Annotated in this window: 59 protein-coding genes, 15 pseudogenes and 1 riboswitch (1 of these 75 cut by a window edge); of the genes and pseudogenes, 33 read left to right on the top strand and 41 right to left on the bottom strand. The window is 50.1% G+C overall.

Annotated elements, in window-relative coordinates; all coding sequences use genetic code 11:
- Window positions 1-308 precede the first annotated feature (308 nt).
- Window positions 309-405, top strand: a riboswitch (TPP riboswitch).
- 37 nt (window positions 406-442) lie between these two features.
- Complete coding sequence (thiM, locus tag ACQGXV_RS01990; RefSeq protein ID WP_440864743.1) at window positions 443-1,246, top strand: hydroxyethylthiazole kinase; 804 nt, start codon at window positions 443-445, stop codon at window positions 1,244-1,246.
- A complete protein-coding gene (gene thiD, locus ACQGXV_RS01985) occupies window positions 1,234-2,058 on the top strand; it encodes a bifunctional hydroxymethylpyrimidine kinase/phosphomethylpyrimidine kinase (protein ID WP_440864742.1) in 825 nt (274 codons plus the stop codon). The genes thiM and thiD overlap by 13 nt, the downstream gene beginning before the upstream one ends.
- Window positions 2,059-2,170: 112 nt before the next feature.
- Here the strand turns inward: thiD and ACQGXV_RS01980 are convergent, their stop codons facing one another.
- On the bottom strand, window positions 2,171-3,070 hold the full coding sequence (locus tag ACQGXV_RS01980; RefSeq protein WP_440863484.1) for a transposase family protein: 900 nt from the start codon (window positions 3,068-3,070) through the stop codon (window positions 2,171-2,173).
- A 92-nt stretch (window positions 3,071-3,162) separates the two neighbouring features.
- A complete protein-coding gene (locus ACQGXV_RS01975; protein WP_440864741.1) occupies window positions 3,163-3,660 on the bottom strand; it encodes a hypothetical protein in 498 nt (165 codons plus the stop codon).
- Between the two features lie 629 nt (window positions 3,661-4,289).
- Between ACQGXV_RS01975 and ACQGXV_RS01970 the strand changes: the two are divergent.
- A pseudogene (locus ACQGXV_RS01970) lies at window positions 4,290-4,541 on the top strand (IS5 family transposase); the annotation flags it as partial.
- On the opposite strand, the gene ACQGXV_RS01965 reads toward ACQGXV_RS01970, so the two are convergent.
- The gene (locus tag ACQGXV_RS01965; protein ID WP_440867827.1) at window positions 4,481-5,098 is read right to left on the bottom strand and encodes an IS630 family transposase; all 618 of its coding nucleotides are present in this window, start codon (window positions 5,096-5,098) and stop codon (window positions 4,481-4,483) included. The pseudogene ACQGXV_RS01970 and the gene ACQGXV_RS01965 overlap by 61 nt on opposite strands.
- On the bottom strand, window positions 5,022-5,387 hold the full coding sequence (locus ACQGXV_RS01960; protein WP_440862584.1) for an IS630 transposase-related protein: 366 nt from the start codon (window positions 5,385-5,387) through the stop codon (window positions 5,022-5,024). The genes ACQGXV_RS01965 and ACQGXV_RS01960 overlap by 77 nt, the downstream gene beginning before the upstream one ends.
- A gap of 36 nt (window positions 5,388-5,423) precedes the next feature.
- On the opposite strand from ACQGXV_RS01960, the gene ACQGXV_RS01955 reads away from it, so the two are divergent.
- The 3 genes from ACQGXV_RS01955 (at window position 5,424) to ACQGXV_RS01945 (ending at window position 7,455) form a co-directional block, all read left to right on the top strand.
- Window positions 5,424-5,603, top strand: coding sequence for a hypothetical protein (locus ACQGXV_RS01955; protein ID WP_440864740.1), 180 nt, complete (start codon window positions 5,424-5,426; stop codon window positions 5,601-5,603).
- A gap of 120 nt (window positions 5,604-5,723) precedes the next feature.
- Window positions 5,724-6,011, top strand: a complete 288-nt coding sequence (locus ACQGXV_RS01950) for a transposase family protein (protein ID WP_440864739.1) — start codon at window positions 5,724-5,726, stop codon at window positions 6,009-6,011.
- A 232-nt stretch (window positions 6,012-6,243) separates the two neighbouring features.
- Window positions 6,244-7,455, top strand: a complete 1,212-nt coding sequence (locus tag ACQGXV_RS01945; RefSeq protein WP_440864688.1) for an IS256 family transposase — start codon at window positions 6,244-6,246, stop codon at window positions 7,453-7,455.
- On the opposite strand, the gene ACQGXV_RS01940 is transcribed toward ACQGXV_RS01945, so the two are convergent.
- The gene (locus tag ACQGXV_RS01940) at window positions 7,452-7,757 is read right to left on the bottom strand and encodes a LysR family transcriptional regulator (protein ID WP_440864738.1); all 306 of its coding nucleotides are present in this window, start codon (window positions 7,755-7,757) and stop codon (window positions 7,452-7,454) included. The genes ACQGXV_RS01945 and ACQGXV_RS01940 overlap by 4 nt on opposite strands.
- A 160-nt stretch (window positions 7,758-7,917) precedes the next feature.
- Here ACQGXV_RS01940 and ACQGXV_RS01935 point away from each other — a divergent pair, with 160 nt between their 5' ends.
- Complete coding sequence (locus ACQGXV_RS01935) at window positions 7,918-8,157, top strand: NAD(P)-binding domain-containing protein (protein WP_440864737.1); 240 nt, start codon at window positions 7,918-7,920, stop codon at window positions 8,155-8,157.
- A gap of 1 nt (window position 8,158) precedes the next feature.
- Here the strand turns inward: ACQGXV_RS01935 and ACQGXV_RS01930 are convergent, their stop codons facing one another.
- From ACQGXV_RS01930 to ACQGXV_RS01910, 5 genes are all read right to left on the bottom strand, one after another.
- Window positions 8,159-9,160, bottom strand: coding sequence for an IS3 family transposase (locus tag ACQGXV_RS01930; RefSeq protein ID WP_440864736.1), 1,002 nt, complete (start codon window positions 9,158-9,160; stop codon window positions 8,159-8,161).
- Window positions 9,085-9,618 carry an IS630 family transposase gene (locus tag ACQGXV_RS01925; RefSeq protein ID WP_440867179.1) on the bottom strand — a complete coding sequence of 178 codons (534 nt, stop codon included), beginning with the start codon at window positions 9,616-9,618 and terminating at the stop codon, window positions 9,085-9,087. Before ACQGXV_RS01925 ends, ACQGXV_RS01930 begins: the two co-directional genes overlap by 76 nt.
- Window positions 9,542-9,907: an IS630 transposase-related protein gene (locus tag ACQGXV_RS01920; protein ID WP_440862584.1), complete on the bottom strand. Its 366-nt coding sequence runs from the start codon at window positions 9,905-9,907 to the stop codon at window positions 9,542-9,544. Before ACQGXV_RS01920 ends, ACQGXV_RS01925 begins: the two co-directional genes overlap by 77 nt.
- Window positions 9,908-9,939: 32 nt before the next feature.
- The gene (locus ACQGXV_RS01915; RefSeq protein ID WP_440864735.1) at window positions 9,940-10,179 is read right to left on the bottom strand and encodes a transposase; all 240 of its coding nucleotides are present in this window, start codon (window positions 10,177-10,179) and stop codon (window positions 9,940-9,942) included.
- Window positions 10,180-10,327: 148 nt separating this feature from the next.
- Entirely contained in the window at window positions 10,328-10,459 is a 132-nt protein-coding gene (locus tag ACQGXV_RS01910; protein WP_440864734.1) for a hypothetical protein, read from the bottom strand.
- 82 nt (window positions 10,460-10,541) lie between these two features.
- On the opposite strand from ACQGXV_RS01910, the gene ACQGXV_RS01905 reads away from it, so the two are divergent.
- Window positions 10,542-10,739, top strand: coding sequence for a hypothetical protein (locus ACQGXV_RS01905; RefSeq protein WP_440864733.1), 198 nt, complete (start codon window positions 10,542-10,544; stop codon window positions 10,737-10,739).
- Between the two features lie 87 nt (window positions 10,740-10,826).
- The gene (locus ACQGXV_RS01900) at window positions 10,827-11,603 is read left to right on the top strand and encodes an isochorismatase family protein (RefSeq protein WP_440864732.1); all 777 of its coding nucleotides are present in this window, start codon (window positions 10,827-10,829) and stop codon (window positions 11,601-11,603) included.
- A 230-nt stretch (window positions 11,604-11,833) separates the two neighbouring features.
- Here the strand turns inward: ACQGXV_RS01900 and baeR are convergent, their stop codons facing one another.
- The 11 genes and pseudogenes from baeR to ACQGXV_RS01845 form a co-directional block, all read right to left on the bottom strand.
- Window positions 11,834-12,562, bottom strand: coding sequence for a two-component system response regulator BaeR (gene baeR / locus ACQGXV_RS01895; RefSeq protein ID WP_440864731.1), 729 nt, complete (start codon window positions 12,560-12,562; stop codon window positions 11,834-11,836).
- A gap of 7 nt (window positions 12,563-12,569) precedes the next feature.
- A complete protein-coding gene (gene baeS, locus ACQGXV_RS01890) occupies window positions 12,570-13,940 on the bottom strand; it encodes a two-component system sensor histidine kinase BaeS (RefSeq protein WP_440864730.1) in 1,371 nt (456 codons plus the stop codon).
- Window positions 13,941-13,947: 7 nt separating this feature from the next.
- A pseudogene (locus ACQGXV_RS01885) lies at window positions 13,948-14,247 on the bottom strand (multidrug transporter subunit MdtD); the annotation flags it as partial.
- Between the two features lie 41 nt (window positions 14,248-14,288).
- The gene (locus ACQGXV_RS01880) at window positions 14,289-15,086 is read right to left on the bottom strand and encodes a transposase family protein (protein ID WP_440864729.1); all 798 of its coding nucleotides are present in this window, start codon (window positions 15,084-15,086) and stop codon (window positions 14,289-14,291) included.
- Window positions 15,064-16,275 (bottom strand): IS256 family transposase, encoded by a 1,212-nt coding sequence (locus ACQGXV_RS01875; RefSeq protein ID WP_440862551.1) that lies wholly within the window; start codon window positions 16,273-16,275, stop codon window positions 15,064-15,066. The genes ACQGXV_RS01880 and ACQGXV_RS01875 overlap by 23 nt, the downstream gene beginning before the upstream one ends.
- Before the next feature lie 50 nt (window positions 16,276-16,325).
- The gene (locus ACQGXV_RS01870; protein ID WP_440864728.1) at window positions 16,326-16,505 is read right to left on the bottom strand and encodes a hypothetical protein; all 180 of its coding nucleotides are present in this window, start codon (window positions 16,503-16,505) and stop codon (window positions 16,326-16,328) included.
- Window positions 16,506-16,592: 87 nt separating this feature from the next.
- A pseudogene (locus ACQGXV_RS01865) lies at window positions 16,593-18,053 on the bottom strand (efflux RND transporter permease subunit); the annotation flags it as partial.
- A complete protein-coding gene (locus ACQGXV_RS01860) occupies window positions 18,054-18,635 on the bottom strand; it encodes an IS30 family transposase (protein ID WP_440867826.1) in 582 nt (193 codons plus the stop codon).
- Between the two features lie 317 nt (window positions 18,636-18,952).
- A pseudogene (locus ACQGXV_RS01855) lies at window positions 18,953-19,027 on the bottom strand (hypothetical protein); the annotation flags it as partial.
- A gap of 89 nt (window positions 19,028-19,116) precedes the next feature.
- Window positions 19,117-19,452, bottom strand: a pseudogene (locus ACQGXV_RS01850) (efflux RND transporter permease subunit); the annotation flags it as partial.
- A pseudogene (locus ACQGXV_RS01845) lies at window positions 19,452-20,315 on the bottom strand (MdtA/MuxA family multidrug efflux RND transporter periplasmic adaptor subunit); the annotation flags it as partial. The pseudogenes ACQGXV_RS01850 and ACQGXV_RS01845, both read right to left, overlap by 1 nt.
- 34 nt (window positions 20,316-20,349) lie before the next feature.
- Between ACQGXV_RS01845 and ACQGXV_RS01840 the strand changes: the two are divergent.
- Both ACQGXV_RS01840 and ACQGXV_RS01835 read left to right on the top strand, forming a co-directional pair.
- Window positions 20,350-20,715: pseudogene (locus tag ACQGXV_RS01840) on the top strand (IS630 transposase-related protein).
- Window positions 20,716-20,995: 280 nt separating this feature from the next.
- Window positions 20,996-21,370 (top strand): transposase, encoded by a 375-nt coding sequence (locus ACQGXV_RS01835; RefSeq protein WP_440867825.1) that lies wholly within the window; start codon window positions 20,996-20,998, stop codon window positions 21,368-21,370.
- A 184-nt stretch (window positions 21,371-21,554) separates the two neighbouring features.
- Here the strand turns inward: ACQGXV_RS01835 and ACQGXV_RS01830 are convergent, their stop codons facing one another.
- From ACQGXV_RS01830 to ACQGXV_RS01815, 4 genes and pseudogenes are all read right to left on the bottom strand, one after another.
- Window positions 21,555-22,745: a NupC/NupG family nucleoside CNT transporter gene (locus ACQGXV_RS01830; protein WP_440864727.1), complete on the bottom strand. Its 1,191-nt coding sequence runs from the start codon at window positions 22,743-22,745 to the stop codon at window positions 21,555-21,557.
- A 313-nt stretch (window positions 22,746-23,058) separates the two neighbouring features.
- Window positions 23,059-23,592: an IS630 family transposase gene (locus ACQGXV_RS01825; RefSeq protein ID WP_440867824.1), complete on the bottom strand. Its 534-nt coding sequence runs from the start codon at window positions 23,590-23,592 to the stop codon at window positions 23,059-23,061.
- Window positions 23,516-23,881 carry an IS630 transposase-related protein gene (locus ACQGXV_RS01820; RefSeq protein WP_440862584.1) on the bottom strand — a complete coding sequence of 122 codons (366 nt, stop codon included), beginning with the start codon at window positions 23,879-23,881 and terminating at the stop codon, window positions 23,516-23,518. Before ACQGXV_RS01820 ends, ACQGXV_RS01825 begins: the two co-directional genes overlap by 77 nt.
- 164 nt (window positions 23,882-24,045) lie before the next feature.
- Window positions 24,046-25,150 (bottom strand): annotated as a pseudogene (locus ACQGXV_RS01815) (substrate-binding domain-containing protein).
- Between the two features lie 235 nt (window positions 25,151-25,385).
- Between ACQGXV_RS01815 and galT the strand changes: the two are divergent.
- Window positions 25,386-26,468: a galactose-1-phosphate uridylyltransferase gene (galT, locus tag ACQGXV_RS01810; RefSeq protein WP_440864726.1), complete on the top strand. Its 1,083-nt coding sequence runs from the start codon at window positions 25,386-25,388 to the stop codon at window positions 26,466-26,468.
- Window positions 26,469-26,566: 98 nt separating this feature from the next.
- Window positions 26,567-27,691 carry a galactokinase gene (gene galK, locus ACQGXV_RS01805; protein ID WP_440864725.1) on the top strand — a complete coding sequence of 375 codons (1,125 nt, stop codon included), beginning with the start codon at window positions 26,567-26,569 and terminating at the stop codon, window positions 27,689-27,691.
- Here galK and mgtE read toward each other — a convergent pair.
- Window positions 27,680-29,104, bottom strand: a complete 1,425-nt coding sequence (mgtE, locus tag ACQGXV_RS01800; protein WP_440864724.1) for a magnesium transporter — start codon at window positions 29,102-29,104, stop codon at window positions 27,680-27,682. The two genes, galK and mgtE, sit on opposite strands and share 12 nt — an antisense overlap.
- Before the next feature lie 112 nt (window positions 29,105-29,216).
- Entirely contained in the window at window positions 29,217-29,681 is a 465-nt protein-coding gene (locus ACQGXV_RS01795) for a DUF1456 family protein (protein WP_440864723.1), read from the bottom strand.
- 745 nt (window positions 29,682-30,426) lie between these two features.
- Between ACQGXV_RS01795 and ACQGXV_RS01790 the strand changes: the two genes are divergently transcribed.
- Window positions 30,427-30,921 (top strand): nitrate- and nitrite sensing domain-containing protein, encoded by a 495-nt coding sequence (locus ACQGXV_RS01790; protein WP_440864722.1) that lies wholly within the window; start codon window positions 30,427-30,429, stop codon window positions 30,919-30,921.
- 37 nt (window positions 30,922-30,958) lie between these two features.
- On the opposite strand, the gene ACQGXV_RS01785 is transcribed toward ACQGXV_RS01790, so the two are convergent.
- A complete protein-coding gene (locus ACQGXV_RS01785) occupies window positions 30,959-31,858 on the bottom strand; it encodes a transposase family protein (RefSeq protein ID WP_440864721.1) in 900 nt (299 codons plus the stop codon).
- Between the two features lie 94 nt (window positions 31,859-31,952).
- Between ACQGXV_RS01785 and ACQGXV_RS01780 the strand changes: the two genes are divergently transcribed.
- From ACQGXV_RS01780 to ACQGXV_RS01760, 5 genes are all read left to right on the top strand, one after another.
- Complete coding sequence (locus ACQGXV_RS01780) at window positions 31,953-32,120, top strand: nitrate- and nitrite sensing domain-containing protein (RefSeq protein ID WP_440864720.1); 168 nt, start codon at window positions 31,953-31,955, stop codon at window positions 32,118-32,120.
- A gap of 82 nt (window positions 32,121-32,202) precedes the next feature.
- Complete coding sequence (locus ACQGXV_RS01775; protein WP_440864719.1) at window positions 32,203-32,808, top strand: nitrate- and nitrite sensing domain-containing protein; 606 nt, start codon at window positions 32,203-32,205, stop codon at window positions 32,806-32,808.
- 146 nt (window positions 32,809-32,954) lie between these two features.
- On the top strand, window positions 32,955-33,320 hold the full coding sequence (locus tag ACQGXV_RS01770) for an IS630 transposase-related protein (protein WP_440862584.1): 366 nt from the start codon (window positions 32,955-32,957) through the stop codon (window positions 33,318-33,320).
- Complete coding sequence (locus tag ACQGXV_RS01765; protein WP_440862665.1) at window positions 33,244-33,777, top strand: IS630 family transposase; 534 nt, start codon at window positions 33,244-33,246, stop codon at window positions 33,775-33,777. The genes ACQGXV_RS01770 and ACQGXV_RS01765 overlap by 77 nt, the downstream gene beginning before the upstream one ends.
- On the top strand, window positions 33,738-34,520 hold the full coding sequence (locus tag ACQGXV_RS01760; protein ID WP_440864718.1) for an IS30 family transposase: 783 nt from the start codon (window positions 33,738-33,740) through the stop codon (window positions 34,518-34,520). Before ACQGXV_RS01765 ends, ACQGXV_RS01760 begins: the two co-directional genes overlap by 40 nt.
- Window positions 34,521-34,526: 6 nt before the next feature.
- Here the strand turns inward: ACQGXV_RS01760 and ACQGXV_RS01755 are convergent, their stop codons facing one another.
- The 3 genes from ACQGXV_RS01755 to ACQGXV_RS01745 are packed head-to-tail and all read right to left on the bottom strand — an operon-like array spanning window position 34,527 to window position 35,443.
- Window positions 34,527-35,060, bottom strand: a complete 534-nt coding sequence (locus tag ACQGXV_RS01755) for an IS630 family transposase (protein WP_440862665.1) — start codon at window positions 35,058-35,060, stop codon at window positions 34,527-34,529.
- On the bottom strand, window positions 34,984-35,232 hold the full coding sequence (locus ACQGXV_RS01750) for an IS630 transposase-related protein (RefSeq protein ID WP_440864717.1): 249 nt from the start codon (window positions 35,230-35,232) through the stop codon (window positions 34,984-34,986). Before ACQGXV_RS01750 ends, ACQGXV_RS01755 begins: the two co-directional genes overlap by 77 nt.
- Complete coding sequence (locus tag ACQGXV_RS01745; protein ID WP_440864716.1) at window positions 35,195-35,443, bottom strand: IS630 transposase-related protein; 249 nt, start codon at window positions 35,441-35,443, stop codon at window positions 35,195-35,197. The genes ACQGXV_RS01750 and ACQGXV_RS01745 overlap by 38 nt, the downstream gene beginning before the upstream one ends.
- Before the next feature lie 35 nt (window positions 35,444-35,478).
- On the opposite strand from ACQGXV_RS01745, the pseudogene ACQGXV_RS01740 reads away from it, so the two are divergent.
- Window positions 35,479-35,676, top strand: a pseudogene (locus ACQGXV_RS01740) (transposase); the annotation flags it as partial.
- Between the two features lie 73 nt (window positions 35,677-35,749).
- A pseudogene (locus ACQGXV_RS01735) lies at window positions 35,750-36,472 on the top strand (methyl-accepting chemotaxis protein).
- A gap of 42 nt (window positions 36,473-36,514) precedes the next feature.
- Here the strand turns inward: ACQGXV_RS01735 and ppx are convergent.
- The 3 genes from ppx to ACQGXV_RS01720 all read right to left on the bottom strand — a co-directional run bounded on the left by ppx (window position 36,515) and on the right by ACQGXV_RS01720 (window position 41,136).
- Window positions 36,515-38,047 carry an exopolyphosphatase gene (gene ppx, locus ACQGXV_RS01730; protein ID WP_440864715.1) on the bottom strand — a complete coding sequence of 511 codons (1,533 nt, stop codon included), beginning with the start codon at window positions 38,045-38,047 and terminating at the stop codon, window positions 36,515-36,517.
- Between the two features lie 9 nt (window positions 38,048-38,056).
- Window positions 38,057-40,120, bottom strand: a complete 2,064-nt coding sequence (gene ppk1, locus ACQGXV_RS01725; RefSeq protein WP_440864714.1) for a polyphosphate kinase 1 — start codon at window positions 40,118-40,120, stop codon at window positions 38,057-38,059.
- Window positions 40,121-40,212: 92 nt separating this feature from the next.
- On the bottom strand, window positions 40,213-41,136 hold the full coding sequence (locus tag ACQGXV_RS01720) for an IS5 family transposase (protein WP_440863224.1): 924 nt from the start codon (window positions 41,134-41,136) through the stop codon (window positions 40,213-40,215).
- A 437-nt stretch (window positions 41,137-41,573) separates the two neighbouring features.
- Between ACQGXV_RS01720 and ACQGXV_RS01715 the strand changes: the two genes are divergently transcribed.
- On the top strand, window positions 41,574-41,753 hold the full coding sequence (locus ACQGXV_RS01715; protein ID WP_440864713.1) for a hypothetical protein: 180 nt from the start codon (window positions 41,574-41,576) through the stop codon (window positions 41,751-41,753).
- Window positions 41,754-41,768: 15 nt separating this feature from the next.
- Window positions 41,769-42,635 (top strand): hypothetical protein, encoded by an 867-nt coding sequence (locus ACQGXV_RS01710; RefSeq protein WP_440864712.1) that lies wholly within the window; start codon window positions 41,769-41,771, stop codon window positions 42,633-42,635.
- Here ACQGXV_RS01710 and ACQGXV_RS01705 read toward each other — a convergent pair.
- Window positions 42,630-42,758 carry a hypothetical protein gene (locus tag ACQGXV_RS01705; RefSeq protein ID WP_440864711.1) on the bottom strand — a complete coding sequence of 43 codons (129 nt, stop codon included), beginning with the start codon at window positions 42,756-42,758 and terminating at the stop codon, window positions 42,630-42,632. The genes ACQGXV_RS01710 and ACQGXV_RS01705 overlap by 6 nt on opposite strands.
- On the opposite strand from ACQGXV_RS01705, the gene ACQGXV_RS01700 reads away from it, so the two are divergent.
- The 4 genes from ACQGXV_RS01700 (at window position 42,757) to ACQGXV_RS01685 (ending at window position 46,030) form a co-directional block, all read left to right on the top strand.
- Window positions 42,757-43,851 carry an ABC transporter permease subunit gene (locus ACQGXV_RS01700; protein WP_440864710.1) on the top strand — a complete coding sequence of 365 codons (1,095 nt, stop codon included), beginning with the start codon at window positions 42,757-42,759 and terminating at the stop codon, window positions 43,849-43,851. The genes ACQGXV_RS01705 and ACQGXV_RS01700 overlap by 2 nt on opposite strands.
- A complete protein-coding gene (locus ACQGXV_RS01695; RefSeq protein WP_440864709.1) occupies window positions 43,848-44,861 on the top strand; it encodes a hypothetical protein in 1,014 nt (337 codons plus the stop codon). The genes ACQGXV_RS01700 and ACQGXV_RS01695 overlap by 4 nt, the downstream gene beginning before the upstream one ends.
- A 325-nt stretch (window positions 44,862-45,186) precedes the next feature.
- On the top strand, window positions 45,187-45,552 hold the full coding sequence (locus ACQGXV_RS01690; protein ID WP_440862584.1) for an IS630 transposase-related protein: 366 nt from the start codon (window positions 45,187-45,189) through the stop codon (window positions 45,550-45,552).
- Window positions 45,476-46,030: an IS630 family transposase gene (locus ACQGXV_RS01685; RefSeq protein WP_440867823.1), complete on the top strand. Its 555-nt coding sequence runs from the start codon at window positions 45,476-45,478 to the stop codon at window positions 46,028-46,030. The genes ACQGXV_RS01690 and ACQGXV_RS01685 overlap by 77 nt, the downstream gene beginning before the upstream one ends.
- A gap of 4 nt (window positions 46,031-46,034) precedes the next feature.
- Here ACQGXV_RS01685 and ACQGXV_RS01680 read toward each other — a convergent pair whose 3' ends face one another.
- Entirely contained in the window at window positions 46,035-47,009 is a 975-nt protein-coding gene (locus ACQGXV_RS01680; protein ID WP_440862690.1) for an IS30 family transposase, read from the bottom strand.
- A gap of 98 nt (window positions 47,010-47,107) precedes the next feature.
- Between ACQGXV_RS01680 and pstB the strand changes: the two are divergent.
- Both pstB and ACQGXV_RS01670 read left to right on the top strand, forming a co-directional pair.
- Window positions 47,108-47,818 (top strand): annotated as a pseudogene (pstB, locus tag ACQGXV_RS01675) (phosphate ABC transporter ATP-binding protein PstB); the annotation flags it as partial.
- Window positions 47,819-48,217: 399 nt separating this feature from the next.
- Window positions 48,218-48,658: a helix-turn-helix domain-containing protein gene (locus tag ACQGXV_RS01670; RefSeq protein WP_440864708.1), complete on the top strand. Its 441-nt coding sequence runs from the start codon at window positions 48,218-48,220 to the stop codon at window positions 48,656-48,658.
- Window positions 48,659-49,259: 601 nt separating this feature from the next.
- Here the strand turns inward: ACQGXV_RS01670 and ACQGXV_RS01665 are convergent.
- The 5 genes and pseudogenes from ACQGXV_RS01665 to ACQGXV_RS01645 form a co-directional block, all read right to left on the bottom strand.
- Window positions 49,260-49,877 (bottom strand): annotated as a pseudogene (locus ACQGXV_RS01665) (L-serine ammonia-lyase, iron-sulfur-dependent, subunit alpha); the annotation flags it as partial.
- A gap of 21 nt (window positions 49,878-49,898) precedes the next feature.
- On the bottom strand, window positions 49,899-50,432 hold the full coding sequence (locus ACQGXV_RS01660) for an IS630 family transposase (RefSeq protein WP_440867822.1): 534 nt from the start codon (window positions 50,430-50,432) through the stop codon (window positions 49,899-49,901).
- Window positions 50,356-50,721: an IS630 transposase-related protein gene (locus ACQGXV_RS01655; protein WP_440862584.1), complete on the bottom strand. Its 366-nt coding sequence runs from the start codon at window positions 50,719-50,721 to the stop codon at window positions 50,356-50,358. The genes ACQGXV_RS01660 and ACQGXV_RS01655 overlap by 77 nt, the downstream gene beginning before the upstream one ends.
- A gap of 35 nt (window positions 50,722-50,756) precedes the next feature.
- Window positions 50,757-51,376: pseudogene (locus ACQGXV_RS01650) on the bottom strand (serine dehydratase beta chain); the annotation flags it as partial.
- 234 nt (window positions 51,377-51,610) lie between these two features.
- Window positions 51,611-52,906, bottom strand: a complete 1,296-nt coding sequence (locus ACQGXV_RS01645) for an HAAAP family serine/threonine permease (RefSeq protein ID WP_440867821.1) — start codon at window positions 52,904-52,906, stop codon at window positions 51,611-51,613.
- A 461-nt stretch (window positions 52,907-53,367) separates the two neighbouring features.
- On the opposite strand from ACQGXV_RS01645, the pseudogene ACQGXV_RS01640 reads away from it, so the two are divergent.
- From ACQGXV_RS01640 to ACQGXV_RS01625, 4 genes and pseudogenes are all read left to right on the top strand, one after another.
- Window positions 53,368-53,565, top strand: a pseudogene (locus tag ACQGXV_RS01640) (transposase); the annotation flags it as partial.
- 36 nt (window positions 53,566-53,601) lie between these two features.
- Window positions 53,602-53,967, top strand: coding sequence for an IS630 transposase-related protein (locus ACQGXV_RS01635; RefSeq protein WP_440862584.1), 366 nt, complete (start codon window positions 53,602-53,604; stop codon window positions 53,965-53,967).
- Window positions 53,891-54,424 (top strand): IS630 family transposase, encoded by a 534-nt coding sequence (locus tag ACQGXV_RS01630; RefSeq protein WP_440867820.1) that lies wholly within the window; start codon window positions 53,891-53,893, stop codon window positions 54,422-54,424. The genes ACQGXV_RS01635 and ACQGXV_RS01630 overlap by 77 nt, the downstream gene beginning before the upstream one ends.
- Window positions 54,421-54,786, top strand: a pseudogene (locus ACQGXV_RS01625) (IS5 family transposase) (its annotated part continues 387 nt past the right edge of the window); the annotation flags it as partial. The gene ACQGXV_RS01630 and the pseudogene ACQGXV_RS01625, both read left to right, overlap by 4 nt.

The following is a 54,786-nucleotide window of genomic DNA, read 5'->3' as shown; positions in this document are numbered from 1 at the left end:
CCTTGCCGGTGTCAACTTATCGGGGCGATCTCATTTTCCCTGGTGCGTAACACTAATTATTTAAGGGTATAAGCGCGACGGGAAGAATATAATGCCAGCGTGGCATACGCAGAGCGGAAGGAAAACTGGGTGGTTAAGTGTGAAAAACCGTAACAGGTTGCTTTCCTTTTACTCAGTGGGGAATGAATGCCTTGCCATGCCATGCCGTCGCCCTTTGACGGTAGGCAAATACAAATCAATTTACACACTCTGGTTTGATGATTATCCTGAATATGCTTTGCTGTGGCAGTCCCACAGTAAATTGATGTTGCGATGACTCGGGGTGCCCTTCTTTGTGAAGGCTGAGAAATACCCGTACCACCTGATCTGGATAATGCCAGCGTAGGGAAGTCTCGGTATTCCGATCGGCTACCGTCTTCTTGCACGCCGGTTGGGAGTGATAATGAACGACCTGCCCACCGATTTTTCTGCTGCCCATGCGGCGGCAGTTTTTCACGATTTCTCAACGGCTTCACCGTTAGTCCATTGCCTGACCAACGATGTGGTCCAGTCTTTTACCGCCAATGTTTTGCTGGCGCTCGGTGCCTCTCCCGCGATGGTCGTGGATCCGGGCGAGGCTGCACATTTTGCTGCGTTGGCCGATGCACTACTGATCAACGTAGGGACCTTAGAATCAACGCGCGCTGATGTGATGTTGGCCGCTGTGCATAGCGCGAATCAAGCGGGGAAACCTTGGGTTCTGGACCCTGTCGCCGTCGGTGGGTTGCGCTTTCGCACTGACTTTGTGCGTGAATTGCTGCCTTGCAAACCGGCAGCGATTCGTGGCAATGCCTCGGAAATTATCGCGCTGACAGGCCTTGCTTCTCAGGGGCGAGGTGTTGACAGCCTGGATGCCTCCATTACTGCCATTCCGGCCGCGCGCGAACTGGCGGCGCGCTGGTCAACCGTGGTAGCGGTGACGGGAGAGGTGGACTACGTAACGGACGGTGTGCGCCTCTGGGCAGTGAACGGCGGCCATTCGGTGATGACGCGTGTAGTGGGCACGGGGTGCGCACTCTCCGCTGTCGTTGCGGCATTTTGTGCACGCGGCGTGGACAGATTATCTCAGGTTGCGACCGAGTGTGCCGTAATGGCGCGAGCCGGGGAGCAAGCCGCCGCACAGGCTAGTGGGCCGGGCAGTTTTACACCTGCATTTTTGGATGCGCTTGCTCGATTGCGCCAGGAGGCACAGACATGTGCCTTATAAAAGAGAACGCTCCCCGAATAAATGCATTAACGATAGCAGGCACTGATCCTAGCGGTGGCGCAGGGATCCAGGCCGATCTTAAAACGTTTTCTGCCCTACGCGCCTACGGCACCAGTGTGATCACCTCGCTGGTGGCGCAAAATACGCAGGGAGTGCAGTCGGTTTATCGTATTGAACCTGATTTTGTGGCGGCTCAACTGGATTCAGTGTTGAGCGATGTGCGTATCGACAGCGCGAAGATCGGCATGCTGGCGCAAAGTGATATTGTAGAAGCCGTTGCTGAGCGCCTGCAACGCTATGCTGTCCCTTATATTGTGCTGGATACGGTGATGCTGGCGAAAAGTGGCGATCCTCTACTGGCACCTGAAGCGGTCGCCGCGATTCGTGAGACGCTGCTGCCGCGTGTGTCACTGATAACCCCCAATCTGCCTGAGGCGGCGGCGCTGTTGGCGTGCAATGCGGCGACGACAGAAAGTGAGATGAAAGCACAAGGGCAAGGGCTGCTGGAAATGGGGTGTCAGGCCGTGTTGATCAAGGGGGGCCATTTGAGTGACACGGAGAGCCCGGACTGGCTGTTTCAGCGTGGGCACGCACCGCAACGTTTCTGCGCACCACGGGTAAACACACGGCACACGCATGGCACAGGATGCACCTTGTCTGCGGCGCTGGCGGCGTTGCGTCGCCGCCACAACGATTGGGAAAATACGGTGCAAGCGGCGAAACATTATCTCCAGCATGCATTACTGGCGGCAGATTCATTGGCGGTGGGGCAGGGTATTGGGCCCGTGCATCATTTTCATCAATGGTGGTAGTCCACTATGTGTGAAACGGTCGGCGGCGATAAGCCGCCGACATTGTGGTTTGATGTCAGTAAGCGTGTTGCTTAATAGTGAAATAAGGGTGTTTCGGTGATTGAAGTAAATTTTACGCTGTTCTGAGATGGAAATTCCAAAGACCGGCGCTAAGGAGTAAGAAGGTATCATCAATAAAGGGTCTACGATTCCGTAAAATTTGGGTCATGCAACCGAGGCGCTTGATACCCGCGATGGCGTGTTCAACTGTAATACGGATGCCCGAGATTATTTTATTTTCTTGTTTTTGTTCAGGCGATAAAGGTCTTTTTCGAGTTCCTTTTTTTGGGATTTGTGTATTAGGATGCTGTTTATCTATACCTTGAAAACCGGTATCTGCCCAGATGGTTACCTCAGGAGGAATATGGCGAATTATATCGACTTTATCGAGTAAGCGTTTATCGTGACGGCGCCCATTTTTGCTCATGGGGATAAATCCAATTTGCCTTGTTTCGTCAGTCATAATAAGCGCTTTTCGAGTGGTCTGTCTTTTCTTTCCCGAATACATTTTTTTTCGCCGACGCAGATTCTTAGGCTTTTGGACAGGTCGCTCTGTCCCATCAATAAAGACGTCTTTAACTCCAGGAAAGGCGCGAAAAAATTCCTCAGCAGAGCGAATTTGACGAGCGGGCAAAACACATTCTCGCCCCAAGGTCATCTCTAAAACCGGCAATAATATTTTTACCCAGCGACATACCCGTGTTCTATCTAAACCAAAAAGAAGTCCTTGCAAATCATAGGTCGGATAACATTTTAAATACAATAAAATAAAAAGCAGTTTATCTAATGGGGTTGGGATAAATCCTTTCTGCCCTGCACCCATCTGCCGCTCGTGATCTTTTCGATTCTTTTTCCGATAAATCAAATAACAAGCTGAAAATTCAGCGGCTAAATTTTTCAATTCTTCGACTGATAATCCAATGATTGCTTTACATAAACGATTATCTCGTAACAACCGCTCTTTGTTGATCATTTCAAACCTTTATTCTCTAAGTTAAACCTCTTTTTATTCTCAATAGCCTGACAAAAAATGCAAGTCTCTATTCAGCAACTAGTTTAGTGATTTCAGAAGGTGATGATCCTGGCGGTAAACCTGTTTAGCAATAGCAAACGGCACAACAGCACTGATGCAATAAACACCGATACCAGCAGAACAAATTTCAGGTTGACGTAGTTAAAGTCATATAGCGTGCTAATGAAATAAAACACGCTGTAATGCACAATATAAACGCCGATCATTGCCGGGCCAATAAACTCGACGACGTAAGTTATAATTTTGTTTTTTATGGTGATATTTTCAAGCACAATGAATAATGCCAAACACATGGTCAGCAGATGCAGATGTTCAAGCAGCAGCCAGGGGGTGACAATATTCTGCGTGTGGGTGGATAGAAAGCGTTCGTAAAAGAACATCGAGATGCCTACGGGTATCACCATCATGCGAGCCAGCCAGATGATACCGGTTTGGTGGGTAAACCGCCTGCCTGCGGCGGGTCCCAACATTCTTCCGGCTTTGTTGAATAATTTAAGATACTGATTTATATAAGCATTATAAAATTTCAACGACTAATTTTTCCTCTCGGAATGCTTTTTATTGTGCTAACTATTTGATTTGTCGTTCTAACAAAATACATTCTCTGTAAATGCATTCTAACTAAAGAAGATGTAAATCAAACGGTTAAATTATTCAACAAAGCCCATTCTTCCCACAATATAGTACCCTCCCCATACCCAGATAAATGAATAGCTGTGTATAAAGAGTGGGTCATCGCGCATATCTAATGGGCTGAATATATCGAATAAAAGAATAATGGCGAGTAAGATCGAAAAAATGCCAATGTCATTTTTACATTATGTATTGCCTTAATGATAAGGGGGTAGATGATGTAAATTATGCCAATGGTTAACATTATTCCATTTTGCAGTATGTATCCCTGCTGAATATATTAGAATGTAATCAGTGACAGGATAATATTCCAAAAGACGATGATGAATACCACGTTTTTGATTTTTATCCTGACCTCTTTTTTGGTCAGGTTGTCGATATTGTCAAAATAACCAATAAGGATGAAAAAAACAATGGCTTAGAAATTGTTGAGAGAAAGTAAAGAACACTCATGGCGTTAGCATTAGGCTGTGTCCCTTAATTGCTTGAGCTATAGTATCCATCTGTTTCTAAGACACTTTGGATTATGGCTCGCTACGATCTTTCTGATGAAGCATGGGCAATCATTGAGCCCTTGTTACCAACCGTTTTGACATCTCCGCAGGCAGGCCGGCCATGGGCAGAACATCGCAAAATCGTCAACGGCATGTTCTGGATACTGTGTTCAGGTGCCCCATGGCGTGATTTACCTGAACGTTACGGCCCATGGAAAACCGTTTATAACCGTTTCAATAGATGGTCAAAGTCTGGAGTTATTAACATTATTTTTAATAGGTTATAGCCAAGCGACTTAATTTTGATTACACCATATGGACTGAGAACAAACTCTCTGTATCGCAACCCATCTCTCTTTTTTTTGCTTTTTGCTTGTGCCCATTTATGCTCAATTGGGTTAAGATCTGGCGAATATGTAGGCAAATACTCCACCATATACCCTGCATCGATGATGACTTGTTGAATATTATGTTTTTTGTGAAAAGTGGCATTGTCCATCATGATTACACTGTTTTTAGGGAGTACTGGGATAAGGACTTGTGTGACCCAGGCATAGAAAACATCGCTGTTAATATTGATATCAAATAATCCGATAGCAAACAGCGTTGTGCCTAATAAAGCGCCGATAACATTTGTTCTTCCCCTAGCTCCCCAGTTCTTCAGGCCAAAACACCGTTGACCTTTTGGGGAATAGCCGTGAGTCCGTGGGGCATCGTGTGAAAAACCACTTTCATCAATAAAAACAATAGGTTTACCTTCTTTTTCATACTGTTGTTTTTTTTGTTGAAATCCCTGCCGGGCGTTTTCGTCGGCTTTCGGATGACGTAGAGTTTTTTTTATAGGTCAATCCCAGCTTTTTAAGCGCTTGCCAAATGGCCTTCTGACAAACGCCAAAACGCTCTGCACGTTCTTTTTGGTAAGCATCTGGATATTGTTCAACATCTTTTATCAACTCGGATTTATCGATCTTTCGCTGACGCGTGGTCGATGCTTTTGACTCTATTTGATTAATCCAACGCGATACAGAGGCAGGGCCAATCCGAAATTGCTTCGCTGTTTCTCGGATACTCAACCCTTCGTTTTTCCGTGTAGATATCACTTTACGTCTAAAATCAATTGAATAGCTCATTTAAATAATGTAATCAAAATTAAGTCGTTTAGCTATATGACTGACGAAACAAGGCAAATTGGATTTATCCCCATGAGCAAAAATGGGCGCCGTCACGATAAACGCTTACTCGATAAAGTCGATATAATTCGCCATATTCCTCCTGAGGTAACCATCTGGGCAGATACCGGTTTTCAAGGTATAGATAAACAGCATCCTAATGGCTTTGTTGAATAATTTAACCGTTTGATTTACATCTTCTTTAGTTAGAATGCATTTACAGAGAATGTATTTTGTTAGAACGACAAATCAAATAGTTAGCACAATAAAAAGCATTCCGAGAGGAAAAATTAGTCGTTGAAATTTTATAATGCTTATATAAATCAGTATCTTAAATTATTCAACAAAGCCCATCCTAATACACAAATCCCAAAAAAAGGAACTCGAAAAAGACCTTTATCGCCTGAACAAAAACAAGAAAATAAAATAATCTCGGGCATCCGTATTACAGTTGAACACGCCATCGCGGGTATCAAGCGCCTCGGTTGCATGACCCAAATTTTACGGAATCGTAGACCCTTTATTGATGATACCTTCTTACTCCTTAGCGCCGGTCTTTGGAATTTCCATCTCAGAACAGCGTAAAATTTACTTCAATCACCGAAACACCCTTATTTCACTATTAAGCAACACGCTTAATGATATCGAGTTTCACCTGTGGGTTTTCTTCCACAAATTTACCCCATAGCGGCGCGAGGTATTTCACGCCGAAGGTTTGCGGTGCACCCACGCGTAATCGCCCATGTACCTCCGCCGAGGAGAGTGTAAAAAGATCTGTGTAAATGGCATTTTGAGGAAAACCTTCAGAGGACAAAAAATGCCTATCAGCAACGAACTTATTGACCAACTGCTTCAGGATTGCCACTCCCCTCAGGAGCTTCTGGGTGAATCAGGCCTACTCAAGGAGCTGACTAAAAGACTGGCGGAACGGGTTCTTCAAGCTGAGATGGAGATACACCTTGGGTATGCTAAGCATGACCCGGCTGGTAATCATTCAGGCAACTCCCGCAATGGCAAGACATCCAAGAGCGTACGTAGCCAAAATGGGGCGCTCGAGCTCGATATTCCGCGCTACCGCAACAGTACCTTCGAGCCGACACTGATCGGTAAGCACGAAAAGCAGCTTAACGGCTTCGATGACCGCATTATTTCTCTCTATTCCAGAGGGCTATCAACCCGTGATATTCAGGCTCACTTTAAAGAAGTCTACGGGGTCGATGTTTCCGCTGGCTTCATTTCTCAAGTGACCAATGCCGTGATGGATGACGTTAAGCGCTGGCAGCAACGGCCGCTGGATGCGTTTTATCCCATTGTTTACCTTGACTGTATTGTGGTCAAAAGCCAGGACGGCGGAGCCGTGACCAACAAGTCTGTTTACTTTGCTCTAGGCATCAACGGCCAGGGCGAAAAAGAGCTGCTGGGGCTATGGATAGCCAAAACCGAGGGGGCCAAGTTCTGGTTATCTGTAATGACAGAACTGAAAAATCGTGGGCTACAGGACATCTTCATCGCCTGCTGCGATGGCCTGAAGGGCTTTCCTGATGCCATTGAAGCTGTTTACCCGCATACGCGGGTACAGCTCTGCATCGTGCATCAGGTGCGGAACTCGCTGCGCTACGTCGGCTGGAAAGAGCGTAAAGCCGTTGCTGCTGACCTCCGCACTATCTATAGTTCCGCAACGCTAGAGGGCGCTGAAGAGGCCCTGGATGCCTTCGCGGCCAAATGGGATGAGCAGTTCCCGACGATCAGCCCATCGTGGAGAAATAATTGGGAACGTCTCATCGTCATTTTTGATTTTCCGCCGGAGATTCGCAAGGTTATCTACACCACCAACGCGATAGAGTCGTTAAATGCTTCATTGCGCAAGATAACGAAAACGCGACGAATATTTCCAACGGATGACTCGGTGCTAAAATTATTCTATCTAGCCTTGCATAATATCTCGGCTAAATGGACCCTACCAATCAGAGACTGGAAACCGGCTATGAGCCAATTCATGTTGATGTATGGAGATCGGATTTCCGGTTAAGCGATGGAGCCATTTACACGAAATTCTTTACAGACTCCCGCCGAGTAGGCGGTAATTTCTGATTCGGCTTCTTTTACCGATGCCAGCAACTCTTTACAGCGCAAATAGTAGTTCTGGCCTTCCTCCGTCAATGATAATCGGCGCGTTGTGCGTTGCAACAGACGCACACCGAGGTACTCCTCTAACTCGGCAACGTGGCGTGACACCACCGGCTTAGATAACGCCACCGTGTCCATAGCACCGACAAAACTGCCTGCCTCAACGACCGCAACAAAGGTGTTCATGGCCTGAAACTTGTCCATCCTGCACTCCGCATGATTGTTTCTATATTAGAGATAATTCATCTCTAATCACCATATATATCTCTGATTATAAGACTTGTAAACTCCCAAACCATGAAGCGAAACCTGTGTTTCATTCACTAACTATATACATATCAACTAATTAACCAGGACTTACATCATGATTATCACCGTTGTAGGTACCGGCAACATGGGGTCAAGTTTTGTTAAGCGCTTTACGCTGGCGGGGCATCAGGTTCGCGTGACGGGGCGTGACCTTAACAAAGCACAGGCATTAGCCGCGCAGTTTAGCGGTGCGCAGGCCGAGCCTGCCGCAGTTGCCGCGCAAGGTGCGCAGGTGATTGTGTTGGCGACCGCTTACGGTAACGCGGTTAGCGCACTCTCTGCACTGGTCAAGTAAATCAGGACACTTTTTTCTCAGCCATTTGTTCATAACGCACCGGAGACAGATCCCCGTTAGCGGCATGATGCCTGTCTAGGTTGTAGTAGCGGATATACGTCGCCACATCCTGCTCCATGTAAGCCCGTGTTGGCTGGGGTACCAGCAGCAACCATTCATGTTTCAGACTGCCCCAGAAGCGCTCCATCACCGCATTATCCCAGCAGGCACCCACGTCTCCCATACTGCTCCTCAGCCTGTAGCTGCTCAGCAGCGCCTGAAAGCGTTGTCCCGTGTACTGCGCCCCCCTGTCCGTATGCACCACCAGGCCCGGCGGGGGAGTTCGCAGGTTATATGCCTTCATCAGGGCCCCGCAGACCAGCGATGAGGTCATCCGTCTGTCCACCTGCCAGCCCACTATCTGCCGGGAGTACAAATCCATAATAGCCGCCAGATACAGCCAGCCTTCACCGGTCTTCAGATACGTGATGTCACTCGCCCACACCTGATTTGGCCCCGGCGGGTTAAAATTCTGGTTCAGCAGGTTTGGGGCCACCTCTGCATCCGGGCGGGGTTTTGTCGTGACCTTATAAGTCCGGCGCTGTCGGCAGACCAGCCCCTCTTCCTGCATGAGTTTCCTCACCCGCCAGCGGCTGATTATGATGCCTTCTCCACGAAGCCTTTTGACCAGCGTCCGGCTTCCTGCTCCCTGCCTGCTGGCGGCGAACAGCGCCTTTAACCTGACCCGGACCTCCACGTCTTTTTGCAGCGGTTCGGCGGGCTTTTTTCGCCATGCATACCAGGCAGAGGCCGTCACACGCATGACCCGACAGAGTGTACGAACGCTGAAGTCAGTGGCATTGTCGAGAATGAACCGGTATCTCACGACATATGTTTCGCGAAGAAGGCACTCGCCTTTTTTAGTATAGCCAAGCGACTTAATTTTGATTACACCATATGGACTGAGAACAAACTCTCTGTATCGCAACCCATCTCTCTTTTTTTGCTTTTTGCTTGTGCCCATTTATGCTCAATTGGGTTAAGATCTGGCGAATATGTAGGCAAATACTCCACCATATACCCTGCATCGATGATGACTTGTTGAATATTATGTTTTTTGTGAAAAGTGGCATTGTCCATCATGATTACACTGTTTTTAGGGAGTACTGGGATAAGGACTTGTGTGACCCAGGCATAGAAAACATCGCTGTTAATATTGATATCAAATAATCCGATAGCAAACAGCGTTGTGCCTAATAAAGCGCCGATAACATTTGTTCTTCCCCTAGCTCCCCAGTTCTTCAGGCCAAAACACCGTTGACCTTTTGGGGAATAGCCGTGAGTCCGTGGGGTATCGTGTGAAAAACCACTTTCATCAATAAAAACAATAGGTTTACCTTCTTTTTCATACTGTTGTTTTTTTTGTTGAAATCCCTGCCGGGCGTTTTCGTCGGCTTTCGGATGACGTAGAGTTTTTTTTATAGGTCAATCCCAGCTTTTTAAGCGCTTGCCAAATGGCCTTCTGACAAACGCCAAAACGCTCTGCACGTTCTTTTTGGTAAGCATCTGGATATTGTTCAACATCTTTTATCAACTCGGATTTATCGATCTTTCGCTGACGCGTGGTCGATGCTTTTGACTCTATTTGATTAATCCAACGCGATACAGAGGCAGGGCCAATCCGAAATTGCTTCGCTGTTTCTCGGATACTCAACCCTTCGTTTTTCCGTGTAGATATCACTTTACGTCTAAAATCAATTGAATAGCTCATTTAAATAATGTAATCAAAATTAAGTCGTTTAGCTATATCTCCTTCTCTGTACGTAACTCTTTGTTTTCCTTTTGTAACCGTTTTAACTCTGCACGTTCATCATCGCTGAGTACGCCGTTGCTCTGCTCGCGTGCCAGCGAGACCCATGTATGCAGGGTTTTGTTGCTTATGCCCAGCGATGCTGCTGCCCTGGCTATCGTATAGCCCTGCTCTGTTACCAGGGCAACGGCTTCCTTTTTAAACTCAGGGGTAAATTGTCGTTTATGGTTCACTAAACACCTCCGTTTTGGATGTAAGTTTAGTGTCCTGATTATTCAACCACTACACTCTTCGCTGGGGGATATCAGCGGCAAAGTGGTGATTGATATTACTAACCCGCTGTCTGCTGATTACATGAGCCTGACGCTTGGTCACAGCACGTCAGCCGAGGAAGAGATTGCTAACGCTTTTCCGGCTGTACGCATCGTCAAAGCGTTTAACACCACGTTTGCACAGGTGATATAGCCAAGCGACATTATTTTGATAACAGCCAGCTATGCTTCTTTGCCGCATATCAGGGCATAGGATGTAATCATTTTTAAGTCGGTTGGCTATAGCAGAAGGCCCAGCCTTTGCCGCAGGACAGGTTGCACCCGTGTTCTATGCCGGAGATGACGTCGAGGCCAAAGCGACTGTTCAGACCTTGATTGCCAGTACGGGTTTCAAACCGGTGGATGCAGGCACGCTGCGCAATGCCCGTTACCTCGAACCGTTAGCCGGTTTGAATATCTATTTTGGCTACGGCGCTGGATTAGGCACCGATATCGTTCCGGCCTGGCTGAGCCGCGCATAAGCAACAGATCACTACTTTGACGAAACAGGAGAAAGGAATGAAAAAAGTACTTAGCGTGGCGATTGCATCGCTGTTGATGGCAGGGTTTTGCGCTCCGTCGTTTTCTCAGGATCGTCCGGCGACATCATCAGCCCGATAGCCGATCAGATTCTGCCGAACAAAGTCAGCGCTGCCGATGCGCGTAAAGCCGGGCGCGTGGCCTACGACAAGCCAACGCCCGAAAACACCATTATGCTGTTTATCGATCAGCAGGTGGGTTTGATGGCCAGTACGCGTGATTTCAATCAGGCATCCGGCTATAAAGCCAACGTGGTCGCGTTGGCTGAAATGGCGAAAGCGTTAAAGATTCCGGTGTTGATCACCTCGTCCAATGCGCAATGGCAAAACGGTGACACCCTGCCGGAACTGAAAGAAATCTTTAAAGATGAACCCATTTATCGCCGCACTGGGATCATCAATGCCTATGAAGATCCTTCATTCCGTAAGGCGTTGGAAGATCTGGTGAAAAAGACCGGTCGTACGCATATCATTATTTCCGGGGTCACGTTGGGTACCTGCGTTGCCTTCCCGACGCTTGCCATGTTAAACGACGGCTATCAGGTTTATCCCGTGGTGGATGCCTCCGGTGCCTGGAGTAAGTATGAAGCGGATGCGGCGATGCAACGTATGACGGCAGCGGGTGCGCAGTTGGAAACGGTCTACGCGTTAGGGGAAGAACTTCAAGCCGACTGGAAGAAACCCTCCGCCGATGCCATGTTGAAACCCTTTATCGACGGGCTGCCGGAATACGGTTGGATCCTGCAGAACTACTGGAACAACGCCAACAAACACACTGAGCCAGATCCGTTTGGTGTGGTGAAGTAAGCGGTTATCAGGGGTTCCCACGTGTCGGGAACCTCAGGCTGATGACAAAGCCTGTTGTTAGGCGAAGTGCGGCGGTGGGGTCGTAGCGGCGTAAGCCGCCGACAAATTTGTCTGGAGCAAATCTGAACAGCGCTTGCGCTGGTCCGTAGGGTGGGGCACAGGGGGGGGCCCATCATGGCCCCTCGTCGTGATTCACCGGGAAACACGGGTGTACCGATATGGGGAAGGTGTTAGATCACTTCACAGGACCCGGCTTCCCAGCGGTATCCCATGCCATAAACGGTGCGGATAAACGATGTCTGTTCGTCCAGTTGCTCCAGCTTGCGCCGCAGATTTTTGATATGGCTGTCGATGGTGCGATCGGTCACGACGCGGTAGTCATCGTAGAGCTTATCCAGCAGCGCTTCGCGCGAAAACACCTTACCGGGCTCTGTCGAAAGGGTTTTCAACAGACGGAACTCTGCCGGCGTCAGATCGAGTGGTTGTCCGAGATAACTGGCCTGAAGCCGGCTGTTGTCGATCTGCAAGGCGGCTTCCAATCCTGCCTCGGGCGGCGGTGCAGACTGCCAACGGCAGCGGCGCAGCAGGGTTTTTACCCGCACCACGACTTCCCGTGGACTGTAGGGTTTGCAGATATAATCATCCGCACCAATTTCCAATCCCAGCAGCCGATCAATCTCCTCGCTGCGCGCGGTAACCATAATAATCGGTACATTGGAAAACTGACGGATGATGCGGCATAGCGTCAGACCATCGGTGCCTGGCAGCATCAAATCCAGCAGAATCAACGACGGTGAGTGCTCGCGTACCCAAGGCAACACCTCATCGCCGTGGGTAATCCAGTGTGTGTGGTACTCTGCGGCCTGAAGGTAATCCACCAAAAGTTGGCCGAGCTTGGGCTCATCTTCAACAATCAGCACCTGCTCTGGCAGCGTCTCGTTCGATAAGGTTTCAGTCATCGACGTTTCAGGATTCCGGTGGATGAAGCGGGAATTCGGCGGTCATCTGCAAACCACCGAGTAAGGAAGCGCTAGCATACAATCGTCCCCCGTGGGCCTCAACGATATTCTTGCAGATAGCCAATCCTAGCCCTGAACCGCCGCTGGCGCGATTGCGTGACCGTTCTGCGCGATAGAAGCGATCGAAAATCCGAGCCAGTTGCTCGGCGTCGACGTCCGGTGCGCTGTCTTCCCATATCAGGGTGCACACGCCATTTTCAGTATGGGCTCGGATCTGTAACTGCCCACCGTTGTCGGTGTAGCGCAGGCTGTTCTCCAACAGGTTGTTAAACAGCTGGCTGAGTCGGTCCGGATCGCCAAAGGCGCTGGCGCGCTCTGGCAACTGCGTGATGACCTTGATGTGTTTTTTCTGAAAACGCTCGTTGAAGGACGCGACGCTGATATCCAGCAGTTGGATTAAATCCACCGAAACCCGGCGATAGGCGAGCGCGCCGACATCGGAGAGTGACAACTGGTGCAGGTCATCCACCAGTTTGGTCAGCGTGGAGACTTCGTTTTGCAACGAAAGCAAGGAGCCTGAATCCGCTTTGCGCACGCCATCCTGTATGGCTTCCAGTTCGCCGCGCAGTACCGCCAACGGCGTGCGCAGCTCATGGGAAATATCGGCCATAAAGGCGCGGCGTGACTGCTCGTTTTTTTCCAATGCAGTGGCGAGCTGGTTAAAATCTTGCGCCAGCCGGCCCAACTCATCGCGGGTATTGACGGGCACGCGTGCGGTGAACTCCCCGGCAGCCAGACGGTGGATCCCCTGCATCAGTCGTTTTACCGGTGCTAACAGGCTGCGCGCCATCAGCCAGGTCACAACGATGGCGAGCAGCGTTGATAGCCCGACAATAAACCAACTGGTGCGCTGTTGCTGCCGGTCGAAATTGATATCCGCATCGCGCGTCAGGCGTTCACTGGGCGATGCCACTACCCAACCAACGACCCTGCCCTGATGGCGAATGGCTTGCCAGGTGCTGTCGGCGGCAATCGGGGCTGGCGAACCAAACAGTCGGTTACGCTGGGCATCCAGCACCCAGAGCCGGACTCGCCAGCCGCGCATGCTGTTGCCGTCATCTTCATTCTGGTCCATGGTGTGCAGCAGTTTGAACACCAACCGTTCATTGTTGCGCAGGAACGTCCAGTCGCCATACTGCGCGTACTGCTCCTGTAATGCATCACGCAGTTGCTCAACGCGCTGCGCATTGCCTTGCTTGATGTAATCAACAAAGCCGCGTTCGAAGCTCATTCGCACGCCCCAATGCATGGTGATCAACACCAGCATGCAGGTGGCAAAAATGGCGAGAAACAGTTTAGCGGTAATGCCGAATCTCATCGTATCCTCACCTTTTTCCCGGCAGCACGTTCTGCTTGATGTGGTTCGGCGGCACGCGCAGGAACAGCAGGGCGGGCAGCGCCAATATGACGGCCATGCTCAGATAGGTATAGCGGAATACCTCGGCCGTTGCCGGGCTGGCGATGTCCAGCGTCCCCTGTTGGGCAAAAATACCGAGCAAAATACCTGCCAGACTTACGCCGAGGCTCATGGAAAGCTGCATGGTCATCGACAGCAGGCTGTTGCCTCCGCTGGCGATGTTGTCCGGCAGGTCTTTCAGTGTCAGGGTATTCATGAAGCGTGTTGCTTAATAGTGAAATAAGGGTGTTTCGGTGATTGAAGTAAATTTTACGCTGTTCTGAGATGGAAATTCCAAAGACCGGCGCTAAGGAGTAAGAAGGTATCATCAATAAAGGGTCTACGATTCCGTAAAATTTGGGTCATGCAACCGAGGCGCTTGATACCCGCGATGGCGTGTTCAACTGTAATACGGATGCCCGAGATTATTTTATTTTCTTGTTTTTGTTCAGGCGATAAAGGTCTTTTTCGAGTTCCTTTTTTTGGGATTTGTGTATTAGGATGCTGTTTATCTATACCTTGAAAACCGGTATCTGCCCAGATGGTTACCTCAGGAGGAATATGGCGAATTATATCGACTTTATCGAGTAAGCGTTTATCGTGACGGCGCCCATTTTTGCTCATGGGGATAAATCCAATTTGCCTTGTTTCGTCAGTCATAATAAGCCCTTTTCGAGTGGTCTGTCTTTTCTTTCCCGAATACATTTTTTTTCGCCGACGCAGATTCTTAGGCTTTTGGACAGGTCGCTCTGTCCCATCAATAAAGACGTCTTTAACTCCAGAAAAGGCGCGAAAAAATTCCTCAGCAGAGCGAATTTGACGAGCGGGCAAAACACATTCTCGCCCCAAGGTCATCTCTAAAACCGGCAATAATATTTTTACCCAGCGACATACCCGTGTTCTATCTAAACCAAAAAGAAGTCCTTGCAAATCATAGGTCGGATAACATTTTAAATACAATAAAATAAAAAGCAGTTTATCTAATGGGGTTGGGATAAATCCTTTCTGGAGTCTGTAAAGAATTTTGTGTAAATGGCTCCATTGCTTAACCGGAGATTCGTTCTCCATACATCAACATGAATTGGCTCATAGCAGGTTTCCAGTCTCTGATTGGCAAGGTCCATTTAGCAGAGATATTATGCAAGGCTAGATAGAGTAATTTTATCACCGAGTCATCCGTTGGAAATATTCGTCGCGTTTTCGTTATCTTGCGCAATGAAGCATTTAACGACTCTATCGCGTTGGTGGTGTAGATAACCTTGCGGATCTCCGGCGGAAAGTCAAAAATGACGATGAGACGTTCCCAATTATTTCTCCACGACGGGCTGATCGTCGGGAACTGTTCATCCCATTTGGCCGCGAAGGCATCCAGGGCCTCTTCAGCGCCCTCTAGCGTTGCGGAACTATAGATGGTGCGCAGGTCAGCAGCAACGGCCTTACGCTCTTTCCAGCCGACGTAGCGCAGCGAGTTCCGCACCTGATGCACAATGCAGAGCTGTACCCGCGTATGCGGGTAAACAGCTTCAATGGCATCAGGAAAGCCTTTCAGGCCATCGCAGCAGGCGACGAAGATGTCCTTTAGCCCACGATTTTTCAGTTCTGTCATCACAGATAACCAGAACTTGGCCCCCTCAGTTTTGGCTATCCATAGCCCCAGCAGCTCTTTTTCGCCCTGGCCGTTGACGCCGAGGGCCAGATAAACAGACTTGTTGGCCACGGCTCCGCCGTCCTGGCTTTTGACAACAATACAGTCAAGGTAAACAATGGGATAAAGCGCATCCAGCGGCCGTTGCTGCCAGCGCTTAACTTCATCCATCACAGCATTGGTCACTTGAGAAATGAAGCCAGCGGAAACATCGACCCCGTAGACTTCTTTAAAGTGTGCCTGAATATCACGGGTTGATAACCCTCTGGAATAGAGAGAAATAATGCGGTCATCGAAGCCGTTAAGCTGTTTTTCGTGCTTACCGATCAGTGTCGGCTCGAAGGTACTGTTGCGGTCGCGCGGAATATCGAGCTCGATCTCCCCATTTTGGCTACGTACGCTCTTGGATGTCTTGCCATTGCGTGAGTTGCCTGAATGATTACCAGCCGGGTCATGCTTAGCATACCCAAGGTGCATCTCCATCTCAGCTTCAAGAACCCGTTCCGCCAGTCTTTTAGTCAGCACCTTGAGTAGGCCTGATTCACCCAGCAGATCCTGAGGGGAGTGACAATCTTGAAGCAGTTGGTCAATAAGTTCGTTGCTGATAGGCATTTTGTTATCCTTTGAAGGTTTTCCTCAAAATGCCATTTACACAGATTATTTTACAGTCTCCCTTTCTGCCCTGCACCCATCTGCCGCTCGTGATCTTTTCGATTCTTTTTCCGATAAATCAAATAACAAGCTGAAAATTCAGCGGCTAAATTTTTCAATTCTTCGACTGATAATCCAATGATTGCTTTACATAAACGATTATCTCGTAACAACCGCTCTTTGTTGATCATTTCAAACCTTTATTCTCTAAGTTAAACCTCTTTTTATTCTCAATAGCCTGACAAAAAATGCAAGTCTCTATTCAGCAACTAGTTTTATGCCATATCGGCATAGGAGACGCTTTGTGGTGCCTGTAACGTGCCCTGAATCAGGCTGTTATCCTGAACCGGGAAAAAGCCCTTGGGGATCCACAGGTAGAGCAGAACGGTAAGCACCAGCGTACCGATTGCCACGCTGAGCGTAATCCACGGGTGGTTCAGCACCCGGCGTAAGCCTTTGCCATACAGGGCAACCAGCCGTGAGAAAAAGCGTTCGCTGGCGCGCGTAAAGGCGTTTTGTCGATTCAGGCTCTGATGGGTGAGCAACCGGGCGCACATCATCGGGGTCAGCGTGAGCGAAACGATGCCGGAGATCAGAATCGCGATCGCCAGCGTAATGGCAAACTCGCGGAACAGACGGCCAATAATATCGCCCATAAACAGCAACGGGATCAGCACCGCAATCAGTGAGAACGTCAGTGAAATTATGGTAAAACCAATTTCTCCCGCGCCTTTTAATGCCGCGTGTAGCGGTTTCTCCCCTTTTTCGATGTAGCGCGAAATATTCTCGATCACCACGATGGCATCATCCACCACAAAACCGGTGGCAATGGTGAGGGCCATCAGCGTCAGGTTGTTGATCGAAAAGCCAAGGAAATACATGGCGGCGAAGGTGCCGACCAGTGAAAGAGGCACCACGATACTGGGGATCAGCCTGGCGATGGCATTGCGCAAAAACAGGTAGATAACCATAATCACCAGCGCGATCGCCAGCATCAGTTCAAACTGCACATCCTTGACGGATGCGTGGATACTGGCGGTGCGATCGGCCAGCGTGGTGACGGTCACCGATTTCGGCAGACTGGCGGTTAACGTCGGCAGCAGGTTACGCAGGCTGTCCGTGGTGGTGATCACGTTGGCACCCGGCTGGCGCTGGATATTGATGATGATCGCCTGTTCACGGTTGGCCCAGGCACCCAATGCGGTATTTTCCGGTGCTTGCTCCACGGTGGCGACATCGCGCAGCCGTACTGGTGCACCATTGCGCCAGGCAACGATCAACTGGCGATAATCCTCGGCGGATTTCATCTGGTCGTTGGCTGACAGCGTCACCGCGCGCGTTGGGCCGTCCAGGCTGCCTTTGGCGGAGTTGACGTTGGCGCTGGTGATGGCGCTGCGCAGGGTTTCGCTATCCAGCCCGTAAGAAGCCAGCGCGTTGGCGTTGAAATTGACCCGCACCGACGGCCGCTGTCCGCCGGCTAGCGAGACACGCCCGACGCCCGAGACCTGCGTCATTTTCTGCGCGATACGCGTTTCCACCATATCCTGCACTTGCGTCATCGGCATGGCGCTGGACGTTACCTCCAGCGTCATGACCGGCGGATCGGCCGGATTGACTTTGCTGTAAATCGGCGGGTAGGGCAGATCGCTGGGCAACAAATTGTTGGCGGCGTTGATAGCGGCTTGCACGTCCTGCTCTGCGCCCCATTCCCACTCGAAACGCAACAAAACGGTAGAGGCTTATGCCACCAGTAAGTGCGTTAAAAATACCTCATTGGGGGAACGATAGCCCAGCGATTTTCTGCCCCTTGTATTGAGTATGTGTTCGAGTTCGGCAATCTTACGATGACTGACCTGACTGAAGTCTGTTCCCTTTGGGTAAAAACGTCGTATCAGCCCGTTGGTGTGCTCATTCAAGCCCCTCTCCCAGGAATGATAAGGATGGGCAAAGTAGACCTGCGCCCCTGTGATTTGAGTAATTTGCTCGTGCAGAGCGAATTCAGGGCCGTTATCAGCTGTTAGGGTCTTAAACTTGCAAAAGGTATTAGCTTCAATGTCCCTGAAAGCAGCAACCACAGTCTCCGCACGCTTATTAGGCAGTTTGCGAATGATGACGGTTTTCAATGCTTTATCTACGATGGTTAACAAGAATGACTTCTGGTCTTTGCCAAAAATAGTGTCAATTTCGAAGTGGCCAGGCTCCTGTTTAAGCTCGGCTTGAGCTGGGCGATACTCAATACCAACACGGTTGGGAATAGGGCCTGATTTGAGGTTTTCGGCATTGTACCTGTAACGTTTTCCCGATGAGGAAGTTGCTGATATAGCTCCCCGCCAGCCTGTCTCTCCTGCAGGATATAGCGATATAGCGTATTCTTGCTGACAGATATACCGAATGCCAGGTGCAAACGGCCACTGATGATTTCAGGTGAAGAGTGAGTGGAAAGCGCCTGCCTGATGAAGTTCTGAATGTGTGGCTCCAACGGGTAAAAAGCATTGTTTGGCAGAGGCTTATGACGGCGTCCCCGGACCAGAGTGTCCGCCCTTCTACAGCAGTAGACACCATTGAAAGTAGGGTCGGTATTGCGTCTGAGTTCCCTGCTGATGGTCGAGCGAGGCAGAGCAAGCTCTCTGGCGATGGTAGCTTGGTTGACACCTTCACCACGCCGCTTTTCGATGTAGAACCGTTCTTTCTGAGTCAGATGTTTTCCCTGCATGCAACAGGCTTTCCAGTAGGGCCAGAACGGTGATTTTATCCGACTCTGGCAAGTGGGTCACTTTGTTGCGTTTCGAGTGGGAATGGGGCTGCGACATCTAACGGCAGTGTCAGCTGGAATTGCAGAGTGACCACTGATGCGCCGCCCGAACTTTGCGTCGACATCTGTTTCAGCCCGGACATTTGCCCGAATTGACGCTCAAGGGGGGCGGTGATCGCCGACGCAATCACATCGGGGCTGGCTCCGGGGTAGAGTGTCACTACCTGAATGGTTGGGTAATCCACTTCAGGCAGCGCAGAGACCGGTAATGCCCGATAGCCAATAATCCCCGCCAGCAGGATCGCCAGCATCAACAATGTTGTGGCGATAGGGCGCAGGATAAACATGCGGGATGGGCCACCGCCTGCCGGAATCTCCCCTTGCATCAGGGTTTCTCCCCGCGCGTGGCGTGTTTGGCCGGGGGCGTGGTGGTGGTGTTAGCGGCGCTAATCACTTCCACTTGTGCCCCTTCGGTTAAGCGGTCGATACCGTCGGTAACCACGCGATCGCCCTCATTCAGGCCCGCCGTCACCACCATTTCTTGACCGTATTGAATGCCGACGGTCACGCTGTGTTTACTGACCTGACTTTTCTCATTCAGCACCCAGACAAAACGTCCTTCGCTGCCCATCTGAATGGCTGACAGGGGCACCAGCAGCGCGTTTTGCAAGGTAGTGACTTGCATGCGCACATTGACAAACTGGTTCGGAAACAGGGCGTCGTCGCTGTTCTCAAAGCGGGCTTTCAGCTTGATGGTGCCGGTGGTGGCGTCAATCTGGTTATCCATGCTGAGCAGGCTGCCTTGTGACAACTGGTGCTGGTTGGCGCGATCCCAAGCCTCAAACAGTACTGGTTGGCCCGATTTCTGTGCGCTCAGCACCGTGGCGATATCACTTTCTGGCAGCGTGAAGATGACATCAATCGGGTGCGTCTGGGGCAATACCACAATACCGATGCTGTCGCCGCTGGTGATGTAGTTGCCCACATCCACCTGTTTAAGTCCCACACGGCCATTGATTGGCGAGGTGATACGGCTATAGGTAAGTTGCAACTCGGCGCTGGCGACTGAGCCTTCATCGGCCTTGACCGTGCCTTCAGCCTGATGCACCTGTGCTGCCTGCGCATCCAGTTCCTGACGGGAAATCAGGTTGGTTTTAATCAACTGTTGGTAACGCGCCAGATCCTGACGCGCATTGGCCAGCGCGGCCTGATCTTTGGACAACTGCCCTTGAGCCTGTATTAGCGTTATAGATAAACGACTTAATTTTGATTACATTATTTAAATGAGCTATTCAATTGATTTTAGACGTAAAGTGATATCTACACGGAAAAACGAAGGGTTGAGTATCCGAGAAACAGCGAAGCAATTTCGGATTGGCCCTGCCTCTGTATCGCGTTGGATTAATCAAATAGAGTCAAAAGCATCGACCACGCGCCAGCGAAAGATCGATAAATCCGAGTAGATAAAAGATGTTGAACAATATCCAGATGCTTACCAAAAAGAACGTGCAGAGCGTTTTGGCGTTTGTCAGAAGGCCATTTGGCAAGCGCTTAAAAAGCTGGGATTGACCTATAAAAAAAACTCTACGTCATCCGAAAGCCGACGAAAACGCCCGGCAGGGATTTCAACAAAAAAAACAACAGTATGAAAAAGAAGGTAAACCTATTGTTTTTATTGATGAAAGTGGTTTTTCACACGATGCCCCACGGACTCACGGCTATTCCCCAAAAGGTCAACGGTGTTTTGGCCTGAAGAACTGGGGAGCTAGGGCTTTGTTGAATAATTTAACCGTTTGATTTACATCTTCTTTAGTTAGAATGCATTTACAGAGAATGTATTTTGTTAGAACGACAAATCAAATAGTTAGCACAATAAAAAGCATTCCGAGAGGAAAAATTAGTCGTTGAAATTTTATAATGCTTATATAAATCAGTATCTTAAATTATTCAACAAAGCCGGGAGCTAGGGGAAGAACAAATGTTATCGGCGCTTTATTAGGCACAACGCTGTTTGCTATCGGATTATTTGATATCAATATTAACAGCGATGTTTTCTATGCCTGGGTCACACAAGTCCTTATCCCAGTACTCCCTAAAAACAGTGTAATCATGATGGACAATGCCACTTTTCACAAAAAACATAATATTCAACAAGTCATCATCGATGCAGGGTATATGGTGGAGTATTTGCCTACATATTCGCCAGATCTTAACCCAATTGAGCATAAATGGGCACAAGCAAAAAGCAAAAAAAGAGAGATGGGTTGCGATACAGAGAGTTTGTTCTCAGTCCATATGGTGTAATCAAAATTAAGTCGCTTGGCTATATTCATCATGGTTTACGAATCGAGTGGCAGCCAGTATTAACACAATGAACGTAGTCTACTGTGTTTTACTCAAATAATAATGAAGGAAATGTGGAAGAAATGTCAGGGTTTGTAGCGGATAGTGGGCGACCGGATGGTCGCCCGACGATCGTCATGGCAAATTACAGCACCAGCCCGGCGATTGAGGCAGAGAGAATGCTGACCAAAGTAGAGCCGTAGACCAACTTCAGGCCAAAGCGAGACACCACGTTACCCTTATTCTCGTTCAACCCTTTGATAGCACCAGCAATGATGCCGATAGACGAGAAGTTGGCGAACGATACCAGGAACACGGAGAGGATCCCGACGCTGCGCGGTGACAACTGGCTTGCCACTTTTTGCAGTTCCAGCATAGCCACGAATTCGTTAGACACCAGCTTGGTCGCCATGATGCTGCCGACTTGCAACGCTTCGCTGGCATGAATCCCCATGATCCAGGCGAAGGGGAAGAACACATAGCCCAACATTTCCTGGAAGCTGATACCGAAAATGGAGCTGAAAATGGCGTTTACCATGGCAATCAGCGCGATAAAGCCGATCAACATGGCGGCGACGATACAGGCTACTTTGAAACCGGCAAGAATATATTCCCCCAGCATTTCAAAGAAACTTTGGTTTTCGTGCAGATCGCGCAGTTGCAGCTCAGGTTCGGCATCCACTTTATACGGGTTGATCAATGACAACACGATAAAGGTGCTGAACATATTCAGAATCAGCGCCGCCACCACGTATTTGTAATCCAGCATGGTCATGTAGGCACCGACGATAGACATCGACACCGTCGACATCGCAGTGGCTGCCATGGTGTACATGCGTTTTTCCGACATCTTGCCTAGAATATCTTTATAGGCGATGAAGTTTTCCGATTGCCCCAGAATCAGCGAGCTGACCGCGTTAAACGACTCCAGTTTCCCCATGCCGTTCACCTTGGACAGCACCGTACCGATGGCGCGAATCACGATAGGCAGCACCTTGATGTGTTGCAGGATCCCGATCAATGCGGAGATAAACACAATAGGGCACAACACTTTGAAGAAGAAGGAAATCAGGTTCTTTTCGTGGTTGACCATATCGCCAAACACGAAATCGGTTCCTTGTCCGGCAAACCCCAGCAATTTATCAAAAACGGCAGCAAACCCTTTTACGGAGCCCAGGCCCACGTTGGAATACAAAAAGAACCAGGCGAGCAGAATTTCAATCACTAACAGCTGAATAATAAAACGGATACGAATGCTTTTACGGTCGCGGCAGACAAGCAGCGCTAAACCGGCAACGACAAGCAATGCCAACGCAAATTGCGCAATATGGGTCATGAGAGCTCCAATAGTAGGCGGGGTAACGTTTCCCACGCCATTCTAGGGGCTTTGTTGAATAATTTAACCGTTTGATTTACATCTTCTTTAGTTAGAATGCATTTACAGAGAATGTATTTTGTTAGAACGACAAATCAAATAGTTAGCACAATAAAAAGCATTCCGAGAGGAAAAATTAGTCGTTGAAATTTTATAATGCTTATATAAATCAGTATCTTAAATTATTCAACAAAGCCCATTCTAGGTAACGAAAAAGCTAAAAATGCGATAAAACACGCAAAAATATAATTATAGCCAAGCGACTTAATTTTGATTACACCATATGTACTGAGAACAAACTCTCTGTATCGCAACCCATCTCTCTTTTTTTGCTTTTTGCTTGTGCCCATTTATGCTCAATTGGGTTAAGATCTGGCGAATATGTAGGCAAATACTCCACCATATACCCTGCATCGATGATGACTTGTTGAATATTATGTTTTTTGTGAAAAGTGGCATTGTCCATCATGATTACACTGTTTTTAGGGAGTACTAGGATAAGGACTTGTGTGACCCAGGCATAGAAAACATCGCTGTTAATATTGATATCAAATAATCCGATAGCAAACAGCGTTGTGCCTAATAAAGCGCCGATAACATTTGTTCTTCCCCTAGCTCCCCAGTTCTTCAGGCCAAAACACCGTTGACCTTTTGGGGAATAGCCGTGAGTCCGTGGGGCATCGTGTGAAAAACCACTTTCATCAATAAAAACAATAGGTTTACCTTCTTTTTCATACTGTTGTTTTTTTTGTTGAAATCCCTGCCGGGCGTTTTCGTCGGCTTTCGGATGACGTAGAGTTTTTTTTATAGGTCAATCCCAGCTTTTTAAGCGCTTGCCAAATGGCCTTCTGACAAACGCCAAAACGCTCTGCACGTTCTTTTTGGTAAGCATCTGGATATTGTTCAACATCTTTTATCAACTCGGATTTATCGATCTTTCGCTGACGCGTGGTCGATGCTTTTGACTCTATTTGATTAATCCAACGCGATACAGAGGCAGGGCCAATCCGAAATTGCTTCGCTGTTTCTCGGATACTCAACCCTTCGTTTTTCCGTGTAGATATCACTTTACGTCTAAAATCAATTGAATAGCTCATTTAAATAATGTAATCAAAATTAAGTCGTTTAGCTATATATCGCGGGAATAGCGCTAAGTTGAATAGCTTATCGCAGGGTGTTGGGTGGGGATGGTAAGCAAACGTAACCAATAAGAGCGTGGGCAACCCGGTTTGGGGATGCCCGTATCGCCGGCTGACGGGAGTTAACGTATCTGGGTGAGAGACTGTACCGAATGGCGACGCACCAGCGTCGGCGTAAAGGTGTTGGTGACCGCCGTCAGCGCCTGACATTGTGCCAGCGCAATCGCCAACTCGGCGGCTTGCGTCGACATGGCTATCACCGGATAGCGGATGGTGGTCAAACGTGGGCGTAAGTAGCGCGCGATAAGCACGTCGTCAAAACCTATCAGGGATACGCTTTGTGGCACCTCAATGCCGTTGTCGCTTAATATAGCCAAGCGACATTATTTTGATAACAGCCAGCTATGCTTCTTTGCCGCATATCAGGGCATAGGATGTAATCATTTTTAAGTCGGTTGGCTATACTGCCAATGCGACCGCCGCCATCGAATCGTTGTAACACACCACAGCGCTGAAAGGCACGCCGCAACTCAGCAGTTCGCGCATCGCCGCCTCGCCGCCAGTTTCATCCGGCGTGGCGCGGGCGATCAGCCGGCTATCCAGCGTAATGCCCTGGTCGTGCAGGGCGGCGCTGTAACCCTGTAAGCGATCGTCGGAGTCAGAAATCGGGTGATCGGAACAGAGAAAGGCAATGGCGCGATGCCCTTCCTGAATCATATGCCGGGTTGCCAGCCAGCCGCCGTGGCGATCGTCCAGCGCCACGCAGCGTGATTCAAAACCGGGTAAAATACGGTTGATCAGCACCATGCCGGGGACGTGGTGCATAAACGCGCTCAGCTCTGCATCGGGCAACATTTTCGCGTGTACCACCAGCGCCGAGCAGCAGTGGCGCAGCAACTGTTCGATAGCCTGACGCTCCATTTCCGCGTCATGGTAGCCGTTGCTGATCAGTAAAAAATTGCCCGTCGTTCTGGCGGTGTTATCAACCGCTTTTACCATCGCGCCAAAAAAGGGATCGGACACATCCGCCACCATCAGCCCCAGGGTTTCAGCATGTTGATGCCCTAGTGCGCGTGCATTGGCGTTGGGATGGTAGCGCAATTCGGCCATGGCGTTATGCACCGCGTCCCGCGATGCCTGGCTGGCTTTCGGCGAATCATTGATGACCCGTGAAACCGTTGCCACGGAGACGCCGGCCAGGCGTGCAACATCCTTTATGGTTGCCATCGGTGGTTTCCCTGTCTGTGTTCATGGTTATTGGTTTATGTGATCGGTATCAATATCAATCGCGTGCGTCGCTATTCTCATTTGTCACGCTTACTGCCTACAATAAGGTAATCGTTTATACAGCCTTTGCAACTGGCTTTTTTGCGATTTTCATCGCGACCTGTGAAAACGAATTACACCCCCATGCGCCCGTCAACGCATCAAAGGTATCGCTGCTGTTTAAGGAGTGTCAGGAATGTCATTCGATCCCACAGAGCACCCGCATCGTCGTTACAACCCGCTGGGCGGTGAATGGGTGTTGGTTTCTCCCCATCGCGCAAAACGCCCGTGGCAGGGCCAGCAGGATGAGCCGGACAGGCGTCTGCTACCGGCTCACGATCCGGATTGTTTTCTCTGCGCAGGTAACCGCCGCGTTACCGGAGAAGTGAACCCGAATTACACCCACACCCATGTGTTTCGCAATGATTTTTCAGCGCTGATGGAACAAACCCCCGCGTTGGCGACAAGCGATGATCCGTTGTTTCAAACGCAAAGCGTGCAAGGCACCAGTCGCGTTATCTGCTTCTCGCCTGACCACAGCAAAACGTTGCCGGAACTCTCGCTGGCTGCGTTGGCGCACGTGGTTACGGCCTGGTGCGAACAAACAAACATACTGGGAAAAGCGTATCCGTGGGTTCAGGTGTTTGAAAACAAAGGCGCGATAATGGGATGTTCTAACCCGCATCCGCATGGGCAAGTGTGGGCCAACAGTTTTTTACCCACCGATATTGTTAAAGAGGACGGGCAGCAGCGCGACTATTTCGACCGTCATGGCACGCCATTATTGCTGGATTATGCCCAGCGCGAACAGGCGGAACAGGTGCGCTGTGTGGTGGAAACAGAACACTGGCTGGCGGTAGTACCCTATTGGGCCGCCTGGCCGTTTGAAACGCTGTTGCTGCCGCGCAGTGCGGTGCAGCAGTTGCCGCAACTGACTGCCGCACAGCGCAGTGATTTGTGTCTGGCACTGAAAAAGCTGACCAGCCGTTACGATAATATGTTTCAGTGCGCGTTTCCCTATTCCATGGGCTGGCACGGTGCGCCGTTTATTGAAGGCGATAACGCCCACTGGCAACTGCATGCGCATTTCTACCCGCCGCTGTTACGTTCGGCTAGCGTACGGAAATTTATGGTGGGCTACGAGATGCTGGCGGAGCCGCAACGTGATTTGACGCCGGAACAGGCGGCGGAACGCTTGCGCAGCGTAAGCGATATTCATTTTCGGCAACAGCATGAAGTGAACGATGGGACGAATTATAGCCAAGCGACATTATTTTGATAACAGCCAGCTATGCTTCTTTGCCGCATATCAGGGCATAGGATGTAATCATTTTTAAGTCGGTTGGCTATAATAGCGTGCGACAACAGGTGGATACTGTGTTCAACGCCACCTTTGGCTATGCGCCTGCGGTGCAGGTGCAGGCGACCGGGCGCGTCAACCTGATCGGTGAGCACACGGATTACAACGACGGGTTTGTGATGCCCTGGGCCATCGATTACCACACGGTAATTGCTGCCGCCCCGCGTGCCGACAGTCTGGTTCGGGTGGTGGCCGTCAACATGGAAGAGCAGCAGGACAGCTTTGACGTAACGCAGACGATTGAACCGCATCCACAGTATCTCTGGCCGAACTATATTCGCGGCGTGGTGAAGTATCTGCTGGCGCGTGGATTGACGCTGAGCGGCGTGGGTATGGTCATTGCCGGAAACGTGCCAACCGGTGCCGGGCTCAGTTCCTCAGCCTCGCGGGAAGTGGCTGTTGGGCAGGTGTTTAAAACGCTCTATGCGTTACCGCTCAGCCCGTTGGATCTGGCGCTGAATGGCCAGCAGGCAGAAAACCACTTTGTCGGCTGTAACTGCGGCATCATGGATCAGTTTATTTCCGCGCAGGGCGTTGCGGGTCATGCGTTGCTGATTGACTGCCGTTCATTGCAAGGCACGGCGGTGCCGATCCCTCAGGGCTTGGATGTGCTGATCATTAACTCTAACGTGCGGCGCGGGCTGGTGGACAGTGAATACAACACCCGGCGCGCGCAGTGTGAGGCGGCCGCACGGCATTTTGGTGTGAAAGCGCTGCGTGATGTCTCACTGACACAGTTTGAAGCTAACCGTGCGGGGCTGGATCCGGTCGTGGCGCAGCGCGCACGCCACATCGTTACCGAAAACCAGCGCACGCTGGAAGCTGCCGCGGCGCTTACGGCGGGCGATATCCCGCGTCTTTCCCGTCTGATGGCGGAATCGCACCGCTCAATGCGTGACGATTTTGCCATTACGGTGCCGCCCATCGACACGCTGGTTGCGCTGATTGACGACTATATCGCTGAGCGCGGCGGGGTACGGATGACCGGCGGCTGTGTCGTCGCATTGTTGCCCTCCGCGTTAACGGCAGAGGTGTGTGAGCGGGTGGCGCGGGAATATCCGGCCCGCACCGTCTTGCAGCCTACGCTTCACATCTGCCAGCCGTCGGCAGGGGCTGGGGTGTTGCTTGCATCAGGGCAGTAAAAATAGGGTCGCCAGCCCGAGGAAGATAAAAAAGCCGCCGGTATCGGTGATTGCAGTGATCATCACGCTGGATCCGATGGCGGGATCGCGGCCCAGTTTTACCATCGCTAACGGGATAGTTACCCCCATGGTGGCGGCCAGCAGCAGGTTAAGCATGATAGCCAACATCATGACACCGCCCATAGCGATGTTGCCGTACAGCAGCACGGTGATGACGGCGAGTGCGGCACCCCACACCAGACCATTGACAACGGCAACGCCCAACTCTTTGAACAGCAAGGTCGATTTTTTGCCGTGATCCAACTGGTGCAGCGCCAGCGCACGCACGATCATGGTGATGGTTTGGTTGCCGGTATTGCCGCCGATACCCGCGACAATCGGCATCAACGTTGCCAACGCCACCAAATGCGCCAGCGTGTCTTCGAACAAGCCAATCACCCTAGATGCGATCAAGGCGGTGCAGAGGTTGATAGCCAGCCAGCCCGAACGGTTTTTTACCGCGTTTGCTACCGGCGCATAGACATCTTCTGACGCCATCAACCCACCGGAGCGGCGCAGATGGTGATCGCTGGTACGGTTGACCCGGTCCAGAATATCTTCCACGGTGACGCGTCCCAACAGCTTGCCTTTGCTGTCGACAACGGCGGCGGAAATCAGATCGTAGCGTTCGAACGCGCTGGCGACATCATCAGTTTCTGTTTCCGGTTCGAACAGGATCGGTTCAGGATCCATGGCCTGCTCAACCCGTGTGTTTGGCTTGTGTAGCAGAATATTGGTTAGCGTGAGCTCACCCAGCAGGCGGTTTTTACGATCGGTGACAAACAGTTTGTCGGTAGCGTCGGGGATCACCTTATGCCAACGCAGAAAACGTTGTACTACGGCCAGCGTCACGTCCGGTCGTACTGTCAGCAGATTGAAATCAACCAGATAACCGACAGAATCTTCATCGTACTGGATGGTTTCGCGCAGTTGCGCCCGTTGGCGCGGTTCCAGTGCGGTAAGAATACGGCCCAGCAGGTGGCGCGGCAGGCGTCGCGCTAACTGCGCCTGCTCATCAATATCCAGCGGGCGAATGGCGCGCAGGATATCTTTGTCACTCATCTGGGCGATAAGGCCATCAGAAATGGTGTCTGATGCCTCATACAGCACAAAGCCACGCTTATCGAGCGGTGTCAGATACCACAGCGCCTGTCGCGCTTCGGGCGGCAGCGATTCCAGCAGATCGGCAAGGTCAGCAGCATGCAATTCGGTAAGCAGCGTACAGATCTCGGCGGTGTGATCGAGAAGCCGCTTTTTTTCATCCTGAGCAACCGGGGGCTGCTGGGTAATGATGCTTTCCACCAGCCCAGGATCGTCCAGCAACAACAAGGAAATGCGGCGGCGAATGGCCGAGAGCTTTTTGACGCTTGGCATGATCGTTTTTCTCAGTGATTATCACGTTCACGTGCTAGAAATCGAGCGTTGTCAGTGTCTTTTACGGTGGACAGTCAGACAACGCTCACGCCTTTTCGTTGGTGGGGCGCCCTTATCCTTTGAGTACCCGCGCAGCCAGTCCTTTTAGAAAATAGCGTATAACCTGATCGCCGCAGGTGCGATAGTTTTTGTGGTCAGGTGCGCGCATCATTGCGGTGATTTCCGGCAGTGAAATGCGAAAATTTTGTGTCAGCAGAATCGCCTGAATATCATCCGTTTTTAATGAGAAAGCGACACGCAGTTTTTTCAGGATAATGTTATTGGTCACCTTGCGTTCAAACTGTGGCGCAGGCTGTTTTTCATCTTGACCGCGTTTTTGCAGAATCAGCCCAGTCAGGAAATAACTCATCACGATGTCCGGGCAAGGCTGGTAGCCTTCCTCTCCCTCTTTTTTGACGTAGCTCGCCAACTGCTGGGGAGGGACGGTCATTTCCACCAGCGCCAGAATCTTTAGCAGGTGGTCATTATTGAAATTCAGCATATAGCGCACGCTGCGCAAGACATCATTGTTCATCATTACCGGTTTATTCTCGCCATTCGTTTTGGTTATTGTTGGGGAGTATACCCTAAATAATTCGAGTTGCAGGAAGGCGGCAAGAGAAGGCGTCCCGATGCGCTTACTGAGCTAAGTGATTCGGGTGAGTGAACGTAGCCAGCGCACCTGCAACTTGAAGTATGACAGGTATATAAGGGCTCACGGAAGATGTGACACTAAAGTGCTAAAAGGGGGCGATACTTTTTATTAACGCGCGAGCGCTACTCTTTTTTAACGAAGGGAAGCGTAGGGTTGACCGGTGATGATTTCAGCGTTTGTTCGATACGTTGTTGTTTATCTTGATGATGGAAAAAGGCACTGACGGAGGAGTAAGCGAAACGGCCTACGAGGATAAAGAAACTGATCAGGGGAATCGCTTCGTCTCTCGCGGGACGATCGTCGCTTGTGGGATAAGGTTGCCAGGGTGGTTCGTCGCTTGTGTATCAGGGTAGCCATTATTATCACTCTCGTATCCGCGCTTATGCGCTGTTTCTATTTATTCATAATTGATGAGGTTGGTCAATCCTTCGACTTACTTTTGTGATCCTGATGGATTTCGCCGAGCGCGGCGTGGTGAACATTTGGGGTTTCTGTGCCATACATAATAAATCGGCGCAACGCCGGTCATTGATACCGATACTAAGATTATCGACGCAGATGGGCGGGCGTGATGTGGGTCGTTTGACACAGTAAACCTGCCCTTAAATGGAATACGGAGCGGCTTCCAATGCAGATACTTCACCGCATTTCGATACGTAATAAATTCCTCCTCGCGCTGTTACCCATGGTGCTGGCATTGCTGTGGCTCAGCGCATTGGGAATGAATGAACGCCGTCAGACAGAACGTGAAATGAACCGGATGGAAAAGCAGATCCAGTTAGCGCGGGATGCCGGGGAGTTGGTGCATCAATTGCAACGGGAGCGAGGGATGAGCGCCGGTTATTTTGGCAGCCAGGGCAATGCCTTTGGCCCCGAGTTGCAGACGCAGCGCCAGGAAACGGATAAAGCGGCTACCGCTTTTCAGCAACGTTATCGCGACATAGATACCACCTGGCTCGGCGGCGATGTGGCTAAAAACTTTTCGCAGGTGGCCGATTCGCTCACGACACTGGCGTCGCTCAGAGGTCAGGTAAACAGCATGTCGATACCAGTAAACACTGCGCTGAGTGCCTATAGCGAAAAAGTGACGGCGCTGTTGGAAGGGATTAAGCGTGTTGCTTAATAGTGAAATAAGGGTGTTTCGGTGATTGAAGTAAATTTTACGCTGTTCTGAGATGGAAATTCCAAAGACCGGCGCTAAGGAGTAAGAAGGTATCATCAATAAAGGGTCTACGATTCCGTAAAATTTGGGTCATGCAACCGAGGCGCTTGATACCCGCGATGGCGTGTTCAACTGTAATACGGATGCCCGAGATTATTTTATTTTCTTGTTTTTGTTCAGGCGATAAAGGTCTTTTTCGAGTTCCTTTTTTTGGGATTTGTGTATTAGGATGCTGTTTATCTATACCTTGAAAACCGGTATCTGCCCAGATGGTTACCTCGGGAGGAATATGGCGAATTATATCGACTTTATCGAGTAAGCGTTTATCGTGACGGCGCCCATTTTTGCTCATGGGGATAAATCCAATTTGCCTTGTTTCGTCAGTCATAATAAGCGCTTTTCGAGTGGTCTGTCTTTTCTTTCCCGAATACATTTTTTTTCGCCGACGCAGATTCTTAGGCTTTTGGACAGGTCGCTCTGTCCCATCAATAAAGACGTCTTTAACTCCAGGAAAGGCGCGAAAAAATTCCTCAGTAGAGCGAATTTGACGAGCGGGCAAAACACATTCTCGCCCCAAGGTCATCTCTAAAACCGGCAATAATATTTTTACCCAGCGACATACCCGTGTTCTATCTAAACCAAAAAGAAGTCCTTGCAAATCATAGGTCGGATAACATTTTAAATACAATAAAATAAAAAGCAGTTTATCTAATGGGGTTGGGATAAATCCTTTCTGCCCTGCACCCATCTGCCGCTCGTGATCTTTTCGATTCTTTTTCCGATAAATCAAATAACAAGCTGAAAATTCAGCGGCTAAATTTTTCAATTCTTCGACTGATAATCCAATGATTGCTTTACATAAACGATTATCTCGTAACAACCGCTCTTTGTTGATCATTTCAAACCTTTATTCTCTAAGTTAAACCTCTTTTTATTCTCAATAGCCTGACAAAAAATGCAAGTCTCTATTCAGCAACTAGTTTATTGAACTGATGGCGCATTTGGTGCGCGATGCAGGGATCACCCAGCAAATTACCGGGTATTACAGCCTGCTGAATGCCAAAGAGCAGGCGGGGATTGAGCGCGCTGTGTTGGCTAACGTTTTCTCTGCCAATCGTTTTGGCGAGTGGATGTTTGTTCGCCTAAACCAATTGGTATAGCCAAGCGACATTATTTTGATAACAGCCAGCTATGCTTCTTTGCCGCATATCAGGGCATAGGATGTAATCATTTTTAAGTCGGTTGGCTATAGTACGCGGCGATGCCTATATTGCCAGCTTCAGAACCCTGGCATCGAAATCGCTGCGTGAGGCGTTCGACCGCGCGATAAGTTCCAGCCAAGCGCAAGACGCGCAGGCACTGCGCCAACGGGCGATTGGCGCACCGCAAGGAGAATGGAATATCGATGGTGCGCAATGGTTTTCGTTGCAAACACAGAAAATCGAACAGCTTAAACGTATCGAAGAACAGGCGGTGACAACGCTGTTGAGCGATGTCCAGCGTTTGTCTGCGAGCGCAATGCGGGCTTGGATTATCTACCTGAGCGGCACGCTACTGGCGATCGGGTTGGCGCTGGCGGCGATGATCATGCGCAGCATCAATCGGCAGTTGCAGGATACCTTAACCACCATCGCCGAAATGGATGGCGACTTGACGCAGCGCCTATCGGTGCCAGGAACGGATGAACTGTCACGGCTTAACAGTGCCTATAACCAATCGCTGGAGAGCATCGCGAATCTGGTGACGAAAATCAAAAACAGCGCCACGACCATTCGGCGGGCGAGCAATGAGAATGCCCCATTCCCACTCGAAACGCAACAAAGTGACCCACTTGCCAGAGTCGGATAAAATCACCGTTCTGGCCATACTGGAGAGCCTGTTGCATGCAGGGAAAACTTCTGACTCAGAAAGAACGGTTCTACATCGAAAAGCGGCGTGGTGAAGGTGTCAACCAAGCTATAGCTAAACGACTTAATTTTGATTACATTATTTAAATGAGCTATTCAATTGATTTTAGACGTAAAGTGATATCTACACGGAAAAACGAAGGGTTGAGTATCCGAGAAACAGCGAAGCAATTTCGGATTGGCCCTGCCTCTGTATCGCGTTGGATTAATCAAATAGAGTCAAAAGCATCGACCACGCGTCAGCGAAAGATCGATAAATCCGAGTTGATAAAAGATGTTGAACAATATCCAGATGCTTACCAAAAAGAACGTGCAGAGCGTTTTGGCGTTTGTCAGAAGGCCATTTGGCAAGCGCTTAAAAAGCTGGGATTGACCTATAAAAAAAACTCTACGTCATCCGAAAGCCGACGAAAACGCCCGGCAGGGATTTCAACAAAAAAAACAACAGTATGAAAAAGAAGGTAAACCTATTGTTTTTATTGATGAAAGTGGTTTTTCACACGATGCCCCACGGACTCACGGCTATTCCCCAAAAGGTCAACGGTGTTTTGGCCTGAAGAACTGGGGAGCTAGGGGAAGAACAAATGTTATCGGCGCTTTATTAGGCACAACGCTGTTTGCTATCGGATTATTTGATATCAATATTAACAGCGATGTTTTCTATGCCTGGGTCACACAAGTCCTTATCCCAGTACTCCCTAAAAACAGTGTAATCATGATGGACAATGCCACTTTTCACAAAAAACATAATATTCAACAAGTCATCATCGATGCAGGGTATATGGTGGAGTATTTGCCTACATATTCGCCAGATCTTAACCCAATTGAGCATAAATGGGCACAAGCAAAAAGCAAAAAAAGAGAGATGGGTTGCGATACAGAGAGTTTGTTCTCAGTCCATATGGTGTAATCAAAATTAAGTCGCTTGGCTATACCATCGCCAGAGAGCTTGCTCTGCCTCGCTCGACCATCAGCAGGGAACTCAGACGCAATACCGACCCTACTTTCAATGGTGTCTACTGCTGTAGAAGGGCGGACACTCTGGTCCGGGAACGCCGTCATAAGCCTCTGCCAAACAATGCTTTTTACCCGTTGGAGCCACACATTCAGAACTTCATCAGTCAGGCGCTTTCCACTCACTCTTCACCTGAAATCATCAGTGGCCGTTTGCACCTGGAATTCGGTATATCTGTCAGCAAGAATACGCTATATCGCTATATCCTGCAGGAGAGACAGGCTGGCGGGGAGCTATATCAGCAACTTCCTCATCGGGGAAAACGTTACAGGTACAATGCCGAAAACCTCAAATCAGGCCCTATTCCCAACCGTGTTGGTATTGAGTATCGCCCAGCTCAAGCCGAGCTTAAACAGGAGCCTGGCCACTTCGAAACTGACACTATTTTTGGCAAAGACCAGAAGTCATTCTTGTTAACCATCGTAGATAAAGCATTGAAAACCTTCATCATTCGCAAACTGCCTAATAAGCGTGCGGAGACTGTGGTTGCTGCTTTCAGGGACATTGAAGCTAATACCTTTTGCAAGTTTAAGACCCTAACAGCTGATAACGGCCCTGAATTCGCTCTGCACGAGCAAATTACTCAAATCACAGGGGCGCAGGTCTACTTTGCCCATCCTTATAGCCAAGCGACTTAATTTTGATTACACCATATGGACTGAGAACAAACTCTCTGTATCGCAACCCATCTCTCTTTTTTTGCTTTTTGCTTGTGCCCATTTATGCTCAATTGGGTTAAGATCTGGCGAATATGTAGGCAAATACTCCACCATATACCCTGCATCGATGATGACTTGTTGAATATTATGTTTTTTGTGAAAAGTGGCATTGTCCATCATGATTACACTGTTTTTAGGGAGTACTGGGATAAGGACTTGTGTGACCCAGGCATAGAAAACATCGCTGTTAATATTGATATCAAATAATCCGATAGCAAACAGCGTTGTGCCTAATAAAGCGCCGATAACATTTGTTCTTCCCCTAGCTCCCCAGTTCTTCAGGCCAAAACACCGTTGACCTTTTGGGGAATAGCCGTGAGTCCGTGGGGCATCGTGTGAAAAACCACTTTCATCAATAAAAACAATAGGTTTACCTTCTTTTTCATACTGTTGTTTTTTTTGTTGAAATCCCTGCCGGGCGTTTTCGTCGGCTTTCGGATGACGTAGAGTTTTTTTTATAGGTCAATCCCAGCTTTTTAAGCGCTTGCCAAATGGCCTTCTGACAAACGCCAAAACGCTCTGCACGTTCTTTTTGGTAAGCATCTGGATATTGTTCAACATCTTTTATCAACTCGGATTTATAGCCAACCGACTTAAAAATGATTACAGCCGATGCCCTGATATGTGGCAAAGAAGCATAGCTGGCTGTTATCAAAATAATGTCGCTTAGCTATATCGATCTTTCGCTGACGCGTGGTCGATGCTTTTGACTCTATTTGATTAATCCAACGCGATACAGAGGCAGGGCCAATCCGAAATTGCTTCGCTGTTTCTCGGATACTCAACCCTTCGTTTTTCCGTGTAGATATCACTTTACGTCTAAAATCAATTGAATAGCTCATTTAAATAATGTAATCAAAATTAAGTCGTTTAGCTATATCATTCCTGGGAGAGGGGCTTGAATGAGCACACCAACGGGCTGATACGACGTTTTTACCCAAAGGGAACAGACTTCAGTCAGGTCAGTCATCGTAAGATTGCCGAACTCGAACACATACTCAATACAAGGGGCAGAAAATCGCTGGGCTATCGTTCCCCCAATGAGGTATTTTTAACGCACTTACTGGTGGCATAAGCCTCTACCGTTTTGTTGCGTTTCGAGTGGGAATGGGGCGATTGCCTACGGCAATCACAATCTGGCGCAACGCATGGAGCAGCAGGTGGCGTCGCTGGTGGAAACTGCCAGCAGCATGGAGCAAATCACCGCCACCGTACAGCAGACCGCCGATTTCGCAGCCCAGGCGCGGGAACTGACCACCACGGTTGATGAGCGGGTGCGCAACATTGGTGATATTACCTCGTCTGCCCGCGACGCCATGAGCAAGATCCAGCAAACCAGCCAACGGGTGACCGAGATTGTCACCGGTATCGATGCCATCGCGTTTCAAACCAACCTGCTGGCGCTCAATGCGGCGGTGGAAGCGGCCCGCGCGGGATAGCGCGGGCGCGGCTTTGCGGTGGTGGCAACCGAGGTGCGCCAACTGTCGCAGCGTAGCGTTGATGAAGCCAATAAAATTCGTGCACTGATTGCTGACAGCCTTTCCAGCGTGGAGGAGGGCAGTGCGCTGGTATCACAATCTCATCGCGGGTTAAATGAGATTATCGATGGCACCAGCAAAGTAAAAGCGCTGGTGGGGGACATCGCCATCGCGGCGGGTGAGCAATCGCTGGGGATCGCCCAGATCAACGTGGCATTGAGCCAGTTGGAGCAGGTCACACAGCAGAATGCCACGTTGGTGGCTGAAGCTTCGACGGCGAGCCAGATGCTGGATGGACAAGTGGCGGGCATGACGGAGTTGGTCGGGCGTTTTCGCGTAGAACCTTCCGAACCGGTTGTTGAAAATACGCCGTTTCTGCTGGCAGACGCCTAGTGTCGGGAAAAAAACATGCGCTCCTAAAGGGAGCGCAAGGGGTTAGTTCGCTTCTTCTATCAGCAATTTCCAGCCAGTCACGTCCAGCCAGTACGCCTGCTCTGCTTCCAGATCGAGCTGTACCAAGGCGTTTTGCGCGAAATAGCCCTGTGGAAAAGTGAGCGTCCAGTGGTTGTCATCGGTGCTCAAGCGCAGCGAATCTGGCGGGGTAGTTGCCTGACGCTGATTATTGAGCAGACTTGCCAGTCGCATAATCTGCACCATCGGTAAATACTGCTTTTTCTTGAACAGGTTAAAACGCGGCAGTTCTTCCAGATTGATGGCTTTGCGCTGCAAACGCACCATCAATGACAGCATCAACTGCTGCTCCTGATTAAAGCCGGGCAGGTTGGTATTTTGCAGAATATAGGCGGAATGGCGCTGCATGCCCGCATGGTTGATGCTCAGGCCCACTTCGTGCAGCATGGCGGCCCATTTCAGGATCGCCTCTAACTGTGGATGTACCAACGCCGGGTTTTGCGCTGCCCACTGGGTAAACAGCAGCTCGGTGGTTTCTCGTACCCGACGCGCTTGTTCCCTGTCGATATTGTAGTGGCTGGCCAGACTGAGCGCGGTGCGGATACGAATATCCTGATGGCGGAAACGGCCTTCCATTTCATACAGCACCCCTTCGCGCAGGGCACCGTTCGACAGGCGCAGCGATTTGATCGCCAGTGCATCGAAAACCCCGCACAGAATCGCCAGTCCGGGGACCAACACGGATTGCCGGTCTTCCGACATGCCCGGCAAACTCAGGGATTTGAAGGTTTTAAACTGCAAAATCTGATCGCGTAGCATATTGAGCCGGTCCAGGGTGATCAGACCGTCTTTCTCCCCCATTTCTACCAGAATTTCATGGGCGGATTTAATGGTGCCGGATGCGCCCAGCGCATAGTCCCAGCCATAAATGCGGTATTCCCAGGAGAGCGTTTCCAGCTTTTGTACCGCCGCCAGACGGGCGCGCCGGAAATTCTGTTCGCTTATTTCACCGTTCGGGAAAAATTGCTGTGCAAAGCTGACACAGCCCATCCGGCGGCTTTCGACCAGTATTGGCTCAAAATTTTCCCCGATAACCAACTCGGTGGAGCCGCCGCCGATGTCGATCACCAGCTTGCGCCCTTTCTCTGGCTGAGTGTGCTCCACGCCCATAAATATCAGGCGCGCTTCTTCATGGCCGGAAATGATCTCGATGGGATAAGGAATGATGTCGGCCGCGCGACGCAAAAAGGTCTGCGCGTTGGCAGCTTCACGTAACGCATGGGTGCCCACGATGGAAACATTGTCAGGGGAAAAGCCTTGCAGTCGCTCAGCAAACAGCGCCAGACAGCTTAAGCCGCGCTCCATCGCCTCTTCGCTCAGCATGTTGTTGCTGTCAAGGCCATCAGCCAGGTGCACCCGCTGTTTTAGGCGGCTTAACACTTGCAATGCACCGTTGGCCACACGGGCAACCACCATATGGAAACTGTTAGAGCCAAGGTCAACCGCGGCGAATTCCTGCGGTGTTTCTTTATCGGTATCGGTTTGTATCAGGGGCATTTTTCTTGCCTATTCGTCGGGTTGCTCAAGGGCCTTGAGGTACTCGTAAATGGCCGTCTGCGCGCGGACTTTACGCCGGTTGCCGCGTGCAACATAGCGATTACTCAGCTCTTTATCAATAATACGTGCTTTAACCGTATCGCTGAACAGCAAATCCAATGTGTCCAATATCTGCTTTTTCAGCGCCGGGTCGAGGATTTCTGCTGCCACCTCGATACGATAATCGATATTACGTGTCATCCAGTCCGCAGAAGAGATATACACCTTGCTGTCTCCTCCATTATCGAACACATACACCCGATCGTGCTCAAGATAGCGATCTAAAATGCTAATGACTTGAATATTGTCACTGATGCCGTGCAGCGAGGGGATCAGCGAACACATACCGCGCACCAGCAGGTTGATCTTCACCCCTGCGGCGGAGGCTTCATACAGTTTTTCGGCCAGATCTTTATCGACCAGATTGTTGACCTTGAGGGTAATCACCGCAGGAAGGTTGGTTTGCGCGTGGGTGATTTCGTGATCGATCAGTTTGTGCAAGCGGGCGCGTGAGTTCTGCGGCGACACCAGTAAATACTCGAAGCTGACCGGGCGGTAAGGGTTCTCAATAAAGTTGAACACGCTGCGCACTTCATTGGTGATACGTTCATCGGCGGTCAGCAATGAGTAATCGGTATAAAGCCGGGCGGTTTTTTCGTTAAAGTTGCCAGTACCGATGTGGGAGTAACGCACGATGTTTTCCCCTTCACGGCGGGAAATCAGGAACAGCTTGGCGTGAATTTTCAGCCCTGGCACCGAGAAAATCACGTGTACACCGGCTTCCGTCAGACGCTTGGCCCACTGGATATTAGCCTCTTCATCAAAGCGCGCCTGCAATTCCACCACCACGGTCACTTTTTTACCGTTATGCGCCGCGTGAATCATCGCATTAATGATGCGCGAATCTTTTGCCACGCGGTAAATATTGATTTTGATCGACAGTACGCTGGGGTCGAACGAGGCCTGACGCAGCAGTTCCAGCACGTGCTCGAAGGTGTGATAGGGGTAGTAAAGCAACACATCGCGCTCACGAATGGCATCAAACCCGTTACGGAAATGGCTAAAACGGGTATGGCGCAGTCGTGGCAGCGCTTTGTTTTCCAGGTTCGGGCGGCCCACGTTGGGGAAACTGATAAAGTCTTTAAAGTTGTGGTAACGTCCGCCGGGAATGATGGAATCGTAGGATGAGATCCCCAATTTTTGCATCAGCATATCCACCATCGCATCCGGCATGTCACGCTGATAGACGAAGCGCACTGGCTCGGCAGTCAGACGCTGTTTCAGGCTGGAAGACATCAATTCCAGCAGGCTGGATTCCATTTCCGTGACCAGATCGTACTCCGCATCACGCGTCATTTTCATGGAATAGGCGTTGAGCGCGTCGTAGTCAAAGAAACCTCTGAAGATATCATCCAGGCAGTAGCGCAGAATGTTATCCAGCAAAATCATGGTTTTTTTTCTGCGCGATGATTCTGATGGCAGGTTAATGAAACGCGGCACCTTGTCGGACGGGATCTCCAGCAGCGCATAGCGGATCTCATTGCCGCGAATAATCTCTACCGCCAGATAGGTGTAATCATCTTTTAAAAACTCCACCAGATCGGTTTCTGGTAGAATAAGAATCGGCGTGATGTGCTTACGCAGGTTCTGGCGGAAATAGTCGCGCAGCCACTCCTGCTGGAGCGGGGAGACCTGACGCTCATTCACCAGAAAAATGTGATTGCGCGCCATTTCCAACAGCAGTTCATTATACAGGTTATCAAACACCTGATCGGTTTTCAGAACGCGTGCCTGAATTTTACCCAGCAAATGGCGTAAACCACCGGCGGAGCCTTGTTCCTCGTTGATCAGAATCCGTCTTTTAAGATCGGCGAAGCGCACTTTGTAAAATTCATCGAGGTTGTTGGAGTAGATGCCTAAAAAGCGCATGCGCTCAATCAACGGATTACTCTGATCCGCTGCCTCTTGCAACACGCGTTCGTTGAAGGATAACCAACTTAGTTCTTTCTCGATAAAGAGTTTGTCCTGACTCATTGTGACTCCGTTAAATCGTTTACTGACGGTGCACCCGGCTTTGTTGAATAAATCAGAATTAGCCGACAGGATGACTCCCTCTGCTACACCTGTTATCCTATCCTGACGCTGTGTGGCATACCCAACAACGTCATACGGTTCAGCGCTTTGACCATCGCTATGGCTTCACCTACTTGAGCCTCATAGTCACGCAGGCTCAGATGGCCACCCAGCAAAGTTTTTATGCGGAACATCGCTGTTTCTGCCACTGAACGCCGGTGATAACCCACTTTCTTTTTCCACATATCATTACTCCCGCTCAGACGCTGATTCGCCACCGCATGGTTACGTTCATGGTACTTGTCCGGCCAGTATTTGGCTCCGCTTCGCGGCGGGATAAGGGGCCTGATTTTCTTTCTTAGCAACGCATCGTGGCAGTAACGGGCGTCATAAGCACCGTCTGCTGACACTTCCCTGATTTTTCGGTGGGTTTGGTTAATCAGGCCCGGCAGTGCCTGCGCATCTGTCGTTCCGCTGAGCGATAAGTCGGCACAGATAATCTCATGCGTCGCACTGTCTGCTGCCAGATGAAGCTTGCGCCACACTCTTCGTCTGTCAGCCCCATGCTGCCTGACTTTCCATTCACCTTCGCCAAAGACCTTCAGACCGGTACTGTCGATGACCAGATGCGAGATTTCACCACGCGTTGGCGTTTTTATGCTGATACTGACGGTTTTTGCCCGCCGACTGACCAGAGAGTAGTCCGGGCAGCGCAGTGGCAGGCTCATCAGTGTAAAAACCGAGTCGACAAAGCCCTGTAATGCCCGGAGCGACAGGTTAAACACGCGCTTTATCATCAAAACCGTGGTAACAGCCATATCGGTGTAGTAAAGCGGCCGACCACGACCTTCAGGCGAAGCACTGTCAGTCCATGCAGCGATGGCCGACTCATCAAGCCAGACCGTCAGGGAGCCGCGTTGTCTGAGTGCTTTGTTGTAGGTGGGCCAGTTGGTGATTTTAAACTTTTGCTTTGCCATGGGGAGCTGCTATCGGGAGCGATGATAGTGCTTTGATCCGGCGATCCCCTGAAAGTTCGATTTATTCAACAAAGCCGGTGCACCCACTCTCTACACGCCAATGATGGCGGATTTATGACGGCGTGGCGCTATCTTGTTCTTTGCAAACCATTTTTTATGCGGCGCCGTTGCATTGCTAAAGCATTACGGTTATTTCGTTCACAAAATGACCTGAATGTCGCGCCCGGTGGGGAGGCGCATTAAAATCGTTCTTACAGAACGTCTTACCATTGTCATATTATGAGCGTAAAGGCAACATATGCTACCCCGATTTCATCATGGGGATGAGAAAAGCAATCCGCCGCGGTGCTTGAGGTAATCTCCATCGTGCGGGATGGGCGACGCAGGGCTTTTTGTTCGCCATTCACTAAAAGAACCTGACGGGCGGTGTAGGGATAATGGCAGAAACAGACAGCAGATTTGCCTATCAGGATGCCCGACGGCGGCGTCTGGATCGCATAACGCAGCACATCGTAGTAGGCAGTGGCCTGCTGGTGATGATGGCGCTGGTGCTGATTTTTTTCTATCTGCTGTACGTGGTTGCACCGCTGTTTGTTTCCCCCTCGGTGACACAGTAAGCCGCGTCGCCGCGCGTGGCATCGGAATCGTCCGCTGAGATCGGGATCAGCGATGACGGTTCCTTAGGGTATCGCATTGATCAACAGGGTTTTGGCGAGTTTATGGTGTTTGCTGGCGTGCAATCTCTGCCGCGCACCGCACTGAGCGTCACGCCCATTACGCATGCCGTTGCCTTCGGGGAAGGGCGGCCGCATTACGCGCTGCTTTCTGCCACTAGCCACATCACGATTGTCGCCCCCTTTATTCCACTTGCCGGTAATGCTCAGCCAGCCTGGCGTTATCCATTTGGCAAGATGCCCCTGCCGTTGACGACGGATGGCACACCGCTTCGCCATCTGGCGCTGGCGCTGCGCGAAACCGCACCGCCGATGGCCGATAACGCTGCCGCCACGGTAGTAGACGTAGCCGCCGTGTGGGTGACGCAGGATAACCGTTTGACCATGGGCCGCATTTCCGCTGACGGCGTGCAACTCGCCGCCAGTGTGGCACTCGGCGATACGCCGGTTGACGCCCTGGTGCTGACGCCCCGTGGCGATGTTGTCTACAGCTTAAGCGGTAACCAACTGACTACGTGGCGTATCCGTGGTGATACGGTGACACTTTCTGGTACCGCGACGCTGCCCACTGCCGGGCCGTGGCGGCTGGCGCTGCTGTCTGGCGGCTATTCGCTGCTGGTGTATAGCGAGGGTGGCAAAATATTTCAGTGGTTTGATGTGCCTGGCGCGGATGGCCTGCGCCTGACTGAGATTCGAGATTTCCCGCAGCGCGAAACGCAAGGCATGCAACTGGTGCCGGAAGCCTCGCGTCGGGTATTTGCCACCCTGACGCCGCAGGGTGAGCTTTCATTGTTTGCCAGCAAGCAGTCTGCCGCCGTGTTATAGCCAAACGACATTATTTTGATAACAGCCAGCTATGATTCTTTGCCGCATATCAGGGCATAGGATGTAATCATTTTTAAGTCGGTTGGCTATAACGCAGCAGGTTGCTGCACAGGCACAACGCATGGTGTTTTCGGCGCACGGTAAAGCGCTACTGCTTGAGACGCCAACGCAATGGTATGCCTATCGTGTCGATAATCCTTACCCCGATATCGGCTGGCGCGGCCTGTGGCATCGCATCTGGTATGAGAACTACCCCCAGCCTGACTTTATCTGGCAGTCAACGGCAGCGGACGACAGCTATCAGGCCAAGTTCAGCCTGGTGCCGCTGTTGGCTGGCTCGCTGAAGGCGGCGCTGTACGCCATGTTGTTTGCTACGCCGCTGGCGCTGGCTGCGGCAGTGTATACCGCCTGTTTTATGACGCCGGGTTTACGCCGTTGGGTGAAGCCAACGCTGGAAGTTATGGGCTCGCTCCCGACCGTGGTGGTGGGGTTGATTGCGGCACTCTGGCTCGCGCCGCACGTTGAAACCTACCTTTCCGCCATTCTGGCCTTGCCGCTGCTCTGTACTCTGGGTGTATTGGGCGTGGGGGCGCTGACGGCGCGCTGGATGCAGGGGCGCGAGGTGCTGATGTTGATGCCGGTACTGTTGCTGATCGTGCTTGGGGTGTGCTGGCTTGCCCCGGCGCTGGAAGTGAGTCTGTTCGGACAGCCGCTGTTCCAGTGGATGGACGGCAATTTTGTGCAGCGTAATGCGCTGGTGGCGGGGATTGCGCTGGGTTTTGCGCTGATCCCGCTGATTTTCTCATTGGCGGAAGATGCCTTGTTCAATGTACCCACGCGGCTGAGTCAAGGCTCTTTGGCGCTGGGGGCGACACCGTGGCAGACCTTGTGGCATGTGGTGCTACCTTCAGCCAGTGCCGGTATTTTTGCCGCATTGATGCTGAGTTTTGGCCGCGCCGTCGGCGAAACCATGATTGTGTTGATGGCAACGGGCAATACGCCGATTGTCGATGAGGGGCTGCTGCAAGGGTTGCGATCGCTGGCGGCCAATATCGCTATCGAAATGCCGGAGGCCGTGATGGGCAGCGGGCATTATCGCGTGCTGTTCATCACCGCGCTGGTGTTGTTTATCTTTACCTTTGTGGTCAACACCTTGGCCGAAACTCTGCGTCAGCGGCTACGCCGACGTTACCGGGATGAGGGGGATCACGCATGACATCTCAATCGACCGTCCATGAAGGGCAAACGCGCAGATGGTTTCGCAGCGGCACGCCCTGGGTATGGTTAACCGGTGCCGCCATTGGTGTCAGCCTGTTGGCGATGCTGGCTGTGGCGGTGATGTTGGCCTGGCAGGGGGGGCGCTATTTGTGGCCGCAACCAGTGTGGCAGTTCACGCTAACCGAGCAGGTGGCGGGAACACCGCGCGCGCTGCTGGGCGAAAGGTATGCCCATCAAACGCTGACCGTACCTTCCGCATCAGCCGCCGCTGGTGATGACGTGGTGTCACGCTATCTGGTTAAAGTCGGGATGCGTGAGCGTTACGGGCAAAGTTTTCAGACGCTGCTTTCTTCGGGGATCACCGCGCGATCGCTGCCCGCCGATGTGATTGTGCTTAAGCGCGCACACAACGGGGTTGCCTACGGTTTTCTGGCCGGGATGTTGGAAGATGGTCAACCGTTGCTGGCCGAAGATCTGCCGGCGACGTTGCAGCGCCGTATCCAACTGGTACAGGGTTTTGTGAATAAAACGCAGCTCATCCGGCTGGTCGACATGCGCAAAATCAACCAACGGGTTGAGGCGCTGCGGTTGGAGGAGAAACAAAAGCAGCGCACCGAGGCGTTGGATACTCAGACGCTGGCGCGGTTTCAGGCTGAACGCGGTGAGTTGCAGCGTCGGTTTGATACGCTATCCGGGCAACTGGTGACGCTCAATCAGGAAATCGACCGTAATCAGGTCCTGCTGCGCGATGCCGAAGGCACGCTGTACCGCATTCCACTTAAGGAGATTGAAGGCGCCTGGTTTCCCAATAGCATGAACAGATGGGATAAAGTGCGGCACTGGGGACATGAAATGGCATACCTGCTCACCCATGATGCGCCGGACAATGCCAACGGTCATCTGTTCCCAGCCATTTTTGGTACCGTGCTGATGGTTATCCTGATGTCGATTGTTGTGATGCCGTTAGGGGTGATCGCTGCCATCTATCTCAATAAGCGTGTTGCTTAATAGTGAAATAAGGGTGTTTCGGTGATTGAAGTAAATTTTACGCTGTTCTGAGATGGAAATTGGCTTTGTTGAATAATTTAAGATACTGATTTATATAAGCATTATAAAATTTCAACGACTAATTTTTCCTCTCGGAATGCTTTTTATTGTGCTAACTATTTGATTTGTCGTTCTAACAAAATACATTCTCTGTAAATGCATTCTAACTAAAGAAGATGTAAATCAAACGGTTAAATTATTCAACAAAGCCATGGAAATTCCAAAGACCGGCGCTAATGAGTAAGAAGGTATAGCTAAACGACTTAATTTTGATTACATTATTTAAATGAGCTATTCAATTGATTTTAGACGTAAAGTGATATCTACACGGAAAAACGAAGGGTTGAGTATCCGAGAAACAGCGAAGCAATTTCGGATTGGCCCTGCCTCTGTATCGCGTTGGATTAATCAAATAGAGTCAAAAGCATCGACCACGCGTCAGCGAAAGATCGATAAATCCGAGTTGATAAAAGATGTTGAACAATATCCAGATGCTTACCAAAAAGAACGTGCAGAGCGTTTTGGCGTTTGTCAGAAGGCCATTTGGCAAGCGCTTAAAAAGCTGGGATTGACCTATAAAAAAAACTCTACGTCATCCGAAAGCCGACGAAAACGCCCGGCAGGGATTTCAACAAAAAAAACAACAGTATGAAAAAGAAGGTAAACCTATTGTTTTTATTTATGAAAGTGGTTTTTCACACGATGCCCCACGGACTCACGGCTATTCCCCAAAAGGTCAACGGTGTTTTGGCCTGAAGAACTGGGGAGCTAGGGGAAGAACAAATGTTATCGGCGCTTTATTAGGCACAACGCTGTTTGCTATCGGATTATTTGATATCAATATTAACAGCGATGTTTTCTATGCCTGGGTCACACAAGTCCTTATCCCAGTACTCCCTAAAAACAGTGTAATCATGATGGACAATGCCACTTTTCACAAAAAACATGATATTCAACAAGTCATCATCGATGCAGGGTATATGGTGGAGTATTTGCCTACATATTCGCCAGATCTTAACCCAATTGAGCATAAATGGGCACAAGCAAAAAGCAAAAAAAGAGAGATGGGTTGCGATACAGAGAGTTTGTTCTCAGGCCCCATTCCCAGTCGAAACGCAACAAAACGGTAGGGCATTATGCCGCCTGTAAGTGCGTTAAAAATACCTCATTTGGAGAACGATAACCCAGCGATTTTCTGCCTCGCGTATTGAGCAGGTGTTCGAGTGCTGCAACCTTGCGATGGGTGACATAATTGAAGTCCGTTCCCTTCGGGTAAAAACGCCGTATCAGCCCGTTGGTATGCTCATTCAACCCGCGTTCCCAGGAATGATATGGCCGGGCAAAGTAGACCGGTGCCCCCGTGACTTTTGTAATTTCCCCGTGCTGGGAAAATTCAGAACCGTTGTCAGCAGTCAGGGTTTTAAACTCGCAGAAGGTATTGGCAACGATGTCCCTGAAGGCCGCTACCACTGTCTCTGCTCGCTTGTTGGGCAGTTTGCGAATGATGACCAGCTTGACGGCTTTATCGACCACCGTCAGCAGGAATGATTTCTGATCTTTGCCAAAGATGGTGTCAATCTCGAAATGCCCGGGTTCCTGCTTGAGGTCAGCAACGGCCGGCCGCTGCTCAATGCCAACACGGTTGGGAATAGGACCGCGTTTGTTCTCATCGGTCTGATAGTTATACCGTTTACCCCGATGAGGGAGCTGCTGATACAGCTCACCGCCGGCCCGGCGCTCCTGCTGGATATAGCGATAGAGCGAGTTCTTGCTGACGGACAGGCCAAATTCCAGGACCAGGCGCCCACTGATGACCTCAGGTGAGGTGTGGGTAGACAGCGCCGTTCTGATAAAGTCCTGAATGTGCGGTTCAAGCTGGTTAATCACGCTGTCCGGCCGTGTTTTCTGCCGCCGCCCTCTGGCCAACGTTTCGGCCCTTCTGCAGGAATAGACCCCGTTGAAAGCGGCGTCGGTATTGCGTCTGAGTTCCCTGCTGATGGTAGAACGAGGAAGCTCCAGCTCCCGGGCGATGGTGGCCTGGTTAACCCCATCACCACGCCGCTTTTCGATGTAGAACCGTTCTTTGTGAGTCAGATGTTTTCCCTGCATGCAACGGGATCTCCAGTAGGGCCAGAACGGTGATTTTATCCGACTCTGGCCAGTGGGTCACTTTGTTGCGTTTCGAGTGGGAATGGGGCACGAATCCCCTGCCTGTATCACCGCTGCTGGATATCAGCCAACTGACCGATGAGCAAACGGCGCTGGAGGTGGACCATCTCAGCCTCTATTACGGCGAAAAACAGGCACTGAACGATATCTCTCTGCGCATTCCACAGCATCAGGTGACGGCGCTGATTGGCCCATCTGGTTGCGGTAAATCGACGCTGCTGCGCTGCTTTAATCGCATGAACGATTTGGTGGAAAACTGCCGTATTGAGGGCGATATCCGAATGCGCGGCGTTTCCGTCAGCGATGCCCAGTGGGATGTCTCGGCGCTGCGGCGGCGGGTGGTTATGGTATTCCAGCGCCCCAATCCGTTTCCTAAATCCATCTATGACAACGTGGCGTACGGCCTGCGCCTGCAAGGTATCCGCGATCGACGCTTACTGGACGAAACGGTAGAGAACGCGCTGCGCGCTGCGGCTTTGTGGCATGAAGTGAAAGACCGGCTGGGCGATAACGCCCTGACGCTTTCCAGCGGACAGCAACAGCGCCTGGTGATTGCCCGGGCCATTGCGATTGAACCCGAAGTGTTACTGCTTGATGAACCGACCTCCGCGCTGGATCCTATCTCTACCCTTGTGATTGAAGAGCTGATGGGCGCCTTAAAACAGCGCTTCACGTTAGTGCTGGTGACACACAACATGCAGCAAGCGGCGCGGGTATCGGATTACACCGCCTTTATTCATCAGGGCAAAGGCTTTGTTGAATAATTTAAGATACTGATTTATATAAGCATTATAAAATTTCAACGACTAATTTTTCCTCTCGGAATGCTTTTTATTGTGCTAACTATTTGATTTGTCGTTCTAACAAAATACATTCTCTGTAAATGCATTCTAACTAAAGAAGATGTAAATCAAACGGTTAAATTATTCAACAAAGCCCAGGGCAAACTGATTGAATACGATCATACCGATACGCTGTTTACCTCTCCCCTTCAGCGTAAAACGGAAGATTACATTACCGGACGCTTTGGTTTATGGTGCAGCAGAAAAAATCGTAAAAAAACCTGTCTTTTGTACGATTCTCCGTGCCATATGAATAAGTGATGATAAAATGTGCGGAATTTAATCGGGCGCAGGTAAAGCTGTAACATGAAATTCAGCAGTATGAGTGAAGGCGACATTGTTGTTGAACTTTGCCGGAGAATCAAAGAAGCACGCATTCAGCAGCGGCTGTCGCAGGTCGATTTGGCCGAACGCGCCGGGTTGGGCATCGCTACCATCAAACGCGCGGAGTTGGGGGAATCGATAACCCTAAGCAGCCTGTTGTGCATTCTGCGCGGTTTAAACCGCCCGCATCAGCTGGAAGGCGTGTTGTTTGATGCGGATGTTACTGCTTTCCATGCGCAAATCAGCGGAGAAAAACAGCGCACGCCGATGCGTATTCGCAAGAAAGCCTCGGCATTCCCGCCGCAAACCCACAGCGCACCCGCCGCGGTGAAACCGGTCGCGAACATCACGGTGGATTGGTATATCTCTGCGGCAAATAACAACATTATCTGGTCGCGCCCGGAGAACGAGAAAAAGTCCTGATGCGGTAGCTTGTCACTTCGGCATTTATCCGGTTACTCGCGTATTTTCGAGTCATTTCCGTAAAGGTGCTGAGGGATCCTCACAAATCTAGGCTCAGTCTTTTTGTTGGTGCAGCGAATGTTTCGTGCGCGTTAACCCACGCCGTTATTTGCACCGCACATCGCACGCGCCCGACACGGGGTGTTAAAACGCCATCACCCCGCGGCCCCTGGCTTTTTAGCGGGAAATAACGCCGCTTTGCGGTGCCTTCGGGGCCCGAGCCCACTGACGGGCCGCCAGCGACGCGGAATACTCGTCTCATCCCTGAGACTCGCCCCTTCGGGATCGCTGTCAACAGCGTTCAAAAATGCTCCTGGCATTTTTGTCCGACGCGGCGCTGACTTTCGCGGCGTCCTGCCGCTCACCCTGTGGTCTCGTTCCCCTCAGCGCAATTTTGTACGCGTTATAAATTCAAAGCAGTAGAACCATTCCGCTTTAGGCTGTTTTTTTTTGGGGGCCTCAGTGCATAGGCCTCGGTCCCTTGCAGGCGAACCGCCTGTCAAGGATCCCCGGCTTTCGCCGAGGATGTCTTATGAGTCGAGGTGGATAAAAAGATCCCGCGTTATTCGCACAGCACCACTTTGATTGCCAGCCCGCCGCGTGAGGTTTCGCGGTATTTGGCGTTCATGTTTTCCCGGTTTCGTACATGGTTTCGATCACCTTATCCAGTGAGACGCGCGGTTCGCTGGTGCGGCGCATCGCCATGCGTGCCGCGTTGATGGCCTTGACCGAGGCGATAGCATTGCGCTCGATACAAGGCACCTGTACCTGACCGGCCACCGGATAGCAGGTTAACCCCAGATTGTGTTCCATATCGATTTCCGCCGCGATGCACACATGCTCAGGATTAGCCCCCAGCAGTTCCGCCAGCCCGGCTGCCGACATGGAGCAGGCAACCCCCACTTCGCCCTGGCAGCCGACTTCCGCCCCAGAGATGGAGGCGTTCATTTTATACAGTACGCCAATAGCGCCTGCCGCCAGAAAATAGCGCAGATAGGATTCCTGCGTCACCGGTTGAACAAACTGGTTGTATAGCCAAGCGACATTATTTTGATAACAGCCAACTATGCTTCTTTGCCGCATATCAGGGCATAGGATGTAATCATTTTTAAGTCGGTTGGCTATAGTAGGCCAGTACGGCGGGAATAATGCCGCATGCGCCGTTGGTCGGCGCCGTTATAGCCAAGCGACTTAATTTTGATTACACCATATGGACTGAGAACAAACTCTCTGTATCGCAACCCATCTCTCTTTTTTTGCTTTTTGCTTGTGCCCATTTATGCTCAATTGGGTTAAGATCTGGCGAATATGTAGGCAAATACTCCACCATATACCCTGCATCGATGATGACTTGTTGAATATTATGTTTTTTGTGAAAAGTGGCATTGTCCATCATGATTACACTGTTTTTAGGGAGTACTGGGATAAGGACTTGTGTGACCCAGGCATAGAAAACATCGCTGTTAATATTGATATCAAATAATCCGATAGCAAACAGCGTTGTGCCTAATAAAGCGCCGATAACATTTGTTCTTCCCCTAGCTCCCCAGTTCTTCAGGCCAAAACACCGTTGACCTTTTGGGGAATAGGCGTGAGTCCGTGGGGCATCGTGTGAAAAACCACTTTCATCAATAAAAACAATAGGTTTACCTTCTTTTTTATACTGTTGTTTTTTTTGTTGAAATCCCTGCCGGGCGTTTTCGTCGGCTTTCGGATGACGTAGAGTTTTTTTTATAGGTCAATCCCAGCTTTTTAAGCGCTTGCCAAATGGCCTTCTGACAAACGCCAAAACGCTCTGCACGTTCTTTTTGGTAAGCATCTGGATATTGTTCAACATCTTTTATCAACTCGGATTTATCGATCTTTCGCTGACGCGTGGTCGATGCTTTTGACTCTATTTGATTAATCCAACGCGATACAGAGGCAGGGCCAATCCGAAATTGCTTCGCTGTTTCTCGGATACTCAACCCTTCGTTTTTCCGTGTAGATATCACTTTACGTCTAAAATCAATTGAATAGCTCATTTAAATAATGTAATCAAAATTAAGTCGTTTAGCTATACCACGCGACCACCAGCCGCGTTTTCTTCCGAGACCGCCATGGCGAACATGTTTACCCAGTCCATGGCATCCATCGGATCTTTAGAGAAGCGATCGTTGATAAACAGCAAACGGTGCAATGCCGAGGCGCGGCGCGGAACGCGCAGCGGGCCGGGCAGAATACCTTCGGTGTTCATGCCGCGATGGATGGCGTTTTGCATGGTTTGCCACACGTCGGCAAAGTAGTGCTCGATAGCTCACGCTCGTGCAGGGCAATCTCATTTCTCATCACAATTGCCGACAGCGACAGGCAGTGATCGTGGCAGTGTTGCAGCAGTTTTTGCGCGGAATAGAACGGGTAGGGCGCGGTCTCTTCTGTCACCAGTGCCTTGCCAAAATGCTCCTGATCGACAACAAAGCCGCCGCCGATAGAGTAATAGGTTTTGCTGTGCAGCAAGGTTTGCTGCTGGTAGGCGCGGATTGTCATGCCGTTTTCGTGCAGCGGCAGATTTTCCGCCTGAAAACGCAGCGCGGTTTCCAGCGGAAAGTTCACCTCATAGTCACCTGCTTTCATCGGCCCGACGGTATGCGAACTCGACTGTCCAATACCAATTTTAAAAATCTCGAATACGCTGACCATGGCGATTTCCTCGAACAAGATGCTGGCAACACCAAAAGAGTGCCAACAGATTTCGGCATCAGGTATGCCGAGAGGCGGCTGGCAACCGATGCCGACCGTCTCCTGACAGTAGTGAGGGGGAACAGGGAAGCGGCCTAGTGCCGCTTCAGTGTGGATTATAGCTAAGCGACATTATTTTGATAACAGCCAGCTATGCTTCTTTGCCACATATCAGGGCATCGGCTGTAATCATTTTTAAGTCGGTTGGCTATAACGCAGGCTATAGACGATGGCGGTGATAGCGATCAGGCCCATCACGGTAACGAATACGTTGCTTAGCTGTCCGCTGTATTGCTTCATTGCCGGGACTTTCTGAATGGCGTACATCGGCATCAGGAACAGCAAGCAGGCGATAACCGGACCGCCCAGTGTTTCAATCATGCCCAGAATGCTGGGGTTGAGCGTGGCGACAATCCAGGTGGTCACCAGCATAAACAGCGCCGTGATGCGGTTCAGTTTAGCGTGCCCGATGGTTTTTCCGCGACTGCGCAGCGATTTGATTATCATCCCGTTAAAGCCTTCTCCCGCACCCAGGTAGTGGCCAAGGAATGATTTGGAGATAGCGATGGTGGCGATAACCGGTGCCAGATAGGCCATGACCGGGTTATTGAAGTGGTTTGCCAGGTAAGACAAAATGGAAATGTTTTGCGTTTTGGCTTCCATCAGTTCCGCAGGGGACAGGCTCAGTACACAACTGAACACGAAGAACACCACGGTCAGTAACATCATGATATGGCTGTAGGAGAGGATGCGGGAGCATTTTGGCTCAGCATCGTCACCATACTCTTTACGCTTGGCAACGGCAAAAGAGGAGATGATGGGGGAATGGTTAAAGGAGAATACCATTACCGGGATCGCTAACCACAGGGTAGACAATAGTCCATTGCCGGTTACGCTGCTGGTGAAAGAAATATTATCAAAAACCGCTAAATTCCAATGCGGAACTAAATAAAATGCCAGCAGCATCAATACCATGACAAAAGGATAAACCAGAATGCTCATGGCTTTTACAATCATGGCTTCGCCAAAGCGAACGATAAACATCAGGCCCAGAATTAATACCAAAGACAACACGGCGCGCGGCGGAGACGGTAAATGGAGTTGGTGTGTGATAAAACTGTCTACCGTATTGGTTATCGCTACGCTATAAACTAACAGGATAGGGTAAATAGCAAAAAAGTAGAGCAGTGTGATTAATTTCCCTGCACCGACACCGAAATGTTCTTCAACCACTTCAGTAATATCTTCACCCCCTTTTTTACCGGATAAAACAAATCGACACAGTGCGCGGTGTGAGTAATATGTCATCGGGAAAGCAATAATTGCCATAATTATCAATGGAATTAATCCACCAATACCGGCATTGATCGGCAGAAACAGCACGCCTGCGCCAATGGCTGTCCCGTAAAGCCCGAGCATCCAGACAGTGTCGCTTTTACGCCAACCAGATGCGGGTGCGACGATCGCACTGCTTTGTTGGATTGTGCTCATAATTGGTTCTCCTTGGTGAAAACAGTTTGCAAATCGTGTCAATATTGGTAATGGCACCAATGTTGTATAAATAATAAACATCGACGCGTTTTTATAACGCAATCGCATGTTAGAGAGTCAATACTGATTGTGGCGGCATTCTATATTGAGGCGGTCAGCGAATAATATTGAGATGATCACAGAAATGAATTGACGTGTTTTAATTTTATCAAAATTCGACCATAAATAAAATATCAATGATGATACTTTACGTTATTTATTTATAAGGTCTCTGCCCCATTCCCACTCGAAATGCAACAAAACGGTAGAGGCTTATGCCACCAGTAAGTGCGTTAAAAATACCTCATTGGGGGAACGATAGCCCAGTGATTTTCTGCCCCTTGTAGGCTTTGTTGAATAAATCGAACTTTCAGGGGATCGCCGGATCAAAGCACTATCATCGCTCCCGATAGCAGCTCCCCATGGCAAAGCAAAAGTTTAAAATCACCAACTGGCCCACCTACAACAAAGCACTCAGACAACGCGGCTCCCTGACGGTCTGGCTTGATGAGTCGGCCATCGCTGCATGGACTGACAGTTCTTCGCCTGAAGGTCGTGGTCGGCCGCTTTACTACACCGATATGGCTGTTACCACGGTTTTGATGATAAAGCGCGTGTTTATAGCTAAACGACTTAATTTTGATTACATTATTTAAATGAGCTATTCAATTGATTTTAGACGTAAAGTGATATCTACACGGAAAAACGAAGGGTTGAGTATCCGAGAAACAGCGAAGCAATTTCGGATTGGCCCTGCCTCTGTATCGCGTTGGATTAATCAAATAGAGTCAAAAGCATCGACCACGCGTCAGCGAAAGATCGATAAATCCGAGTTGATAAAAGATGTTGAACAATATCCAGATGCTTACCAAAAAGAACGTGCAGAGCGTTTTGGCGTTTGTCAGAAGGCCATTTGGCAAGCGCTTAAAAAGCTGGGATTGACCTATAAAAAAAACTCTACGTCATCCGAAAGCCGACGAAAACGCCCGGCAGGGATTTCAACAAAAAAAACAACAGTATGAAAAAGAAGGTAAACCTATTGTTTTTATTGATGAAAGTGGTTTTTCACACGATGCCCCACGGACTCACGGCTATTCCCCAAAAGGTCAACGGTGTTTTGGCCTGAAGAACTGGGGAGCTAGGGGAAGAACAAATGTTATCGGCGCTTTATTAGGCACAACGCTGTTTGCTATCGGATTATTTGATATCAATATTAACAGCGATCTTTTCTATGCCTGGGTCACACAAGTCCTTATCCCAGTACTCCCTAAAAACAGTGTAATCATGATGGACAATGCCACTTTTCACAAAAAACATAATATTCAACAAGTCATCATCGATGCAGGGTATATGGTGGAGTATTTGCCTACATATTCGCCAGATCTTAACCCAATTGAGCATAAATGGGCACAAGCAAAAAGCAAAAAAAGAGAGATGGGTTGCGATACAGAGAGTTTGTTCTCAGTCCATATGGTGTAATCAAAATTAAGTCGCTTGGCTATAACCTGTCGCTCCGGGCATTACAGGGCTTTGTCGACTCGGTTTTTACACTGATGAGCCTGCCACTGCGCTGCCCGGACTACTCTCTGGTCAGTCGGCGGGCAAAAACCGTCAGTATCAGCATAAAAACGCCAACGCGTGGTGAAATCTCGCATCTGGTCATCGACAGTACCGGTCTGCAGGTCTTTGGCGAAGGTGAATGGAAAGTCAGGCAGCATGGGGCTGACAGACGAAGAGTGTGGCGCAAGCTTCATCTGGCAGCAGACAGTGCGACGCATGAGATTATCTGTGCCGACTTATCGCTCAGCGGAACGACAGATGCGCAGGCACTGCCGGGCCTG

The sequence above is a fragment of the Symbiopectobacterium purcellii genome (assembly GCF_052050035.1).
GTDB lineage: Bacteria > Pseudomonadota > Gammaproteobacteria > Enterobacterales > Enterobacteriaceae > Symbiopectobacterium > Symbiopectobacterium purcellii_A.
Note: the sequence above shows the minus strand (reverse complement) of the source record. Positions and strands in the feature narration are given on the sequence as shown.

Coding starts and splice junctions, on each gene's coding strand:
- ACQGXV_RS01780 (WP_440864720.1), top strand. CDS start 31,953: ATGGCGCATTTGGTGCGCGATGCAGGGATCACCCAGCAAATTACCGGG.
- ACQGXV_RS01785 (WP_440864721.1), bottom strand. CDS start 31,858: ATGATCAACAAAGAGCGGTTGTTACGAGATAATCGTTTATGTAAAGCA.
- galT (WP_440864726.1), top strand. CDS start 25,386: ATGTCATTCGATCCCACAGAGCACCCGCATCGTCGTTACAACCCGCTG.
- ACQGXV_RS01960 (WP_440862584.1), bottom strand. CDS start 5,387: ATGAGCTATTCAATTGATTTTAGACGTAAAGTGATATCTACACGGAAA.
- ACQGXV_RS01670 (WP_440864708.1), top strand. CDS start 48,218: ATGAAATTCAGCAGTATGAGTGAAGGCGACATTGTTGTTGAACTTTGC.
- ACQGXV_RS01700 (WP_440864710.1), top strand. CDS start 42,757: ATGGTGTTTTCGGCGCACGGTAAAGCGCTACTGCTTGAGACGCCAACG.
- baeR (WP_440864731.1), bottom strand. CDS start 12,562: ATGACTGAAACCTTATCGAACGAGACGCTGCCAGAGCAGGTGCTGATT.
- ppx (WP_440864715.1), bottom strand. CDS start 38,047: ATGCCCCTGATACAAACCGATACCGATAAAGAAACACCGCAGGAATTC.
- ACQGXV_RS01875 (WP_440862551.1), bottom strand. CDS start 16,275: ATGCCTATCAGCAACGAACTTATTGACCAACTGCTTCAAGATTGTCAC.
- thiD (WP_440864742.1), top strand. CDS start 1,234: ATGTGCCTTATAAAAGAGAACGCTCCCCGAATAAATGCATTAACGATA.
- ACQGXV_RS01940 (WP_440864738.1), bottom strand. CDS start 7,757: ATGGACAAGTTTCAGGCCATGAACACCTTTGTTGCGGTCGTTGAGGCA.
- ACQGXV_RS01745 (WP_440864716.1), bottom strand. CDS start 35,443: ATGAGCTATTCAATTGATTTTAGACGTAAAGTGATATCTACACGGAAA.
- baeS (WP_440864730.1), bottom strand. CDS start 13,940: ATGAGATTCGGCATTACCGCTAAACTGTTTCTCGCCATTTTTGCCACC.
- thiM (WP_440864743.1), top strand. CDS start 443: ATGAACGACCTGCCCACCGATTTTTCTGCTGCCCATGCGGCGGCAGTT.
- ACQGXV_RS01820 (WP_440862584.1), bottom strand. CDS start 23,881: ATGAGCTATTCAATTGATTTTAGACGTAAAGTGATATCTACACGGAAA.
- ACQGXV_RS01705 (WP_440864711.1), bottom strand. CDS start 42,758: ATGCGTTGTGCCTGTGCAGCAACCTGCTGCGTTATAGCCAACCGACTT.
- ACQGXV_RS01830 (WP_440864727.1), bottom strand. CDS start 22,745: ATGACCCATATTGCGCAATTTGCGTTGGCATTGCTTGTCGTTGCCGGT.
- ACQGXV_RS01955 (WP_440864740.1), top strand. CDS start 5,424: ATGACTGACGAAACAAGGCAAATTGGATTTATCCCCATGAGCAAAAAT.
- ACQGXV_RS01935 (WP_440864737.1), top strand. CDS start 7,918: ATGATTATCACCGTTGTAGGTACCGGCAACATGGGGTCAAGTTTTGTT.
- ACQGXV_RS01645 (WP_440867821.1), bottom strand. CDS start 52,906: ATGAGCACAATCCAACAAAGCAGTGCGATCGTCGCACCCGCATCTGGT.
- ACQGXV_RS01870 (WP_440864728.1), bottom strand. CDS start 16,505: ATGATCAACAAAGAGCGGTTGTTACGAGATAATCGTTTATGTAAAGCA.
- ACQGXV_RS01980 (WP_440863484.1), bottom strand. CDS start 3,070: ATGATCAACAAAGAGCGGTTGTTACGAGATAATCGTTTATGTAAAGCA.
- ACQGXV_RS01715 (WP_440864713.1), top strand. CDS start 41,574: ATGGCAGAAACAGACAGCAGATTTGCCTATCAGGATGCCCGACGGCGG.
- ACQGXV_RS01945 (WP_440864688.1), top strand. CDS start 6,244: ATGCCTATCAGCAACGAACTTATTGACCAACTGCTTCAGGATTGCCAC.
- ACQGXV_RS01690 (WP_440862584.1), top strand. CDS start 45,187: ATGAGCTATTCAATTGATTTTAGACGTAAAGTGATATCTACACGGAAA.
- ACQGXV_RS01930 (WP_440864736.1), bottom strand. CDS start 9,160: ATGGGCACAAGCAAAAAGCAAAAAAAGAGAGATGGGTTGCGATACAGA.
- ACQGXV_RS01770 (WP_440862584.1), top strand. CDS start 32,955: ATGAGCTATTCAATTGATTTTAGACGTAAAGTGATATCTACACGGAAA.
- ACQGXV_RS01720 (WP_440863224.1), bottom strand. CDS start 41,136: ATGGCAAAGCAAAAGTTTAAAATCACCAACTGGCCCACCTACAACAAA.
- ACQGXV_RS01880 (WP_440864729.1), bottom strand. CDS start 15,086: ATGGAGAACGAATCTCCGGTTAAGCAATGGAGCCATTTACACAAAATT.
- ACQGXV_RS01910 (WP_440864734.1), bottom strand. CDS start 10,459: ATGCGGCAAAGAAGCATAGCTGGCTGTTATCAAAATAATGTCGCTTGG.
- ACQGXV_RS01695 (WP_440864709.1), top strand. CDS start 43,848: ATGACATCTCAATCGACCGTCCATGAAGGGCAAACGCGCAGATGGTTT.
- ACQGXV_RS01655 (WP_440862584.1), bottom strand. CDS start 50,721: ATGAGCTATTCAATTGATTTTAGACGTAAAGTGATATCTACACGGAAA.
- ACQGXV_RS01920 (WP_440862584.1), bottom strand. CDS start 9,907: ATGAGCTATTCAATTGATTTTAGACGTAAAGTGATATCTACACGGAAA.
- mgtE (WP_440864724.1), bottom strand. CDS start 29,104: ATGCCAAGCGTCAAAAAGCTCTCGGCCATTCGCCGCCGCATTTCCTTG.
- ACQGXV_RS01635 (WP_440862584.1), top strand. CDS start 53,602: ATGAGCTATTCAATTGATTTTAGACGTAAAGTGATATCTACACGGAAA.
- ACQGXV_RS01680 (WP_440862690.1), bottom strand. CDS start 47,009: ATGCAGGGAAAACATCTGACTCACAAAGAACGGTTCTACATCGAAAAG.
- ACQGXV_RS01790 (WP_440864722.1), top strand. CDS start 30,427: ATGCAGATACTTCACCGCATTTCGATACGTAATAAATTCCTCCTCGCG.
- ppk1 (WP_440864714.1), bottom strand. CDS start 40,120: ATGAGTCAGGACAAACTCTTTATCGAGAAAGAACTAAGTTGGTTATCC.
- ACQGXV_RS01795 (WP_440864723.1), bottom strand. CDS start 29,681: ATGATGAACAATGATGTCTTGCGCAGCGTGCGCTATATGCTGAATTTC.